Origin of the sequence: Erwinia sp. INIA01, from assembly GCF_025947915.1 — a bacterium.
Lineage (GTDB): Bacteria > Pseudomonadota > Gammaproteobacteria > Enterobacterales > Enterobacteriaceae > Erwinia > Erwinia coffeiphila.
Genome location: NZ_JAPDNC010000003.1, coordinates 57,672 through 115,342, shown reverse-complemented (window position 1 = coordinate 115,342; position 57,671 = coordinate 57,672). Strand labels below are relative to the sequence as shown.

The following is a 57,671-nucleotide window of genomic DNA, read 5'->3' as shown; positions in this document are numbered from 1 at the left end:
TTCGATCACGATGCGCATGCCGTCTTTATCGGACTCATCGCGCAGCGCGCTGATGCCTTCAAGACGCTTTTCTTTCACCAGCTCGGCAATTTTCTCGATCAGGCGCGCTTTGTTCACCTGATACGGAATTTCGTGCACGATGATGGTTTCACGGCCGGTTTTGGCATCAGCTTCTACGTCAGCGCGTGCGCGGATGTAGATCTTGCCGCGGCCGGTGCGGTAGGCCTCTTCAATGCCGCGACGGCCATTGATGATTGCCGCCGTCGGGAAGTCCGGCCCCGGGATGTGCTCCATCAGGCCTTCAACGCTGATGTTTTCATCTTCAATAAACGCCAGGCAGGCATTGATGACTTCAGTCAGGTTGTGCGGCGGAATATTCGTCGCCATCCCCACGGCAATACCGGAAGAACCGTTTACCAGCAGGTTAGGCACCCGCGTTGGCATCACTTCCGGGATCTGCTCGGTGCCATCATAGTTTGGCACAAAATCGACGGTCTCTTTTTCCAGATCCGCCAGCAGCTCGTGGGCGATTTTAGACATGCGCACTTCGGTATAACGCATCGCTGCAGCGGAGTCGCCGTCGACGGAACCGAAGTTACCCTGACCATCTACCAGCATATAGCGCAGGGAGAACGGCTGTGCCATACGCACAATGGTGTCATACACGGCGGTATCGCCATGCGGGTGATATTTACCGATAACGTCGCCGACAACACGGGCGGATTTTTTATACGGTTTATTCCAGTCGTTACCGAGAACGTTCATGGCGTAAAGCACGCGGCGGTGAACCGGCTTCAGGCCATCGCGAACGTCTGGTAATGCGCGGCCAACGATGACCGACATGGCATAATCAAGGTAAGAGTTCTTTAACTCTTCCTCGATATTAACCGGTGTGATTTCTCTGGCTAGGTCGCTCATGGAGCCGCTATCCCTCTAGATTATTCCCGGATTCAAAGGTGCGAAAGTATATCACACTGCGCCCAGGTGGTGAACGGAAAGCGTCAGTTTGGCCGCTTTATGGCATTCTCAGGTCGCTCTGGCCCGCAGCGGTGCCCACAGGCACGGCGAAACATGTATACTGCAGCAAACTTTGGCTGGAGTAATAACCCAATGAATAAAGAACAAAACGGGGCCGCGCAGAACGTTGATAGCGGTGAAATTGCTAAATTTGAAGCCGTTGCTTCGCGCTGGTGGGATCTGGAAGGCGAGTTCAAACCGCTGCACCGCATCAACCCGCTGCGCCTGGGCTATATTGCGCAGCATGCCGGGGGCCTGTTCGGTAAAAAGATCCTCGACGTCGGCTGCGGCGGCGGCATTCTGGCGGAAAGCATGGCGCGTGAAGGCGCGAACGTTACCGGCCTGGATATGGGGGCCGAGCCGCTGCAGGTTGCTCGCCTGCACGCGCTGGAAAGCGGCGTAAAAATTGATTATATCCAGCAGCTGGTTGAAGAGCATGCCGAACAGTTTGCCGGACAGTACGATGTGGTGACCTGCATGGAGATGCTGGAACACGTCCCCGATCCGCGCTCGGTGGTTCACGCCTGCGCTAAGCTGGTGAAGCCCGGTGGTGAAGTGTTCTTCTCAACGATTAACCGTAACAGCAAAGCCTGGCTTATGGCCATTGTCGGCGCGGAATACATTCTGCGCATGGTGCCGCGCGGCACGCATGATATCAAGAAGCTGATTCGCCCCGCCGAGCTGCTGAACTGGGTGGATGAAACCACACTGCGCGAACGCCATATGATTGGCCTGCACTACAACCCGCTGACCAACCATTTCAAGCTGGGCCCGGGTGTGGATGTTAATTACATGGTCCATACGCACCGCGTGGAGTAAAGTTTCTACCCCGGCCGATTGGCCGGGGCTGTTTTACCTTTAATCCTCTGCCTGAAATCCCGCACTGTCGCCACAACTTTAGAGCCAGAAAAATCTGGAAATTTCAACGCTGAACAATATTTCCGCGCTCGATCATATTTCTAAAAAAAATCTTTTTCCATTGACATGGACCCAGGGCCTTGAGAAACGCGGACTTAGCCAAAAAAGGTGCCAACGGACAGCAATTTTTCGTGAAAATCAAGCCTTGTTAACCACACGAAACTTACTAGAATACTCACCATATTGTTATCCAGTCTTCTCTCACCCCCTATATGTAGTGTTTATCCACAGAGTTACTCACAACGAGCAAGCTGTGCATAAACGTGGGGATTATTTGTTTAAAACAGGTAAAACGCGACATGAATCAGAGTCTGCTTGTCACTAAGCGCGATGGCCGTACCGAACGCATCGATCTAGATAAAATCCACCGTGTGCTCGATTGGGCTGCCGAAGGGCTGCAAAATGTCTCCGTCTCCCAGGTTGAACTGCGTTCGCATATCCAGTTCTATGAAGGTATTCGCACGTCTGATATCCATGAAACGATTATCAAGTCTGCGGCCGACCTGATTTCCCGCGATGCGCCTGATTACCAGTATATGGCCGCCCGTCTGGCGATTTTCCACCTGCGTAAAAAAGCCTACGGCCAGTTTGAGCCGCCGAAGCTGATCGACCAGGTGACGCGTATGGTAGAGATGGGCAAATACGATCGCCACCTGCTGGAAGACTACAGCCGCGAAGAGTTCGAGCAGATGGACGGCTTTATCGACCACTGGCGTGATATGAACTTCTCCTACGCCGCGGTTAAGCAGCTGGAAGGCAAGTATCTGGTGCAGAACCGTGTAAGCGGTGAAATCTATGAAAGCGCCCAGTTCCTTTATATCCTGGTTGCTGCCTGCCTGTTCTCCGGCTATCCGCGTGAAACGCGTCTGGACTACGTTAAGCGTTTCTACGATGCGATCTCTACCTTCAAGATCTCGCTGCCAACACCGATCATGTCCGGCGTGCGTACCCCAACCCGTCAGTTCAGCTCCTGCGTGCTGATTGAGTGCGGCGACAGCCTGGATTCGATTAACGCCACCTCTAGCGCCATCGTGAAATACGTTTCTCAGCGTGCCGGCATCGGCATTAACGCAGGCCGTATCCGCGCGCTGGGCAGCCCGATTCGCGGCGGTGAAGCGTTCCACACCGGCTGTATTCCGTTCTACAAGCACTTCCAGACCGCCGTGAAGTCCTGCTCTCAGGGCGGCGTGCGCGGCGGTGCGGCGACGCTGTTCTATCCAATGTGGCATCTGGAAGTGGAAAGCCTGCTGGTGTTGAAAAACAACCGCGGCGTGGAAGGCAACCGCGTACGTCATATGGACTACGGCGTGCAGCTTAACAAGCTGATGTATCAGCGCCTGCTGAAGGGTGAAGAGATTACCCTTTTCAGCCCGTCCGACGTGCCGGGCCTGTACGATGCTTTCTTCGCCGATCAGGATGAGTTCGAGCGTCTGTACACCAAATATGAGAAAGACGACAGCATCCGCAAGCAGCGCGTCAAAGCGGTCGACCTGTTCTCACTGATGATGCAGGAACGCGCGTCTACTGGCCGTATCTATATTCAGAACGTTGACCACTGCAACACCCACAGCCCGTTCGATCCGGCTATCGCGCCTGTCCGCCAGTCCAACCTGTGCCTGGAAATCGCGCTGCCGACCAAACCGCTGCTGGACGTTAACGACGAAAACGGTGAGATTGCGCTGTGTACGCTTTCCGCATTTAACCTGGGTGCGATTGAAAGCCTTGACGACCTGCGCGAGCTGGCAACCCTGGCGGTACGTGCACTGGATGCCCTGCTGGATTATCAGGATTATCCAATTCCGGCGGCTAAACGCGGTGCAATGGGTCGCCGTACCCTCGGTATTGGCGTGATCAACTTCGCCTACTACCTGGCGAAAAACGGCGTGCGCTACTCCGACGGCAGCGCAAATAACCTGACGCACAAAACCTTTGAAGCCATTCAGTACTGGCTGCTCAAGGCTTCTAACGATCTGGCTATCGAACAGGGTGCCTGCCCGTGGTTTAACGAAACCACCTATGCTCAGGGTATTCTGCCGATTGATACCTACAAGAAAGATCTGGATGCGATCAGCAACGAACCGCTGCATCTGGACTGGGAAGCGCTGCGCGAGTCGATCAAAACTCACGGCCTGCGTAACTCCACGCTGTCTGCCCTGATGCCGTCTGAAACCTCTTCGCAGATTTCTAACGCTACCAACGGTATTGAACCACCACGCGGCCATATCAGTATCAAAGCATCTAAAGACGGTATTCTGCGCCAGGTCGTACCGGAGTATGAGCGTCTGAAAGACAACTATGAACTGCTGTGGGAAATGCCGAACAACGACGGCTATCTGCAGCTGGTGGGTCTGATGCAGAAGTTTATCGATCAGGCGATTTCATCCAACACCAACTATGACCCGACGCGCTTCGCTAACGGTAAGGTGCCGATGAAGCAGCTGCTGAAAGATCTGCTTACCGCCTATAAGTTCGGCGTGAAAACGCTGTACTACCAGAACACCCGTGATGGTGCGGAAGATGCGCAGGATGACCTGGCACCTTCAATCCAGGATGACGGCTGCGAAAGCGGCGCCTGCAAAATCTAATCTTCAGGGGGCCATCTGCTGGCCCCCTCCCTGATTTCCTGTAGCACGACTCAGCTACCACGACGGATTATTATTTATGGCTTACACCACGTTTTCGCAGAACAAAAATGACCAGCTGCTGGAGCCGATGTTTTTTGGCCAGTCGGTCAATGTTGCCCGCTACGATCAGCAAAAGTACGATATCTTTGAAAAGCTGATTGAAAAGCAGCTCTCTTTCTTCTGGCGTCCGGAAGAAGTGGACGTTTCGCGCGATCGCATCGACTATCAGGCGCTGCCGGATCACGAAAAGCATATTTTCATCAGTAACCTGAAGTACCAGACGCTGCTGGACTCGATTCAGGGACGCAGCCCGAACGTGGCGCTGCTGCCGCTGATCTCGATCCCTGAGCTGGAAACCTGGGTAGAGACCTGGGCGTTCTCAGAAACGATCCACTCGCGTTCCTACACCCATATTATCCGCAATATCGTTAACGATCCGGCCGTGGTCTTTGACGACATCGTGGCTAACGAGCAGATCCTCTCCCGCGCGAAAGATATTTCCGCCTATTACGACGATCTGATCGAGATGACCAGCTACTGGCATCTGCTGGGTGAAGGCACCCACGAAGTTGCCGGTAAAACCATCACCGTCAATTTGCGTGCGTTGAAAAAGCAGCTGTATATCTGCCTGATGAGCGTTAACGCGCTGGAAGCGATCCGCTTCTACGTCAGCTTCGCCTGTTCGTTTGCCTTCGCCGAGCGCGAGCTGATGGAAGGTAACGCCAAAATCATTAAGCTGATCGCTCGCGATGAAGCGCTGCATCTGACCGGCACCCAGCATATGCTGAACCTGCTGCGCAGCGGTGAAGACGATCCGGAAATGGCAGAGATTGCTGCTGAGTGCCGACAGGAATGCTACGACCTGTTCGTACTGGCAGCAGAGCAGGAAAAAGAGTGGGCGGAATACCTGTTCAGCGGCGGCTCGATGATTGGTCTGAATAAAGATATTCTGTGGCAGTACATTGAATATATTACCAATATTCGTATGAACGCCGTGGGTCTGGACCTGCCGTTTAAAACCCGCTCAAACCCAATCCCATGGATTAACTCCTGGCTGGTATCGGACAACGTGCAGGTTGCTCCGCAGGAAGTAGAAGTCAGCTCCTATCTGGTTGGACAGATTGATGCGGAAGTGAATACCGACGATCTCAGCGACTTCGAGCTGTAAAATGCCCCGTTCGATTATTACCCTGCGTGCTTCCGGCACGCAGCTGGAGTGCAGGGAACATCATACTTCCCTGCTCGCCGCACTTGAGGCGAACAAAGTCTGCGTTGAGTATCAGTGCCGGGAAGGTTACTGCGGTTCGTGCCGCACCCGCCTGCTGAAAGGCCAAGTCAGCTACGCAAGTAAACCGCTGGCGTTTATTCAGCAGGGCGAGATCCTTCCCTGCTGCTGCCAGGCTCAGGGCGATATTGAGATCGAACTGTAATTCTCCGGTTTCCTTGCGGAAAATACCGCCTTTCGGCTTCGGGCAGCCACAGTATCAGGCCGCCCGTTTTCCTCAACGGCTTTTACAGTGTTTCCACCACATCGATCCAGCCGTGACCGGTGGTCACCGTCTGGCCATTCAGCCAGCGGCGCAGCATATTCAGCGCCAGCATGGCAACCATATCCTGCCGCGCTTTCAGGCCGTGGCGGCTGACATTGAACTTCACCCGTTGTGCAAAGACGCCATCCGGTGTATTCAGCGCAAATCCCAGCGTATCCTCTTCGACACCGCCCACGATTAGCACCACCTGCGCATCGTTCTCCTGCGCCAGCACGCGACTGCGCTCGGCCAGCTGCTTAAGGGACTCCGGGCGATTGGGTAAAACGTTGCCCGCATTCAGTTTTGCCCCGGCTGAAACCAGCTGCCACTGCAGCAGCCCGGCGGTGAACTGTTCGCTGACGCACAGCGAGAGTTCACGCTCATCCAGACGCCGCGCCAGCTGCTCCGGCAGCCCTTCCAGCCCTTCGAAAATCACGCTATCACCGGCGATTTCACGCACCTGCTGCCAGAACTGTTCCATCTCGGCCAGCTTGTCCGCCGGGCCGTTGAGCTTTAGTTCAATAATCGGCATCGACGCGCGATAGCCCACCACCACACCTTCCGGCAGCGGCAGCGGTTCAATGGCAGAAGCCAGATCGCTTTCGCCACGGCCAAAAGTGGTCATTCGCAGGCACAGCGGCGGTTCGGGCAGCTGATAGCGGGATTTGAGGCGTGGCAGGATCTCGCCGTTAACCATGGTTTTAAACTCTGACGGCACGCCTGGGGTAAAGAAGATCCAGCAGCGATTCAGCTGAATAGCGAAACCACAGGCGGTGCCCACCGGGTTATCCAGCATTTCTGCACCAGCCGGGATCTCTGCCTGCTTACGGTTGCTGGGTGCCATCGGTTTGCCACGGCTGGCAAAGTACGCTTCCATTTTAGCCAGCCACTCCGGGTGGATTTGTAGCCCGACACCGGCTGCCGTTGCCGCAGCCAGCGAGCTGAGATCGTCGCTGGTCGGGCCAAGGCCGCCGTTAACGATCAGGACATCGGCGATTTTACTGCGTTCGGTCAGGACATTGACCAGCTCCGGGAGGCTGTCCCCCACCGTCTGACGGCTGGTCATCGGTAAACCGTTTTCAAACAGCACGCCCGCCAGCCATGCTGCATTGGTATCAACGATCTGACCGTGCAGCACTTCGTCACCAGTGGCGAGCATTTCCACTCTTATCATTTTTATCTCCGGGTTTCTCAGGTCTTAACACTGTAAGAAGCCCGCCGGATAAAAACAATGTGATTTTCCCCTCTATTTCCGATCGCGAAGCCAGGCCAGCAGACGGTGGCGTGAAGGTTTGATCCCCTCTCCCGCAAGCTGAGGCAGCGGAAGCCAGGCGACCGGATGCTGATAGTTCGCCAACTGAGGTGCCGCCCAGTCGGCAAGCTTCTTGAAGTCAATGTCCCCCGCCACCAGCGCAACCGGCCGGTGACCATATTCACTATCCGCCTGCGGAACCACGACCGCCTGCGTCACCGCCGGATGGCCCAACAGCACCCGCTCAATCAGCTCTGGCTGCACCGCCTCACCGCCGCTGAAAAACAGGTTATCGCGACGACCGTCAATGCACAGTTCACTCTGACGCCAGTGGCCGAGATCGCCGGTGTGCAGCCAGCCGTCCTTGTCGGTCAGCGGCTGGAGCGCGCCCTCCCGCCAGTAGCCCTGCGCCAGCGTTGGTGTGCGTAGCCAGACCTCGTTTTCTATCAGTTTGACCTCCTGCCCGGGGAGCGGTTTACCGGCGCTACCGGAACCATCTGCTCGCCCGGCGCATACCGTTGAGGCCGTTTCGGTCAGGCCATAGCCGCACCAGCAGCGGATTCCTGCCGCTTCCGCCTGGGTGGTCAGTTCGGACGGGATCGTCGCCCCTCCCAGCAGTACGGCACGCAGACTCGCTGGAAGCGCGGACTGATTCAGCAAACGCCATAGCTGCGTTGGCACCAGCGAGGCAAAGCTACTGCGTGCCAGCGCAGCCGACAAATCCTGCGATTTATCGATGACCAGCGTGGCCCCGGCAGACAGCCATCGCCAGATAATGCCCATGCCGGAAACGTGAAACAGGGGTAACGACAGCAGCCAGCGATCCCGCGGGGTGAAATCCATCAGACCGACTACCGCCGCCGCACTGTGCAGGTGGGCGTCAAAAGTATGTGCTGCCGCTTTCGCCAGCCCGGTCGTCCCCGACGTCAGGGTCAGCGTAGCTAACGCATTCCGCTGCCAGGCATGGTTGGCGCGCCCGGTGGCCGTTGTCAGGTTTAGTGGAAGAACCTGCGGAACCGGGGGTGCATCGATACTGAGCGCAAACGCCACGCCCAGGCCGGGCAGTAACTGATTCAGCTGTGCGTCGGGCAGCTGCGGATTAAGCATCAGCACCCTCGCACCACAGGCCAGCAGACTCAGCCAGGCCAGCACCGCCTGCAACCCGTTGCGGCTGCGCAGTGCGACGACCATTTCCGGCATCACTCCCTGTCGACGGAAGCCGTTTGCATGGCCGTTAATACGCTCAGCCAATTGTTGCCAGCTCAGCGTCTCATCACCGGTGTCGATGGCCGTCGCCTGCGGATAGCGCTGCTGCCAGTACAGCCAGGGCCAGTCATTTATTGTCGCCAAAGACATTGCAGTTCCTCCTTCCCTGAAAGCGGTAATGTACTACCGGGCCAGTGGCGCAGAAGCTGCTTTTGCATCAGCGACAGGGTATCCAGCCCGGGCACGATGCCGGGCGTGAGTTGCTGTGCCAGCCGCGCCAGCTGCGTCAGACCCAGGCTGGACTCCAGCGCGGAGCTGATAACCGGGGTTAACCCCAGCCGCTGCGCCGCTGCAACCTGCTGCTGTACTTTCTGAATGCTGCCGGTCAGCGTGGGCTTGATCACAACCGCCCTGACGCCCTGCTGCGCGCTTAGCAGCGTGCCATCATCACGCAGGCTTTCATCCCACGCGATAGCAATCCCGGTCTGCCGCGCAAAGGCCATGCTCTCCGCCACCGTTCGGCACGGCTCTTCAATAAAGGCAATGCGCCCGCGCAGCTCGGTGGAAATATAGCGGGCAAACTGCAGTGCTTTTTCCAGCGTCCAGCTGCGGTTCGCATCCAGGCGCAGGGTCAGATCGGGCAGTGCCTCCAGCAGCAGATTCACCTGCATACCGTCCCGCACCGCTTCGTACAGCCCAACTTTCATTTTTGCCAGCGGCGCGGACTGACGCTGTAAACGTTCGAACAGCACGTCCGGGTCACCGCTGCACAGCTGCGCACTCTGCCAACAGCCTTCGGCGGGTAGCCGCCCTGCCAGTTCGGCCTGCGCACAGCTGATACCGAAAGCAATCGAAGGCAGCGGGCTTTCCGGCGGCTGTTCTCCGGCACACCAGCGCTCCAGCCACTTCACGGCCTGCATCTGAGCGAGTTCAGGCGCCTCCACGCTGAACTGCGGCAGCGGGGCGATCTCCCCCCAACCTTCCCCTCTGTCATCGACCAGTTTCACCAGCATTCCCAAACGGCTTTTCAGCCGCTGCTCGCGCAGCACGACGCCTGCATCCAGCGCAAGCTGATAGCCAAACAGCGTTGCGCCGCGCATTAGGGATTACGCCTGAACGGTGAGAAATCGGGCTGCCGCTTCTGGTTAAAGGCGTTGCGCCCTTCCTGCCCCTCTTCAGTCATGTAAAACAGCATGGTGGCGTTACCGGCCAGCTCCTGCAAACCGGCCTGGCCGTCACAGTCAGCGTTCAGCGCGGCTTTCAAACAGCGTAGTGCCATCGGGCTGTTCTGCAACATCTCGCGACACCAGCGCACGGTTTCCTGCTCAAGCTGCGCCAGAGGAACCACGGTGTTGACCAGCCCCATATCGAGCGCCTGCTGCGCGTTGTACATCCGGCAGAGGAACCAAATCTCGCGCGCTTTTTTCTGCCCGACGATACGCGCCATATAAGCTGCACCCCAGCCGCCATCGAAGGAACCCACCTTTGGTCCGGTCTGGCCAAACTGCGCATTATCCGCCGCGATGGTCAGATCGCACATCATATGCAGTACGTGGCCGCCGCCCACCGCATAGCCTGCCACCATCGCCACCACGGGTTTCGGACAGGTACGGATCTGGCGCTGGAGATCCAGCACGTTGAGGTGATGTACTCCGGCATCGTCCTGATAGCCGCCGTAATCACCGCGCACTTTCTGATCGCCGCCGGAGCAGAATGCCAGATCGCCTTCCCCGGTCAGGATGATCACCCCAACGGCCGGATCTCGGCGGGCGTCATCCAGCGCCTGCTGTATTTCTGTCACCGTCAGGGGACGAAACGCGTTCCGCACCTGCGGACGGTTAATGGTGATTTTAGCGATGCCATCCGCCGTCTTTTGATAACGGATATCGCTGAATTCCAGCGGTACCGGCAGCCACTGTGCCGGGGCGGTTAGCATGGATTCGTCGGGAGAAATCATCGAAGCTCCTGTTAGTTGTGGTTCAGCAACAGCGAAAGCTGATGGGCGAATGCCATCGGGTTTGCCAGGTGAGTGTTGTGCCCGGCATCGCGGATCACCACCGGAGTCAGGCCCGACTGCTGCGCCAGCTGTAAGAATTTAAGGTCCCATTCGCCGCACAGATAGTGGAAGGGGATCGTTTTTTGCCGCAGCTCCCCCAGCAGATCCGGTTGGGCAGAGAGCGAGGTGGCTTCCAGCATGGTCGCCAGCCCCTCTGCGCGATTGTTTAGCCGACGGTTAATCATCGCCTGTCGCTGCGGGTTGGTGAGTTCGGCAAACACCGGCTGTTGATACCACTGGCTCAGAACCCGTGGCAAAGGCTGCTGGCGGAAGCGCTGCGCCCAGCCAAAATCGTGCTCGCGGCGCGTTTCGCGCTCGCTTTGGCGGGTTAAGCCAAAGTGACCCGCTTCGGCCAACAGACCACAAAGCCTACCGTCGTCGTGGCGGCAGGCGTGATAAAAAGCCAGACGAGCCCCGAGGGAGTAGCCAATCAGCCAGTAGCGTTCAACCTGATGGTAGTTGAGCGTTGCCGTCAGACGCTGCGATAATTCGTCAAAACCGCTGACGGTTTGCGCCTGTGAACCGCCGTGCCCCGGTAAATCGATGCTGAGTAGCGGCCAGTGTCGGAAGTAGTGCTGCACCGGCAGCCAGTCATCCGCGCTGCCAAGAAAACCATGCAGCCAGACCAGCACCGGCCTGATGCTGCGATGATGTCCCTGCCACCGCGCATGGAGAATCACAGGGTCATCACCTCTTTGAGTAGACCAGCCAGGGCCTGCGCACCCGCATCGCCGTCACAAACCACTTCCACCAGCGTAACGCCGCGCGTGAATCCCTCCCTCACCGCGTCGGCCAGATCAGGCCAGTTTTCCGCACGCCGGTAGTTCAGGCCAAATACCGCCGCCGCGTGGCTGAAATCCACCCGAGGCGGCATGGCGAAGAAGCGCTCGCGTTCATGCTGCGGCGTCGGCAGCAGAGAAAATATTTGCCCGCCCTGGTTGTTCACCACCAGCACCACAACCGGAGCGGATGCCCGCTGCAGCAGTGCCAGGCTGTTCAGATCGTACAGGGCGGAGAGATCCCCCAGCAGCAGCAATAGCGGCTGCCCAAGCCCGCGCTGAACGCCAGCGGCGGAAGCAGTCAGCCCGTCGATACCGCTGGCACCACGATTGCTGTATACCGGATACCCCACAGGCAGACGGGCCAGCGCATCCACCAGCCGGATTACCAGGCTGTTACCGATAAACAACGCGCCTTTCTCAGCCAGCAGCTCCGGCAGTCGGCGTGCCAGCTGCGCCTCGCCAAAGGCGGTCAGATGCTGCTTCAGGTAACGGTCAGTTTTGTCTGCCAGTTCCTGAAGCTGCGGGCACCAGGGCTGGCGCGGCATTGCCGGATGTTTTGCCAGCCACTCGCCCGCGCGGGCCTGTACCCGAATCCCCTGATGAAAAGCGGGATCGCGCTGGCCGGGGAGCGGATCGATTAACCACCATTTAGCCGGCCGGCACTGCTGCTGGAATTGCAAGAGGTTACGGCTGGTCAGACTGCTGCCGAACTGTACCACCAGCTGCGCGTCATTCAGCGCCCGGCGTGCCCGAGGATGTGCAAGCCAGAGCGCGGAATGCGGTAGCGGCTGGCCGCTCTGCGACAGAACATCGCCCAGCAGCGGCCAGCCAAGCTGTTCAGCCCATTCGCTAATCTGCTGCCCCTCGGTGGCAGAGACTCTGCCAACGATGACCACGCCACGCTGCTGGCGGGCAAAAAACCAGTCCGGCATGAGGGGGAGATCGGCGAGCGCAGGATAGCTGAGCCAGGGATGCGGACTGTGCCACCAGTCACCCAGCTCATTAGCCCATGCCAGGAACTCTCCTTCATCCTCACCGTACAGCGGTTCGGCAAACGGGCAGTTAATATGTACGGCACCGCTTTTCTGCCCGGCCAGCAGCGTATCCAGCGAGGACACCAGCCAGCGCGCCGGAATATCGGGAGTCGGTCGGGGAAGATTCAGTGCGGCGGTGACGTGGCTGGCAAAAATACCCTGCTGTTCGATAGCCTGATTGGCTCCGCAGCCAATCAGCTCGGTCGGACGGTCTGCGGTAATCACTACCAGCTTTTCACCGCCCTGACCGGCTTCCACCAGCGCGGGATAGAGATTGGCCACCGCCGTGCCTGAGGTAACAATAACGGCCACCCGCTGCCCACTGCTTTTTGCCAGCCCCAGCGCTAAAAAGCCAAGACCGCGCTCATCGAAGTGGGTGTGGCAGACCAGTTTATCATTGGCAGCAGCGGCCAGCACCAGGGGGGCCGAACGCGATCCGGACGCAATACAAACATGCCGGATATCGTGCCGGGTAAGCGCTTCAACAAGAACGGTAGCCCAGCGGCGATTGAACGTTGCGTGCGACATTGCCACTCCAGATCAATTTGACTGAAGTCATTATAAGCAGGCGTTTTTGCGATCTTTTTGATTTGAACCAGTATTACGCAGGTTTTCATCAGAGTAAAAACGGGGGGAACGGCAGCGGGATATTTAGCAAAAATCAGGTGCCCGTAAAAGGGCACCGGGGCGTTATAAATTAACGACGAGCCAGCAGCAGTCCGATCACCAGACCCAGCGTGGCACCAACACCGATGCCCTGCCACGGTTTGTCGTGAACGTAGTCATCAGCACGGGAAACCGCCTGACGCGCGCGGTAATAGTAAGTATCAGACGCATTGCTGATGCGCGATTTCACTTCATGAAGCGAATTCTCCGCTCTGGCCTTAAGTTCAACATATTTCTGGTCAGCCGGATCGCCCGATGACTTCAACACTTCTTCCAGCGTTTTGGTCAGCAAAGCCAGATCGTCATCCAGTCGAGTCTCTTGCGGTTCAGTCTGTGTAGCCATTGTCATCCTCCGTGGGCGAATTACACATTGCTTGCTGACTAACTATAGACCCTATTTTTCGGGCTGCATGGCAAAAAGGGCCTGTTATCCCTGAGAGCCCCGCGTCCAGGCGTCGTCGATCCTCGTCAAAGATGCTGTTTATTGCAGCTTCCGCGCAGGTCAGCCGTGGAAATCACTGCGGTTTTTGGATTTATCTGATAAATTTTGCCTGTACTGAATTAGTCACCAGGCAAGCTGTCGTAACTCCCTGTAGTCGGGCCAAATCCGGCGACGCGAATGCGTGAAGTACGCGCGACAGTCAACACAAGCTCCGTTCAGCAAAGGATATGATTTCTGGCATGAATCGAAGAATGTTTATGAAAGCGTCAATGGCATTCGCCACCTTAAGTGGAATGTCTGGTATCTCCACCCTGTTCTCCCAGGCCGCCTGGGCAGACAGCGAGATTGCCGACGGTACCGCAGTGCGATTTGATTTTGACGTGCTCAAAAAATTAGCCGCCGATCTGGCGAAAAAACCTTACGGTGGCGCGCCGGCTCCGCTGCCGCAAACCCTGGCCACCTTAACGCCTCAGGCCTATAACGAAATCCAGTACGATGCCAACCACTCGCTGTGGAACGGCATCGATAACCGTCAGCTTGGCGTTCAGTTCTTCCACGTGGGGATGGGATTCAAACGCCGCATCCGCATGTTCTCCGTGGACAGCGGCAGCCGCGAAGCGCGTGAGATCCATTTCCGCCCCGAGCTGTTCAACTACAATAATGCGCACGTTGATACCGCCCAGCTGGAAGGAAAAACCGACCTCGGCTTCGCCGGATTCCGTGCCTTTAAAAAGCCTGAACTGGCTCGCCGCGATATCGTCTCCTTCCTGGGGGCCAGCTACTTCCGCGCGGTGGATGAAACCTATCAGTACGGGCTTTCGGCTCGCGGCGTGGCGATTGATACCTTCAGCAACGGTAAAGAAGAGTTCCCAGACTTCACCGCCTTCTGGTTCGAAACGCCAAAAGCCGATGACACCACCTTCACCGTCTACACTCTGCTGGATGGCGCAAGCTGCACCGGCGCGTTTAAGTTCATCATCCACTGCGAGGAAAAGCGGGTGGTGATGGAGGTGGAAAACCATATCTATGCGCGCAAGGATATCTGGCAGCTGGGTATCGCGCCGATGACCACCATGTTCAGCTGCGGCAACAACGAGCGCCGCATGTGCGACACCATCCATCCGCAGATCCACGACTCCGATCGTCTGGCCATGTGGACCGGTGCCGGTGAGTGGATCTGCCGCCCGCTGAACAACCCGCAGCGCCTGACCTTTAACGCCTACCAGGATGAAAACCCGCGCGGCTTCGGCATGTTACAGCTCAATCATGATTTCCAGGACTATCAGGACGTGATCGGCTGGTACAACAAGCGTCCGAGTCTGTGGGTGGAGCCGGTTGGAAAATGGGGCAAAGGCGCAGTCAACCTGATGGAGATCCCGACCACGGGAGAGACGCTGGATAATATCGTCTGCTTCTGGCAGCCTGCTGAACCGATCAAGGCCGGGAGCGAGCACAGCTTCCAGTACAAACTTTACTGGAGCGGCCTGCCGCCGGTTCGCAGCGGTCTGGCGCGGGTTAATGCTACCCGCACCGGTATGGGTGGCTTCCCGGAAGGCTGGGCACCGGGTGAACACTATCCGGACGTCTGGGCGCGTCGTTTCGCCGTTGACTTCGTCGGTGGCGATCTGAAAGCCGCCGCGCCGAAGGGTATTGAGCCGGTAATCGAAGTCACCTCAGGTACGCTCAAACAGGTTGAAATCCTCTACGTTGAGCCAATCAACGGCTATCGTATTTTGTTTGACTGGTATCCGAACAGTGATTCAACCGCGCCGGTGAATATGCGTATGTTCCTGCGCACCAAAGACGACACGCTGAGCGAGACCTGGCTGTATCAGTACTTCCCGCCGCCGCCGGATAAGCGCAAATACGTCGACGATCGGATTATGACCGCCGGTTAACGACGCGGGCGTCTCACGACAAGCCGGGGAATGCGACAAGGCGGCCTTTCATAGGCCGCCTTTTTATGAAATCCGCGGTGCATTTTCTCCGGGAACGCTTCTACCAAAGCGGCTAAAATCCAGCGTTAATTCTGGGCTTAAGCCAGCCCGCCGATCCCTGCTTATTCTGCTGAACCCGCTGAGCCTGATTAGCCTGCCCGTAGCATATCGACATGCGGAATATCATCTTCAAGATATTCACCGCTAACCGCCACAAATCCCAGTCGGCCATAAAACCGTTGCAGATGCGCCTGCGCCGACAGGAAAATCGGCCGCTTCGGCCAGTGACGTTCACAGCTGTCGAGCGCCTGCTCCATCAGCCTGCTGCCCAGATTAAGTCCCCGGGCTTCGCCGGAAATAATGACCCGTCCGATCTTCACCGGCTGGTCGGCCTCCTTTGGTACCAGAATTCGCGCATAGGCCACCAGACGATCGTCAATAATTCCCAAAAGATGCCGGTTCTCGCCGCTGAGATCCGCCCCGTCGATATCCAGATACGGGCACTGCTGCTCAACAATAAAGACCGCATTACGCAGCGCCAGCAGCTGATAAAGCTGGCTGGTACTGAGTTCGCTATGGTGTAAATCGTGCCAGTTCAGATCCATACAATTCCTCAGAGCAAAAAAAATCGGGCCACAAGGGCCCGATTATTACCTGGAATGCCTTAACTTACATTAGCGGCTGTGCAAGATTGACCAGCGAAATCAGCGGCTGCGGATAAACACCCAGCAACAACACCAGAATTGCAGAGATCAGCACCACAATCCCACCGGCGGTAAACGCCCAGTTTGAAGGCGCATCGCGCATCGCCATTTCCGGCGGTGTCAGGTACAGACTGACGGTGACGCGCAGATAGTAGTACAGACCAATGGCACTACCGAGCACCACAGCACCGGTCAACCACCACAGATCGGCGCTCACGCCCACTGCCAGCACGTAGAATTTACCGATAAAGCCCAGCGTCATTGGAATACCTGCCAGCGACAGCATCACCACCGTCATCACAGCAGACAGTATTGGACGATGCCAGAACAGACCGCGGTACGAGTAAAGTGAATCCGCATCCGGTCCGCTATACGGGCTGGACATCATGCTGACCACCCCGAAAGCGCCCAGGCTGCTGAACAGATAGCCAGCCAGGTAAACACCGACGGTTTCCAGCGACAGCTGATGAGTCTGAACGGCAACCAGCGCAACCAGCAGGTAACCCATATGTGCAATCGAGGAGTAACCCAGCATACGCTTGATGTTGCTCTGCGAAATCGCCATCAGGTTCCCGAACAGCATCGAGGCCACGGCAATGATACCCAGTACCGTGCGCACGCCTTCGCTGTCGGTCATCGGCGCGTACATAAACAGGCGCATCAGCACGGCGAAGATAGCGATTTTACTGGCGGTAGCGAGGAACGTGGTTACCGGAGCAGGTGCGCCCTGATACACGTCCGGTGTCCACAGATGGAACGGAACCAGCGACAGCTTAAAGCCAAAGCCCACGATCATCAGGCCAAGACCCGCCAGCAGCAGAGGTTGATGAATCAGACCGTCGTTCAGGCTTTTGCCCAGCGCCACAAAGCCAAGGTTACCGGAATCGGCATACACCAGCGCCATACCGAACAGCAGGAATGAAGATGCTGCGGCAGAGAGGATGGTGTACTTGATGGCAGCTTCCAGCGAGCGTTTCTGCTGGAAGGCGTAGCCCACCAGACCAAACAGCGGCAGGGAGATCAGCTCAATACCAATAAACAGCGACGCCAGGTGGTTGGCACTGGCCAGCACGATGCCGCCCAGTGCGGCAATCAGCACCAGCAGATAGAACTCTTCACGGTTATCCGGGTAAGTAGCCAGCCACGGATAGGCAAAAGTACAGGTCGCCAGGCTGGCAAGGATCACCAGGCCGGTATAGAGAATGGCATAGCCGTCCACCCGCAGCAGCGGGGTAACATCCATTGGCCCTGCCTGGCCGACAAAGTAAAGGGATAACAGCGCCAGGTTCAGGCCAATCACCGCCAGTGTTGCATTGACGAAATGGTTGCGTCGCCACGCAATGGACAGCATCACAACTACCACCGTCAATCCGACGATCAGCAGCGGCAGAAGTGCGATCAGTTGTTGAGGAGTTATTGTCATGGCGAATTACGGCCTTGTAGTTGAAATTGAAGCGGTAAACCACTGCTGGATGTTACTCATCGCAGCGTGGGAGGTATCCAGAATCGGCTGCGGATAAACGCCCAGCAGCACCAGCAGGACAACCAGCACCATGATCATCAGGAACTCCCGCGCTGACATGCCGCGCAGTGGCGTATCTGATTTAGGCGCACCGTAGTAAGCGCGCTGCATCATGATCAGTGAGTAAACCGACGCAAACACCAGTCCAAACGTGGCGATCAGAATGATCGTCGGCACGCTCTGGAAACTTCCGGTGAGGATCATAAACTCACCAACGAAGTTACCGGTACCCGGCATCCCCAGGTTTGCCACCGCGAAGAACAGCGACAGGCCCGGCAGCCATTTGATGCGCGACCACAGGCCACCCATCTGGCGCATATCACGCGTATGCAGACGCTCATACAGCTGACCACACAGAATAAACAGCGCCGCCGCAGACAGGCCGTGCGCAATCATCTGAATCACCGCGCCCTGGTAAGCCAGCTGGCTGCCGGTGTAGATGGCAATCAGTACAAAGCCCATATGGGAGATCGAGGTATAGGCGATCAGGCGTTTAATATCGTACTGAGAGAACGCCATCCATGCACCGTAGAAGATGCCGATAATCCCCAGCCACATGGCAATCGGCGCAAACTCCGCGGAAGCATTCGGGAACAACGGCAGAGCAAAGCGCAGCAGACCATAAGCGGCGGTTTTTAACAGAATACCTGCAAGGTCAACAGAACCTGCGGTCGGAGCCTGACTGTGTGCGTCAGGTAACCAGCCGTGCAGCGGCACCACCGGCATTTTTACCGCGAAGGCGATAAAGAAGCCGAGCATCAGTACATATTCAACCGTATGCGACATTGGCGTTTTCAGCAGATCTTCATAGTTGAAGGTCCACACGCCGGTGGCGTTGTAGTGAACGAATACCAGCGCCAGAATAGCGATCAGCATGATCAGGCCGCTTGCCTGGGTATAAATGAAGAACTTGGTTGCTGCGGTAATACGCGTCTTCCCGTCGGAGGCTTTATGGCCCCAGAGCGCGATCAGGAAGTACATCGGCACCAGCATCATTTCCCAGAAGAAGAAGAACAGGAACAGATCGACGGCAAGGAATACGCCGATAACGCCACCCAGAATCCACAGCAGATTCAGGTGGAAAAAGCCCTGCCACTTCTCGATTTCGTTCCATGAACAAAGAATCGCCATCAGACCAAGCAGGCCGGTCAGTACCACCATCAGCAGCGACAAACCATCCAGCGCCAGATGGAAATGAATACCGAAACGCGGAATCCACGGCACGTTGAATTCAGATTGCCACTGCGGCAATCCGGAAGCCTGGGTCAGTGAGTAGCCACCCTGCATCCACAGCTGCAGTGACAGCACCAGCGTCAGCCCCATCGCGATCAATGCAATCCAGCGCGGCACTTTGGGACCAAAGCGTTCGAGCTGCCAGCACAACAGACCACCGACGAAGGGGAGGATTATAAGCCAAGGTAATAACATGGCGGTTTGTTCCCTTTATTTCGAATTTTTCTACTGGGGCGAAGCTCAGCTCCACCCCAACTCACTAACCTTTACAGCACCATCAGCAGATACAGGACGACAACGGCACCGATGCTCGTCGCGGCAAGATACCAGCGCAGATAGCCGTTTTCGCTGATCACCAGGCCTTTGTTGCCTACACGCGCGAGAATCGCCGGAACATTCATCACTGAATTGAGCGGATCGCGCTGCAGCAGCCGGGCAATGCCGAGGTAAGGCTTAACGAAGACTTTGTCATACAGCCAGTCGAAGCCCCAGGCGGCAAACCACCATGTGGAGAAGAAACGGCCCGGCGCGCTGTTAGCAATCGCAGTCACCAGCGTACGTTTGCCCAGCCACAGCGCGGCGGCCAGCAGAATACCGACAATCGCCACCACGCCGGAGGCAATTTCCAGCATCATCACGCTGCCGTGGGCCAGTTCAGTGGTCTCCGGCAGTACGCCTTTCAGCGGTGGTACGATCATCGCACCAATAAAGGTTGAGAGAACTAACAGCACAATCAGCGGCAGATGGTGCGTGATCCCTTTCCCTGCGTGAGCATGAATTTTTTCTTTACCGTGGAAGGTAATAAAGATCATACGGAAGGTATAGAGAGACGTCATAAAGGCGCCCGCCAGGCCCGCAACCATCAGATTGATATGGCCGTTCGCCAGCGCACCCGCCAGAATTTCATCCTTACTGAAGAAGCCTGCGGTAATCAGCGGCAGCGCCGACAGTGCCGCACCGCCCACCAGGAAGCAGACGTACACCAGCGGAATGCTCTTACGCAGGCCACCCATTTTAAAGATGTTCTGCTCGTGGTGGCAGGCAAGGATCACCGAACCGGACGAGAGGAACAGCAGCGCTTTAAAGAACGCGTGGGTCATCAGGTGGAAGATAGCCGCATCCCACGCCTGAACACCCAGCGCAAGGAACATATAGCCAATCTGGCTCATGGTTGAATAAGCCAGCACGCGTTTGATGTCGGTTTGCACCAGCGCGGCAAAGCCTGCCAGAACCAGCGTGATCGCGCCGATAATGCCGACCAGATGCAGTACTTCAGGCGTCAGCAGGAACAGGCCGTGGGTACGCGCAATCAGGTAAACACCGGCGGTAACCATCGTAGCAGCGTGGATCAGTGCAGATACCGGGGTTGGACCCGCCATCGCATCGGCCAGCCAGGTCTGCAACGGCAGCTGAGCGGATTTACCGACCGCACCGCCTAACAGCATCAGCGTGGCCCACTGCAGCATATGGTTGTCAGCCGCAAAGTGTGCCGGAGCCAGCTCGACCATTTCGCGGAAGTTCAGCGTGCCCAGCTCGTTGTAGAGAATAAACAACGCAAATGCCAGGAACACGTCACCGACGCGGGTAATGATAAACGCCTTCATCGCCGCCGCGCCGTTTTTCGACTCGGTATAGTAGAAACCGATCAGCAGGTAGGAGCACAGGCCCACACCTTCCCAACCGAGATACATCAGCATCAGGTTGTCGGCCAGCACCAGAACCACCATGCTGGCGATAAACAGGTTGGTATAGGCGAAGAAGCGCGAGTAGCCCTCTTCTCCACGCATGTACCAGGAGGCAAACATGTGGATGAAGAAGCCAACGCCGGTCACCACCGACAGCATGGTCAGCGACAGGCCGTCCAGCGTCAGGTTAACGTCGATTTTGAAGTTGCCAACGTGCATCCAGGTCCACAGCGCCTGGTTAAACACCTGCTGTCCATTATTGAAAAAGTCGATCCCGGCATAAGCCGTGACCAGCGCCGCCAGTCCGACGGAACCCATTCCCACGGTAGCTGACAGATTTTCCGACCAGCGGCCACGAGAGAACGCCAGCAGAAGGAAGCCGATCAGCGGAAACAGGATTGTTAAATAGAGAAGGTTCATCCGCGCATCTCGCTCACTTTGTCAATGTTGAGGTTCTGGCTGCGGCGATGTAACTGCAGCAGCAGCGCCAGGCCGATACTGGCCTCGGCAGCCGCCAGGCTGATCGCCAGGATAAACATCACCTGACCGTCTGCCTGACCCCAGTAGCTCCCCGCAACCACAAACGCCAGTGCCGCAGCGTTAATCATGATTTCGAGGCCGATCAACATAAACAGCATATTGCGACGGATAGTGACGGCGGTCAGTCCAAGAACAAACAGCACGGCCGCCAGAATCAGTCCATGTTGCAGAGGGATCATACTCTCTCCTCCTTCTTACTTTTTAACGCGTCGTCCGGACGGTTGCTCAGCAGTTCACCTGCACGCTGTTCGCGACCGATATGGAATGCCACCACCAGACCGGCCAGCAACAGCATAGAAGCCAGCTCTACCGCCAGTACGTAAGGCCCGAACAGGCTGATACCGACCTGCTTGGCATCGATCATCGTGCCGTCAATACCCTGGTCATTCACGGTGCGAATGGCGTAAACCAGCACCACCAGCAGCACCAGCGACAGCAGGCCCGGCCCAACCCACGCACCCGGCTTCAGCCATTCACGCTCCTGCTGCACTTCCGCACCGCCGAGGTTCAGCATCATCACGACGAAGACGAACAGCACCATGATCGCGCCGGCATAAACGATGATCTCCAGCGCACCGGCGAAGTAAGCCCCGAGCGAGAAAAACACACCGGACACCGCCAGCAAAGAGACGATCAGGTACAGCAACGCATGTACCGGGTTGGTATGGGTGATAACGCGCAACGTCGCCAGCACCGCTACCAGTCCGCAAAGATAAAACGCAAATTCCATGCCTGGCTCCTTAAGGTAACAAGCCCTTGACGTCGATAGGTTTAGCTTCGTTTTCAGCAAAGCCTTTGTCTTTACCATCAATCGCCATACCCGCCATCCGGTAGAAGTTATATTCCGGATATTTGCCCGGACCGGAGATCAACAGGTCGTCTTTTTCATACACCAGATCCTGACGCTTAAACTCGCCCAGCTCGAAGTCCGGGGTAAGCTGAATCGCAGTGGTCGGGCAAGCCTCTTCACACAGGCCACAGAAAATGCAGCGCGAGAAGTTAATACGGAAGAATTCCGGGTACCAGCGGCCATCCTGCATCTCGGCTTTTTGCAGCGAGATACAGCCAACAGGACAGGCAACCGCACACAGGTTACAGGCAACGCAGCGCTCCTGGCCGTCCGGGTCACGCGTCAGCACAATACGTCCACGGAAGCGCGGCGGCAGATAAACCGGCTCTTCCGGGTACATCATGGTTTCGCGCTTGGCGAAGGCGTTCAGACCAATCAGCCAGATACTGCGTACTGTTGTACCGAAACCAACGGCAATGTCTTTTAATGTCATGTTCTTAACCCCTTACTGCGCCGTGTACAGAATCACTGCGGCAGTCGCCAGCAGGTTCAACAGCGTCAACGGCAGACAAACTTTCCAGCCGAACGACATCATCTGGTCATAGCGCGGACGCGGTAACGCAGCACGGATCAAAATGAACATCATCATGAAGAAGCCCGTTTTGATGGCGAACCAGAAAATCGGCGGCAGCCACGGACCGTTCCATCCACCGAAGAACAGCGTCACGATCAGTGAAGAAACGGTAACGATACCGATGTACTCACCGACGAAGAACAGGCCGAATTTCATACCGGCGTATTCAATGTGATAACCGTCCGACAGTTCCTGTTCAGCTTCCGGCTGGTCAAACGGGTGACGGTGACACACCGCTACGCCGCCGATGCAGAAGGTCAGGAAGCCGAAGAACTGCGGAATCACGTTCCACATATGTTCCTGGCTGTTAACGATATCCAGCATGTTGAACGAGCCAGCCTGCGCCACTACGCCCATCAGCGACAGGCCGAGGAACACTTCGTAGCTCAGGGTCTGGGCCGAGGCGCGCATGGCACCCAGCAGCGAGTATTTGTTGTTACTCGACCAGCCCGCGAACAGCACGGCATAAACCGCCAGACCGGCCATCATCAGGAAAAACAGCAGACCGATATTCAGGTCCGCCCCCATCCAGGTAGAGGTAACCGGCACAATTGCCATCGCCAGCAGCAGCGAGGTAAAGGCAATCATCGGCGCAAGGGTGAAGATCACACGGTCGGTAAACGGCGGTATCCAGTCCTCTTTGAAGAACATTTTGATCATATCCGCCACCAGCTGCAGCGATCCGCCCCAGCCGACGCGGTTAGGACCGTAGCGGTTCTGGAACAGGCCGAGAATTCGGCGTTCGCCAAAGCTCATTAGCGCGCCGCAGGCCACCACCACCATCAGGATGACCAGTGCTTTGCCGACGGCAATCAAAATGTCGATAACTTCCGGTGTCAACCAGCTCATTGTGCCGCCTCCTGCAGATTGTCGATTTCAGCGCCCGACAGGAACGGAGGGATACCCGGTAAGCCCAGCGGCAGACCGACCTGCCCTGCCTGCAGGTGACTTGAGAAGCGCACCGGCAGGCGCAGGGTTTCACCCTGGCAGTTGAACTGAACAGCGCTGTTGGCGTTAACGCCGAGTTTCGCCGCATCATTCGGGTTAACCATCACATAAACTTCCGGCATACGTTTCTGCATAACCGGTGAGCGCTGGGTCATTTCTTCACTGCCAAACAGGTGGAAGTACGGCGCGACACGCCAGCGGTTTTCACTGCCCACAAACGCGGCCGGGATTTTCTCAAACCAATCCAACTGTGACGGGCCCGCTTCAAACAGACGCACGCCCGGATCGCCATTACGCAGGTTGCCGCCCACTTCGGCCTGGAATTTGTTCCACGCCTGCGGTGAGTTCCAGCCTGGAGCCCAGGCAAATGGGATCTGCGAACGTGCCGCACCCGGCTGGTTGTTACCTTCCATCGAGAAGGCAAACATCGTGTCTTTATCCTGCGGCTGACGTGGTTCATGCACGCTGATATTGGCGCGCATCGCAGTACGTCCACTGGAGCGAATCGGTGAACGCGACAGTTTCTGTCCGCGAATACGGAAGCTGGCATCCGGTGCAGCATCTTTGATCGCCGCCAGCTGCGGCAGCGCAACCACGCAGGAATCAATGACGTGATCCAGCTGGGTCCAGTCCGGCTCGCGGCTGTTAATGGTGCTTTGCAGCGCGTGCAGCCAGCGCCAGCTTTCCAGCATCTCAACTTTGTTGTCGTAATAAGCCGGGTCATAAACCTGGAAGAAGCGCTGAGCACGACCTTCCTGGTTCACCACGGTACCGTCACTTTCCGCGAAGCTGGCGGTGGAGAGAACCAGACCGGCTTTTTCAGTGGTGGCGGTACGCTGGTGATCGATAACAATCACGTTTGGCGTATTTTTCAGTGCGGCATCGACCCGAGCTTTCGGCAGCTGACGATAGAGATCGTTTTCCAGCACGATAACCGCATCCGCAGAACCGCTTTCCAGCTCCTGCAGTGCAGCATCCAGCGAATGGCCGCCGATCATGCCAAGGCCAATACTGTTACTGGCGGTCGCCAGCAGGGTAATACCGACATCCTGGCCACGGCCTTTCAGCGCTTTCGCCACGTTGGCAGCCGCCTGAATCACCGCTTCGCTGCCGGAGTTGGTGCCGGAAACGATAAGCGGTTTCTTCGCACCGGCCAGCGCCTGCACGATCACGTCGATTTTACCGTTCAGTGACTTATCCAGATCGCTGACTGCCGGTGCACTGGCATCCAGCTCGTGGGCAATCGCAAAGCCCAGACGCGCCTGGTCTTCAACCGGGGCACGGTAGCTCCACGCGGCAATATCGTCCAGACGGGTCTGGTCGACGTTAGTCACAAACAGTGGATGTTTAGCGTTCTGACCGATATTGAGGATCGCGGCGATCTGCCAGTCGGCCACTTTCTGCGCCGCTGCCATCTCACGGGATTTACCCTTCACCGCCTGACGGACGGCAAGCGCAACGCGCGCACCGGTCTGGGTCAGATCTTCCCCAAGCACCAGCACTGCATCGTAGCTTTCAATATCGTGCAGGGACGGTGTATGGATACCGCCGTCGCGCAGGATCTCCAGCATCAGATCCAGACGGGCCTGCTCTCCTGCCGGGATGCCGGTAGAGAAGTTTTCAGCACCGACCAGCTCGCGCAGGGCAAAGTTGCTTTCTACGCTGGCACGCGGGGAACCAATGCCGATCACTTTGGAGGCCTGACGCAGCACGTCTGCCGCCCCCTGCATTGCCTGCTCGGCGTTCAGGGCGATCCAGTCATCGCCACGGCGCTGCATAGGCTGGCGCGGACGATCTTTCAGATTGACGTAGCCATAGCCGAAACGGCCACGGTCGCAAAGGAAGTAGCTGTTAACGGTGCCGTTATAACGGTTTTCGATACGGCGCAGTTCGCCATAGCGTTCGCCCGGGCTGGTGTTACAGCCGATGCTGCACTGCTGGCAAATGCTTGGCGCATACTGCATATCCCACTTACGGTTGTAGCGCTCGGAGTGGGTTTTATCGGTGAACACGCCAGTCGGGCAGATTTCAACCAGGTTGCCGGAAAATTCACTTTCCAGCACGCCGTCTTCCGGGCGACCGAAGTAGACGTTGTCGTGGGCACCGTATACGCCCAGATCTTTACCGTCTGCGTAGTCTTTGTAGTAACGCACGCAGCGGTAGCAGGCGATACAGCGGTTCATTTCATGAGAAATGAACGGACCGAGATCCTGATTGCGGTGGGTACGCTTGGTAAAACGGTAGCGGCGGAAGCTGTGGCCGGTCATGACCGTCATATCCTGAAGGTGGCAGTTACCCCCCTCTTCACATACCGGACAATCGTGCGGGTGGTTGGTCATCAGCCACTCCACCACGCTTTCGCGGAACTCTTTTGCTTCGCCGTCATCAATAGAGATGAAGGTACCGTCGGAGGCTGGCGTCATGCAGGACATCACCAGACGACCACGGGTATCTTCGGCATTTTGGAACTGCTTCACCGCACACTGGCGGCAGGCACCGACGCTACCGAGCGCAGGGTGCCAGCAGAAATAAGGAATATCTAAGCCGAGGGACAAACAGGCCTGCAGCAGGTTGTTTGCACCATCAACATCATATTCTTTACCGTCTACATGAATTGTAGCCATAGTGAACATGCTTCCGTAAGGCCCGATAAAAAACGGGCGTTAAACTTTGCTTACCAGCGAGCCTTTAACAGGTTCGGCTGGATGCCGCTAATCGCGTGCGCGTTGCTGTATACCTGAGGTGCCATCCCCGCTTCGAACTCTTCGCGGAAATATTTGATGGCACTTTGCAGTGGCTCTACTGCACCAGGTGCATGCGCACAGAAGGTTTTACCCGGGCCAAGCTGACGACAGAGCTGCAGCAGGGTTTCGATATCCCCCGGCTGTCCCTGTTTACGTTCCAGCGCGCGCAGAATTTTCACACTCCACGGCAGGCCATCGCGGCACGGCGTACACCAGCCGCAGGATTCACGGGCAAAGAACTCTTCCAGATTGCGTACCAGCGACACCATATTGATTTCATGGTCGACGGCCATGGCCAGCGCGGTACCCAGACGACTACCGGCTTTACCAATGCTGGCAAATTCCATCGGCAGGTCGAGGTGCTGTTCGGTCAGGAAGTCTGTCCCTGCTCCACCCGGCTGCCACGCCTTAAACTTCAGGCCGTCACGCATGCCACCGGCATAATCTTCAAGAATTTCACGCGCGGTGGTACCAAACGGCAGCTCCCACACGCCCGGATTCTTAACGCGGCCGGAGAAGCCCATCATCTTGGTACCGGCATCTTCACTGGTGGAGATGTTTTTGTACCAGTCAACGCCGTTAGCAATAATCGCCGGGACGTTAGAGATGGTTTCCACGTTGTTGACGCAGGTCGGCTTGCCCCATGCACCGGCTGAAGCCGGGAACGGCGGCTTGGAGCGCGGGTTGGCACGACGGCCTTCCAGCGAGTTGATCAGCGCCGTTTCTTCACCGCAGATATAGCGGCCCGCACCGGTATGAACGATAAGTTCGAAGTCAAAACCGGTACCGAGGATGTTTTTACCCAGCAGGCCCGCTTCGGTCGCTTCGGCAATCGCACGGCGCAGGTTCGCAGCCGCCTCAATGTATTCACCGCGCAGGAAGATGTAGCCACGGTAGGCTTTCAGCGCAAAGGCACCGATCAGCATGCCTTCCACCAGCTGGTGCGGCATCTGCTCCATCAGCAGGCGGTCTTTATAGGTGCCCGGCTCCATTTCATCGGCGTTACACAGCAGGTAACGGATGTTCATGGATTCATCTTTCGGCATCAGGCTCCACTTCAAACCGGTGGAGAAGCCCGCACCGCCGCGGCCTTTCAGACCGGAGTCTTTTACCTGGCCTACAATCTCTTCCGGCGACATGGACTTCAGCGCTTTTTCAGCACCGGCATAGCCATTCTTACTGCGGTATTCATCGAAGAATACCGGCTGCTTATCTTCACGCATGCGCCACGTCAGCGGATGCGTTTCGGCAGTACGAATAATCGTTTTCATTGATACTGCTCCAGTAAGTTGGCGAGGCCTTCCGGCGTCAGATGAACATGGGTATCTTCATCCACCATCATCACCGGTCCCTTGTCGCAGTTGCCAAGACAGCAGGTCGGCAGCAGAGTAAAGCGCCCGTCAGCGGTCGTCTGGCCCGGCTTGATATTGAGCTTGTTTTCCAGCTCGGCCTGAATGCCCTGGAAGCCGGTGATGTGGCACACCACGCTGTCGCAGTAGCGGATCACATGGCGGCCCACCGGCGTGCGGTAGATCTGGCTGTAAAACGTTGCCACACCTTCCACATCGCTGGCTGGGATGCCCAGCACGTCGGCAATCGCATGGATTGCGCCGTCCGGCACCCAGCCACGCTGTTTCTGAACGATTTTCAGCGCTTCAATTGACGCTGCGCGAGCATCTTCATAGTGGTGCTTTTCATGCTCGATGGCATCGCGCTCTGCCGCACTCAGCATGAAAGCCCCGGATTCATCGATCGTTTCGATCGCAATTCTTTGATCGTGCATAATTAGCGGTCCACGTCTGACATAACAAAATCGATACTACCGAGGTATACGATCAGGTCGGATACCAGGCTGCCGTTGATCACCGAAGGGATCTGCTGCAGGTGCGGGAAGCTCGGCGTGCGCACGCGTGTGCGGTAGCTCATCGTGCTGCCATCACTGGTCAGGTAGTAACTGTTAATCCCCTTCGTCGCTTCAATCATCTGGAAGGATTCGTTGGCAGGCATAATTGGCCCCCAGGAAACCTGCAGGAAGTGCGTGATCAGGGTTTCGATATGCTGCAGCGTGCGCTCTTTAGGCGGTGGCGTCGTCAGCGGATGGTCGGCTTTAAATGGACCGGCAGGCATGTTTTTCAGGCACTGTTCCAGGATACGCATACTCTGGCGCATCTCTTCCATTTTGAGCATCACGCGGGTGTAAGCACAGCTCACACCCCCACCAATTGGCACTTCGAAATCAAAGTTTTCGTAGCCGGAGTAAGGGCGCCATTTACGCACGTCAAAGTCCAGACCGGTTCCACGCAGACCCGCACCGGTGGTGCCCCAGGTCAGCGCTTCTTCCATGTTATAGGCAGAAACGCCTTTGGCACGGCCAATCAGGACGGTATTTTTTAACGCAGTCTGTTCGTAGGCTTTCAGACGTTTTGGCAGCCAGTCGAGGAACTCACGCAGCAGGCGTTCCCAGCCGTTCGGCAGATCATGCGCCACGCCGCCGATGCGGAACCAGGCCGGATGCATACGGAAGCCGGTGATCGCTTCCACAACGTCATAAATTTTCTGGCGGTCGGTAAAGGCAAAGAACACCGGAGACATAGCGCCGACGTCCTGAATAAAAGTAGAGATGTACAGCAGGTGGCTGTTAATACGGAACAGTTCTGACAGCATGACGCGAATCACTTCCACGCGCTCCGGCACTTTTATTCCGGCCAGTTTTTCTACTGCCAGTACGTACGGCATTTCGTTAACGCAGCCGCCAAGGTACTCGATGCGGTCGGTGTAAGGGATGTAGCTGTGCCATGACTGACGCTCGCCCATCTTCTCAGCACCGCGATGGTGGTAGCCGATATCCGGCACGCAGTCGACGATCTCTTCGCCGTCCAGCTGCAGGATGATACGGAACGCACCGTGCGCAGACGGGTGGTTAGGGCCCAGGTTGAGGAACATATAGTCCTCATTATTGGTCCCACGCTTCATGCCCCAGTCTTCCGGCTTGAAGGTCATGTTTTCCATTTCCAGATCTTCTTTTTGCTTGGTCAGCTCAAAGGGATCGAATTCGGTCGCACGGGCCGGATAGTCTTTACGCAGCGGGTGCCCTTCCCAACTCTGCGGCATCATAATGCGCGTCAGGTGCGGGTGGCCCACGATATTAATCCCGAACATCTCCCAGGTCTCACGCTCATACCAGTTGGCATTGGCAAAAATTTTGGTGATGGTCGGCACATTCAGATCGTTTTCAGACAACGCCACCTTGAGCATAATGTCGCGATTACGTTCAATGGAGATGAAGTGATAGAAAACGGAAAAATCCGCCGCCGGTAAACCGGCACGGTGGGTACGCAGACGCTCATCCATACCATGCAGGTCATACAGCATGACATAGGGTTTAGGCAGCTTGCGCAGGTACTCAATTACTTCTAACAACTGCTCACGTTTCACCCAGACAACCGGGATCCCGGTACGGGTTGGTTGTACGGTAAAGGCATCTGGCCCAAAACGGTTACGCAGCTCGCCGATCACCGGGTCATCCAGGTGGTCGCGGGTTTGCCATAAAGGCTGTGCGAGATCTTGCGTGGTTAAGTCTGTCATAAGTTGTTCACCATTCTGGCCTGTCCGACAGGCACTCAGTGTTGGCGTAAGGCGGGTCGGCGCACGTTGCTTTGTAGTCTTGTTGTGCTGTTGCTGACCTCATCCATAAACTGCCTGGCTTAAATCTCGTCAGGGCTGCGCAGGTTTGTTACCGCGATACGCTCAGCGTGTTTACGCTCGCGCTCGGATTGCATATTGGCGCGATACACACCCTGATCGCCGACCACCCACGACAGCGGACGGCGCTCTTTACCAATCGATTCCTGCAGCAGCAGCAGCGCCTGCATATAGGCTTCAGGGCGCGGCGGGCAGCCTGGAATATACACATCGACCGGCAGGAACTTATCAACGCCCTGAACCACGGAATAGATGTCGTACATGCCACCTGAGTTGGCACAGGCTCCCATGCAAATCACCCACTTAGGTTCCAGCATCTGGTCGTACAGGCGCTGAATAACGGGTGCCATTTTGGTAAAGCAGGTTCCTGCAACCACCATGAAGTCGGCCTGGCGAGGCGAAGCACGAATAACTTCCGAGCCAAAACGCGCCACGTCGTGTACCGAAGTAAACGACGTGGTCATTTCGACATAGCAACAGGAAAGACCGAAGTTAAACGGCCAGAGGGAGTTCTTGCGTCCCCAGTTCACCAGGTCATGCATGGCGTGTTCTAACTTGCCCATGTAGACGTTTTGATGAACGTGCTTTTCCAGGGGATCGGAGACGATCTCCTGTTTTTGCAGGGGGTAACGGTCATTCTCACCGTTCGGGTCTATGCGGGTGAGCGTATAGTCCATGTCTATTTGCCTCGCTGTTACTGCGTATTACGGTTGGAGTGCGAGATGGTGGTTGGCTTCACGTCAAAGCGACGGCGGGCAGGAGCCCAGTCCAGCGCGCCGATGCGAACCAGATAAACCAGACCAGCAAGCAATACCAAGATGAAAATGGCGGCTTCCACAAAACCGACCCATCCGCTTTCGCGAATCGCTGTCGACCATGCGTAGAGATAGAGGGCTTCAACGTCGAAGATTACGAAGAACATTGCTACCAGATAGAATTTGGCAGACAGGCGCAGTTTTGCGCTACCGACGGAAGGAGCTCCTGACTCAAAAGGCGTGTTTTTGTACCTTCCCCGGCCTTTTCCGCCCAGGAACCACGCTCCGGCCAACATCAGGCAACACAGACCGACTGAAACGATCAGAAAAACAGCGAATGCCCAGTGATGGGCGACGACTTCTGTGGTTGTTGACATACTCTTGCTTACTCACCAAAAGTGGTGTTTCGCGTCCTGCTCTAATCTCTGGCAGTTAACACACCACAACGATTCAAGGGAAAAATAAAAAACCTTATAAATTTTACTGCCTCTTTTGATTAGGCAGCTATTTTATGGGGTTTTTTACTCCTTTCAATAACCTTTTGTCAACTTTGACAAAAGTATCCGCATGCTAATTTACAGATGCAACATTATTTTAACAATTAATGCTCATAAAATAAGCTAAATCGTGTCAGTGGTAGGACCTGATAAAAATGTAGCAGCTAAAACCATGTTCGGATCGCGTATTTAACAATCTCTATTTTGGCAGGAATAATCATATTTTCCTGCCCCTTAATAGGGTTATTTTTTTGATCGAGGACACACTTCTGTGTTTTATGGCCAAATTTTGGTCAGCAAGGATTGTGCAAAATCAATTCATCGCACGAATGATACTGGCGTCTCCAGCAATGGCGTGAGCGGTTTAAAGGCGTTATGGACAAGGGCAGCAGGAACACTTTTTTCTGATGAAGAAAGCGCATTTAGATGACGTTAAAATGACAAAAAAAAGCCTTTCAGGTTAAAAAAACACTGAAAGGCTGTTATTCATTAATTTATTACAATTTAGCTATGAAAATGATAAACATCAGCGTTTAATCTGACAGATTACTCATCCTCATCCAGCAGCGCGGTACCGTCAGGATTTGCGTTGACCAGAGCATAAGGATCGTTGCTGGACTCCATGGCATTGAAGATCGCCAGTGCCAGCTCGTTGTCGCTATCCGGGTTGCGGCACAGCAGATATTCAGTATCCGGCAGAACCGGCAAGCCTTCCGCAGCACCCATAACGCGCAGCTCCGGGCTCATCATTTCTACCGGGCGAGCGGTCACGCCAAGACCGGCTTTCACCGCAGCACGAACCGCAGCCAGCGTAGAAGCAACATAGGAGATACGCCATGGAATACCGGCTTCGTTAAGGTGATCAATCGCCATATCACGATAAGGGCTTGGTTCATCCAGCAGGACCAGAGGAATAGCCTCTCCGCGCTGGAAGATGTAATCTGCAGCGCAGTACCACAGCGTTGGCGACGTACGCAGTACCTGCCAGGCAAAGTTCATCGGGCTGGAGGTCGTCACAACCAGATCAACCTCGCCCTGATTCAGCATTTCCATCATAAACGGGTTACGTTTCACGCGTACGTCGATGGCCAGCTTCGGATAAACCGACGTCACACGGTTTAACAGGAACGGTAAAATGGTATCGGATGTGTCGTCAGATGCGCCGATAGTCAGGACGCCCTGAACATTGCTGTACATAAGAGACGTGCAGGCTTCATCATTAAAGCGCAGGATTTTACGCGCATAGCCCAACAGCTGAATACCATGTTCAGTCAGCAACTTGTTACGTCCATGCCTGGCAAAGAGTTCTTTGCCAACCAGTTGTTCCAGACGCTGCATCTGCTGGCTAACTGCTGACTGGGTTCTGCACACAGCAGCAGCAGCAGCGGCAAAAGTATTCAGATCGGCTACGGCTACAAAAGTTCTCAGCAGATCGAGGTCGAGATTAAGTATCGGACGATTTGCACTAGTCATGTTTTTCTTCACTTTATAAGTTTTTTACGAACAGCTACCCTGGTGTTATTACTTTCTTATCAAAAAGATAAGTCGATAATCAATGCATAATTCCATCAGCGGGAACCGGTACTCCCGGCTGAAGTATGACTTAAACTCTCACTGTAAGACCCTGCACGACACTCCGATCGGCTCAGGCGGTGCGCAACGCAAGCGGTAAAAAGGTGTCCGACTCTGATTAATCACGATTGCACACTGTACTAACCCATAAGCGGTAATCAGATACTGGATCCCCGCTGACTCCGACAAACTTTAGGTAAAAATGCGCGCGTTTTTGGATCTAACAGTGCAGATTCAAACTGGAAAGTCTGTGGCAATCATTTAGCATCAATGCCGGAGGAATATTAAGCATTCCTTACCCTTTCAGGGTATAAAAACCATTTTTTTATTACCAGAAGACCTCTGCAAACCGGCGTAAAGTCTCCTGAAAGTTATCCTGACATACTGTCGCCTACTTTTTAAGCCTAAATGCGATTATTCTTATCTCTAAAGTAAGATTTTATCAGCAACAGCACTCCAATGAGACTTGCATATACTAAAATCAAACTTCGTTATAAGAATCGGACTCATTCAATCTTTTGACGGGTACAACTCCCCGGCAAACGATTCAGCCTGGTGCAGCAGGCGCAGGCGACTAAAAATCGCTCAAATGATAATTTTATTTTGACTGTTTCATCAATCATCAATCCACTTTTCGTTAATGAATTGTGCAACATCTCCCAACATTTTTCTTTCAAAAGGAGAATCTACATTTAGCATTGCAAGAGCATTTTCAGTTGTAAGTAATGATTATTATCAGTTTTACAGTATTTAACACTACAAACTGTACAACCTCCGCGCTGTCGTGTGAGCCGCATGAAAAAAGCGCGATTAACGCGCCAAACCCCGTGGCTACCCTTCAAAAGCATTAAGGAGAGGAGTACATTGTGTAACGTTTAGTTTTCCACGGCAGGAAAACCCTCCTGCAAGTCAAGGTGACCGAGATGACCCAAATTGATAAATCCAGCAAACTGGATAATGTGTGTTATGACATTCGCGGCCCGGTGTTGAAAGAAGCCAAGCGCCTCGAAGAAGAAGGTAATAAAGTTCTCAAGCTTAACATCGGTAACCCTGCCCCTTTCGGCTTTGAAGCCCCGGACGAAATTCTGGTCGATGTGATCCGTAATCTGCCCAGCGCACAGGGCTACTGCGACTCCAAAGGCCTGTATTCCGCGCGTAAAGCCATCATGCAGCATTATCAGGCTTTGGGCGTTCGTGATACGACCGTTGAAGATATCTATATTGGTAACGGCGTATCAGAACTGATCGTTCAGTCAATGCAGGCGCTGCTGAACAGCGGTGACGAAATGCTGGTTCCGGCCCCGGATTACCCGCTGTGGACCGCTGCCGTGTCCCTGTCCAGCGGTAAGGCCGTGCATTACCTCTGTGACGAATCCGCAGGCTGGTTCCCGGACCTTGACGATATTCGCAGCAAAATCACCCCGCGCACCCGCGGCATTGTGATCATCAACCCGAACAACCCGACGGGTGCGGTATACAGCAAAGCACTGCTGCTGGAAGTGGTTGAGATCGCCCGCCAGCACAACCTGATTATTTTTGCTGACGAAATTTACGACAAGATTCTTTACGATGCCGCCCGTCATCACTCGATTGCCGCGCTGGCACCGGACCTGCTGACCATTACCTTTAACGGCCTGTCAAAAACCTACCGCGTTGCCGGTTTCCGTCAGGGCTGGATGGTACTGAACGGGCCGAAGAAGCACGCAAAAGGCTATATTGAAGGCCTGGAAATGCTGGCGTCGATGCGCCTGTGCGCCAACGTTCCGGCACAGCACGCCATTCAGACCGCGCTGGGCGGCTATCAGAGCATCAGCGAGTTTATTCAGCCGGGTGGCCGTCTGTATGAACAGCGTAATCGGGCCTGGGAGCTGATCAACGACATTCCCGGCGTCAGCTGCGTGAAGCCGGAAGGCGCGCTGTATATGTTCCCGAAAATCGACGCGAAAAAATTCAATATCCACGATGATCAGAAGATGGTTCTCGATTTCCTGCTGCAGGAAAAAGTCCTGCTGGTGCAGGGCAGCGCCTTTAACTGGCCGTGGCCAGACCATGTGCGCATCGTTACCCTGCCGCGCGTAGACGATCTTGAAATGGCCATCACCAAGTTTGGCCGCTTCCTGGGCGGCTACCACCAGTAAGTCACATCTCTTCAGATATCAGTCCCGGATAGCGGCAGCGTAGCTATCCGGGCAAACGGAAAGACCTGATGAATCAAAGCCACTTTTTTGCCCACCTCTCCCGTCTGAAACTGATTAACCGCTGGCCGTTAATGCGTAACGTACGCACTGAAAACGTGTCGGAACACAGTCTGCAGGTGGCGATGGTTGCCCATGCGCTGGCGGTGATTAAAAACAAAAAATTTAACGGCAATCTCGACCCCGGCCGTATCGCTCTGATGGCGATGTATCACGACGCCAGCGAAGTGCTGACTGGCGATCTGCCCACGCCGGTAAAGTACTACAACGCGCAGATTGCCCATGAATACAAAAAAATTGAGAAGATCGCGCAGAAGAAGCTGATTGAAATGCTGCCGGAAGAATTGCGCTCAGCCTGGGCTCCACTGATTGACGAGCACCAGCACAGCGAGGCGGAAACGGCGATTGTTAAACAGGCAGATGCGCTTTGCGCCTATCTGAAATGCCTGGAAGAGCTGTCGGCGGGCAATAACGAATTCCTGCTGGCGAAAGCCCGACTGGAGAAAACCCTCTCCCAGCGCCACAGCCCGGAAATGGACTATTTTGTTGAGGTGTTTATCCCCAGCTTTAGCCTGTCTCTGGATGAAATCAGCCAGGAGTCGCTGTAAAGAGTGAAGCAGCGCCCAACGGGGCCGGGGCTACCTTCAGGCTATCTCAGCCCCGTTTAGGGAAAAACGCTACCGGCGCAGTCAGTGTTTTCTGCGCTCCGGGGGGCGGCGCAGGCACCGGAGAGGCGCGTTTAACCAGCGACAGCACCTCACGATCCAGCTCGGCGACGCCCGAACTCCTCGCCAGCGAAGCGCTCAGCACATTGCCGTCATCATCAATGGTGAATCGCACCAGCACGGTGCCGGTATCGCCACGCTCCTGCGCCGCTTCAGGATAGCGCTTGCGCTTTTCCAGGTGCGCCATCACTCGCCCAGCCCAGCTTGCCTCCTGAGGCGTGGAAACCGAACTGCTGGCGTTGGTTTTCTGCGCGGCGGTGCGCTCGGCCTGCTGCGTTTGCACCTGAGCCTGAACCGCCTGCTTTGCTGAAACCTGCTGCTGATGCTGAGCCTGCTGCTGCTTCTGCTTTTTTTGTTTTTCCTGCTGGGATTTGCCCTTTTGGTCTTTTTTCGTTTTCGCGCCCTGAGCGGCTCGCAGAGCGATATCCGGTTTTTCGGCTTCGGGAACCGCTTTCTCCGGCTCTTTTTCCGGCTGCTTCAAGGGATCGACGGCAGGCGCAGCGGCGGCATCGCTCTGTGTCTCTTCTTTCACCTTCTCTTCGCTGGCCTGTGAATTCTGGCTTTCCGGTGAGATATCGTTCCGTTCGGTCAGCACCGCCTGGGCGGTATCCGCCATCTCGATCATAATCGCCGCAGGCGGGGTATTATCGGCGGCGGTAATCGGCGGCATCCACATCAGCCACACAGCAGCACCAATATGCAGGCCTAACGCCAGCAGGCTGCCCGTCAGCCAGCTCGTTGTACCGGCGCGCTGCGCATCATCAAACGTCACTGGCGTTGCCATGTCTAACCAACCTCATTACATAAATCCCTACGGCATCCCCGGGAATTCGGGTCTCTGGTTAATAAAACGAATACGGAGGATAAATTTTCTGTTAAATCGGCAGTTTTTTTACGTCGGGGGGATTTGGCAAGAAATCAGTACGGGCAGGAAAGGACAGTGGCGGATTCAGGGCGAGGCAGATGCCTCGCCCTGGATTATCAGAGCTTCAGCGTGACGCTTCCGCGCAGCGTTCGGCCGGGATCTGGCTCCCTTTGCGATTCTTTCACTGTGTTCGTCCGCGTCCCTACAGCCGAACTGGGGCTGTCTTACTGCGTTATGAATTACAGATTCCCATGGCGGACAGGCCACACGTTTGATGTTGAATTCTGGTGTCGACTTTTAAAAAAACACGATCGGACTTTGAAGCCATTAAAACTTAACTTAACAACCAGCGAGCACTATGTGGGAGAGGGGCCAGCAGCAAAGAATCAGAACGGGAACAGCCGTGGAATCAACAGCACGCTAACCACCATCACAATCAGCGTAAACGGCACCCCAACCTTCACAAAATCAAAGAACCGATATCCGCCCGGCGCACATACCAGCGTATTCACCGGCGAAGACACCGGCGTCATAAACGCCGCCGATGCCGCTACGGCCACCGCCATAGTAAACGGATAAGGCGACACGCCCATCTGATGCGCGGCCGCCACGCCAATCGGTGCCATCAGCACCGCCGTAGCGGTATTGGAAATAAACAGCCCGATGGTGGCGCAGAGTACAAACAGACAGACCAGCATCACCTGCGGACTGTGCCCACCCGCCAGCTGCATCAACCCGTCAACGATTAGCGCCACGCCGCCGGTCTTTTGCAGCGCCAGCGCAAAAGGCATCATCCCGACAATCAGAATCAGCCCCGGCCAGAGAATCGACCGCCACGCGCTTTCCGCGTTAATACAGCGAAACTTCCCCATTAACAGGCAGGCAATGATCGCAGCAATAGGATTGGGGATCTCCTCGGTCAGCATCATCGCCACCATTAACGCCAGGCAGAACAGCGCATGCGGAGCCTGACTGCTGGCCGGTGCGACCTCATCCACCTCGGCAGGCAGGTTCAGCACCATAAAATCGCGCTGGGTCTGCTGCTGAATCTGGGCAATCTTTTTCCAGTCGCCCATCACCAGCAGAATATCGCCCAGCGCCAGCGGCTCATCCGTAAAGGCGTTTTCCAGCACTTCGCTGCCGCGCCGCATCCCCACTACGCTGATGCCGTAACGCGAACGAAAAGCGATTTCCCTCAGACTTTTGCCTTGTAGCGGTGAGTCGGCAAGCAGTGATACTTCGGCCATGCCAACGTCGCGGGCGCGATCGGAAAAGTATTCACCGCGCAGCACCATGGGTTCCAGCTGCTGACTGCTGCAAAACTCGCGCAGATCGATCTCAGCGGCAGACATATCAATCAGCAGCACATCACCGCTGCGAAACTCGGTGGTGCCGGTTACCGGCACCATTACCCGACGGAATTTACGCCAGCGCTCCAGTCCCACCACGCTGGCACCGAAGCGCTCTCGCAGCTGTAAATCGTCCAGTCGATGACCAATCAGTGGAGAATCCGGGCGAATAGCCAGACGACGGGCACGGCCGCTTAACCGGTATTGATGGATCAGTTCGCGGAAGGTACGCCGCGCCTGCCCCGGGCGGTCGGCGGCGGTCGGCGTCACCAGCCAGAAACGCGCCAGCAGCATATAACCAATGCCCAACAGCAGCACCACCAGCCCAATCGGCGTAACGGCGAAAAAGCCGAAACCGTTCAGCCCTTCGCGCACCAGCTCACTGTTAACCACCAGGTTGGGCGGCGTGGCGACCAGCGTCATCATCCCGCTGATCAATCCGGCGAAGCTTAACGGCATCATCAGGCGACCGGGGGAGCTGTTGATTTTGACGGCGACGCTCAACACCACCGGAATAAAAATCGCGACCACACCGGTCGAGCTCATTACCGCACCCAGCCCGGCGACGGTTAGCATCAGCAGCACCACCACGCGGCTCTCACTGTTTCCGGCCACTTTAATCAGCCACTCGCCCAGCTGCAGCGCCACGCCGGTGCGCACCAACCCTTCACCGACCACAAACAGCGCGGCAATAAGGATCACGTTAGGATCGCTAAAGCCGAGTGTCGCCTCCTGCAGCGTCAGCGTGCCGCTCAGCACAAAGGCAATAATGACCAGCAGCGCAACGACTTCCATACGCAGCTTGCCGGTAATAAAAAGCATCACCACAAAAGCCAGCAGGCAAAGTACCCAGAGCAGTTGATTGTTCACGGCAGATTCCCGTCAGGCAGCTATAGTTGCCAACAGCATGACATAAAAAAACCCCGCAATAGCGGGGTTAAATCAAGGGATTAGTGCTTACGATGGACATTCACCGTCCCGTCAGGATCGCGGTGTACGATCAGCTCTTCCAGCGAGGTCAGCGCCATATCCACTTCACTAAGGCGCGGCGCATCGGCAGGCGTGTTAACCGCCACCACGTGGCAGCCTGCCGCCAGACCGGAAAGAATACCCGCAGCGGCATCTTCCACCACCACGCACTCTTCCGGTTCCAGGCCCAACAGATGCGCACCCAGCAGATAGGCATCCGGCTCCGGCTTTCCGCGTTCCACGCGCTCAGCGGTGACAAATGCATGCGGTTCCGGCAGCCCGGTTGCGCCATGGCGGGCGCTGGCCACCGGCACAGAACCGGAGGTCACGATCGCCCAGGGGATCTCCAGCTCATCCAGCGTTGCCAGCAGGGATAATGCCCCCGGCAAAGCCACAATGCCGTCCGTGTCCTCAGCTTCCAGGCGCTCAAGGGCCAGAAACTCCTGCTGAACCTCTTCAGCCGAGGCACCTTGCATAAAGTGACGCAGTGAGGTGGTGGCCTGCTTGCCGTGGATAAAAGCCAGGATCTCTTCGGTATCAATCCCCCGACGACGCCCCCAGTTACTCCAGGCCCGCTCCACAACCGTCAGGGAATCTACCAGCGTGCCATCCAGATCGAACAGAAAACCTTTACACTTCACTGCGACGTCCTCATCAGGCGTTAATAATTTGTGCGATTTCGTTCGCACTCAAATGATACTGTCGCGGACAATTGTGCCATACAGCAAGCATTCGTTGATACTTTTCCCACATCGGAACCTGCGCATCAAACCGGTGACTGCCGGCAGGAAAATGCGTATAGCGCCCTTCACGCTCGACCATAAAGCGCGTGTAGCCAAGGTAACGTCCTTCGCTGTTGCCGTCGAAGCCGAGAAATTGCAGCCTGCGCGGATCGATATCCTGCGCATCTTTCAGATTACTCCAGGATATATGCAGCGCGTGGTGCATCTCCATCATTGCCAGCAGCGTGCGGCATTCAGCTTCGGGTAGCTGACTGAGTTCGCTATCCAGCTCTCGCATCTGCAAACCATAGCCGCGCTTGATGATGGTCTGGCAGCGCTGATAGTGCGCAGCATTTTCGGCATCAAGCATGGCCATAATCTGGTACTGATTGGAAAGAATTAAACGTTGGGCTGGGGTCATGTCCATCGGGGGCTCCCTGGTTGCGGAAATTAAGTTGTGGATAAGGATCTCACAGCCGCGTGGGGAGCTTCTTTGATGCAAAACGGGTTTCCAGATGAAAACCCGCTAAGGAATAACGTAACGTGTTAATCGATGAACAATCGTGACAGATCAGAGATCGTCGAGGAAAGTTTTATCCAGCTGCTTGAACGCGCGCTTCAGCACGTCGGCCAGCGACTGATAGGTCGGCTTGCCTTCCACCGGAGCAATCGCCTGCCCCGCCGCCTGTAACTTTTCACGCACATCATGGAACCAAGTTAATAATGTCGGCGGCAGCGGCGTGATGGAACGCTTACCCAGCCACCACAGTCCCTGCATCGGCAGGCTACAAGCAAATAGCGCAGTAGCAACCGCGGGACCAAGCTGGCCGCCCAGCGCGATTTGCCAGGTCAACGTGAACACCGCCAGCGGCGGCATAAATGCAATTGCAAAACGCGTGGCGCGCGTAACCCTGTTTTCAGGAAACACCGGCGCAAGGCGCTTATCGACAGGCCAGGTTTTCATATAATGCTGCCCATTTTGGAACAGCTTGAACCAACCTACGGAGCCGGATTCATTCGCCATAGCGGACCTCAACTTCAGAGATAAAAATTAAAAAAAAACCGCAATACACCAACTTTACATGACATTATTCAAAATATTTTGTCTTTATGGGCCACTCTGGGTATCCTGAGCGCGTTTTCGACCCTGGACAGCGGGTAACTGCGGTCAAAAACTGGTCGGGCCATGAAAGATCGAACAGGATTTAAAAAAATCCCGTAAAATATCCAAAATTTTTTACTGCCGATATCTGTAAAGTTCTCGTCAGTATGACATGTGTCATTAATGTACCAGCTTTCATGCGCTACGCTGATAGTCTGTTTGACTTTTATTTCGCCACTTTTGATAAATAGGACCTTCCATGTCGAGTAAGTTAGTACTGGTTCTGAACTGCGGTAGTTCTTCCCTTAAGTTTGCCATCATCGATCCGGCAAACGGTGACGAATTCCTGTCAGGTTTAGCTGAATGCTTCCACCTGCCGGAAGCCCGTATCAAATGGAAACTGGACGGCGCTAAACAGGAAGCGGCTCTGGGTGCCGGCGCGGCGCACAGTGAAGCACTAAACTTCATGGTTAAAACTATTCTGGCACAAAAACCAGAACTTTCAGCACAAATCGCGGCAATCGGTCACCGTATCGTTCACGGCGGCGAGAAACTGACCCAATCCGTGCTGATTGACGATTCTGTTATCCAGGGCATCAAAGACGCTTCTGATTTTGCGCCGCTGCACAACCCGGCACACCTGATCGGTATTGATGAAGCGCTGAAAAACTTCCCGCATCTGGCTGATAAAAACGTAGCCGTTTTCGATACCGCTTTCCATCAGACCATGCCGGAAGAGTCTTACCTCTACGCTCTGCCGTACAAACTGTATAAAGAACACGGCGTTCGTCGCTACGGCGCACACGGCACCAGCCACTACTATGTGACTCAGGAAGCGGCAAAAGTTCTGAACAAGCCGGTTGAAGACGTTAACATTATCACCTGCCACCTCGGCAACGGCGGTTCCGTTTCAGCTATCCGCAACGGCATTTGCGTTGACACCTCTATGGGCCTGACCCCGCTGGAAGGCCTGGTGATGGGCACCCGCAGTGGTGACATCGACCCGGCTGTGGTCTTCTTCCTGCACGACACACTGGGCATGAACGTTGACGCCATCAACAAGCTGCTGACCAAAGAGTCTGGCCTGCTGGGCCTGACCGAAGTGACCAGCGACTGCCGCTATGTTGAAGATAACTACGAAACCAAAGCCGATGCAAAACGTGCGATGGACGTATACTGCCACCGTCTGGCCAAGTATATCGGTGCCTACGCGGCGCTGATGGATGGCCGCCTGGATGCGGTTATCTTCACCGGCGGTATCGGTGAAAACGCGGCGATGGTCCGTGAACTGTCGCTGGGCAAACTGGCGCTGCTGGGCTTCGAAGTTGACCACGAGCGTAACCTGGCTGCCCGCTTCGGCAAATCAGGTTTCATCAACAAAGAAGGCACCCGTCCGGCCATCGTGATCCCAACCAATGAAGAGTTGGTTATCGCGCAGGACGCAGCCCGCCTGACCGCTTAATTTACTAATCTCCGTCAGCTCAGGCTGACGGAGTTGTTTTCAGAGAGCAGAAGTAACGATATAGCCCTGGTTTGCGCTGCAAAGATGCCATCGGTACTGATGCAGACGGATAAATGCAGGCTATTAGAGAGGTTATCGTGTCTCGTACTATTATGTTAATCCCTACCGGCACCAGCGTCGGCCTGACCAGCGTCAGCCTGGGCGTAATTCGTGCTATGGAACGTAAAGGCGTTCGTCTGAGCGTGTTTAAACCGATCGCTCAGCCGCGTACCGGCGGCAATGCGCCGGATCAGACCACGACCATCATCCGCAAAAACTCCAGCATCCCGGCCGCTGAGCCGCTGGCAATGAGCCGCGTGGAGTCTCTGCTGGGTTCCAACCAGCAGGACGTGCTGATGGAAGAGATCATCGCCCGCTACCACGAAAACACCCGCGATGCGGAAGTGGTGCTGGTGGAAGGTCTGGTGCCAACGCGCAAGCATCAGTTCGCGCAGTCGCTGAACTATGAAATTGCTAAAACGCTGAATGCCGAAATTGTGTTCGTCACTGCGCTGGGCAACGATTCTCCGGCACAGCTGAAAGAGCGCATTGAGCTGACTCAAAGCAGCTTCGGCGGCAGCAAGAATAAAAGCATTATCGGCGTGATCATCAACAAACTGAACGCACCGGTGGATGAGCAGGGCCGCACCCGCCCGGATCTGTCCGAAATCTTTGATGATTCCACCAAGGCTAACGTCGCCAACATCGATCCGAAGCAGCTGTTTGCCAACAGCCCGCTGCCGGTTCTGGGCTGCGTGCCGTGGAGCTTCGATCTGATTGCCACCCGCGCCATCGACATGAGCCGCCACCTGAATGCACGTATCATCAACGAAGGTGATATTCAGACCCGTCGTATTAAGTCAGTGACCTTCTGCGCACGTAGCCTGCCGCATATGCTTGAGCATTTCCGCCCTGGCTCGCTGCTGGTGACCTCCGCAGACCGTCCTGACGTGCTGGTTGCTGCCTGCCTGGCCGCCATGAACGGCGTGGAAATTGGTGCGATCCTGCTGACCGGTGGTTATGCAATCGACGCGCCGATCCAGAAACTGTGCGAGCGCGCATTCCAGACCGGCCTGCCGGTATTTATGGTGGATACCAACACCTGGCAGACTTCTCTGAGCCTGCAGAGCTTCAACCTGGAAGTGCCCGCCGACGATACTCAGCGCATTGAGCGCGTGCAGGAATACGTTGCCAGCCATATCGACGCCGAGTGGGTCGAGTCGCTGACTGCGGCTTCCGAGCGCAGCCGTCGTCTGTCTCCGCCAGCCTTCCGCTACCAGCTGACCGAGCTGGCACGTAAAGCCGGTAAGCGTATCGTTCTGCCGGAAGGCGACGAGCCGCGTACCGTGAAAGCGGCAGCTATCTGTGCCGAACGCGGCATCGCTACCTGTATTCTTCTGGGTAACCCGGAAGAGATCCAGCGCGTTGCGGCTGCACAGGGCGTTGAGCTGGGCAAAGGCATTGAGATTGTTGACCCGGCAGTGGTGCGTGAAAACTACGTTGCCCGCCTGGTTGAACTGCGTAAGAGCAAAGGCATGACCGAAGTGGTCGCGCAGGAGCAGCTGGAAGACAACGTGATGCTGGGCACCATGATGCTGGAAGCCAGTGAAGTTGACGGTCTGGTATCCGGTGCGGTGCACACTACGGCAAACACCATTCGTCCACCGTTGCAGCTGATCAAAACGGCACCGAACAGCTCGCTGGTATCTTCCGTGTTCTTTATGCTGCTGCCTGAGCAGGTTCTGGTTTACGGCGACTGCGCCATTAACCCGGACCCGAACCCGGAGCAGCTGGCAGAGATCGCCATTCAGTCAGCGGATTCCGCGACTGCCTTCGGTATTGAGCCACGCGTTGCGATGATCTCCTACTCTACCGGTAACTCCGGTGCCGGTAGCGACGTTGAGAAAGTGCGTGAAGCGACCCGCATCGCGCAGGAAAAACGTCCGGATCTGGTTATCGATGGTCCGCTGCAGTATGACGCCGCGATCATGGACGATGTCGCCAAGTCTAAGGCACCAAACTCTCCGGTTGCCGGCCGTGCTACGGTGTTTATCTTTCCGGATCTGAACACCGGTAATACCACGTACAAAGCGGTACAGCGTTCTGCGGATCTGATTTCCATCGGTCCAATGCTGCAGGGTATGCGTAAGCCGGTGAACGACCTGTCTCGCGGTGCGCTGGTGGATGATATTGTCTACACCATCGCGCTGACGGCGATTCAGTCCAAGCAGGCTGAAGGTTGATTTAAGCTCTGATGCAGTAGCAGGTCTTACGGCCTGATGCTGATCGATTAAAGTCGCTATCTTTCGGGATAGCGGCTTTTTTTATGGCCGGTGGCAAGGGGCTGGATGTTGCGGATGAGATTTCTGGATATTACGACTGTAGTTTCTGAGGGCTTCGGTTTCTGGAGGTTGCGGCTGCTTCTGGGAATGGGTGCCCAGCCTGGGCGGGGGTTTGTCGGCGGTCCTCGCGCCACGCGATGCGTGGTTCCCTCGGTTACAGCATCCGGCCTGTCGGACCGGCGGAGACGGTACATCCCTGTACCGACCCCGCCTGACGCCCGCTTCCCGGCTGGCGTCTCCTGGCCTGCTGCTTTCACCTCAGCGCTGCGGATTGCCTTTAATCCCCCGCCCGGGCTGTTCCCCCTTCAATCGACAGATGTCGCTTTTCTTTGAAAGGCGAATCGTCCAGACTGCAAATCAAACGCTGAACAGACCCTGAATCACCGCCAGACAGCTCTGTAATAACGGTGCTGGCTGGTGGCTGCCACGGCTGGCAATCCGCAGCGCTGAACGAAGAAAGGAAGCCAGGATGTGCCCGCAGGACGCGGGCACAAGGCTCGGTCGGCACACGGATGTGCCGTCTGAGCCGGTCCGAGAGGCTGACGAACGCAGTGAGGGCACCACGCAACGCGTGGCGCGAGGACCGGCCAGACGGGGCAGCCACCAGCCAGCACGAACTCCTGCATCGCAGGCTCCCAGTTCCTGGCTCCTGGCTCGCAACAAAAAAATTTCGATCCAGAATCCCCCCTACAGCAATTCACGTGCCGCAGCCACAATCTCATCCGCCGTCAACCCATACTCCTGCTGAAGCCACTCCTGCGTTCCCACCTGACCATAGCGCTCCTTCACCCCAACACGACGCATCGGCACCGGACAACTTTCCACCAGCACCTCCGCCACCGCCGACCCCAGCCCGTTATGAATACTGTGATTCTCACAGGTCACGATCCGTCCGGTTTTCTCCGCATAGTTTTTAACCAGCATGCGGTCGATCGGCTTAAGGGTAAACATATCGATCACCGCCGCGCTTACGCCCTGCTCCGCCAGCCGATCGGCGGCTACCAGCGCTTCAGCCACCATGATGCCGTTGGCGATAAGCGTAATATCACTGCCGTCGCGCAGTACATTGCCTTTGCCAATGGTAAAACGCGTGCCCTCCGGATAGATTTTTGCCGCCTGCTTGCGGATAGTGCGAACCCAGTAAAAACCGCGCAGCGTCGCCAGCTGCTGCAAAATATCGCGGAACATCGTCGCATCGGTGACCTCCATCACTACCGAGTTTGCCAGGCCGCGCACAATGCCCATATCTTCAAACGACATATGCGTGCCGCCGTTGTGGCAGGCCGTCACCCCTGCATCGGAGGCGATAACCTTAACGTTGTTCTTTTGATAATCGAGTGCCATAAACAGCTGATCGAAGCAGCGGCGGCTGGCAAAAGCGGTAAAAGTATGCACAAACGGCGTGCGCCCGGTCAGCGACAGACCGGCAGAAACGCCAATCACGTTAGCCTCCATAATGCCGCAGTTGATAACGTGCTGCGGCCAGTCCCGCTGCACGCCGTCCATCGCCATCGAACTCATCAGATCGGCTTCCAGCGCAATCACCGGCGTTCCGGCGGAAACCAGCTCACGAATGAAGTTGGCGTAAACTTTACGCATTTCAGTGGTATCACGCTCAAGCGTTACAGCAGTTGTTTCAGTCATGGGCGGCCTCCAGGGCAGCAATTTCAGCGTCAATAGCCTGCCGCTGCTCCGGCGTCAGGCGCAGATGGTGGCTGTTACTTAACTGTTCAAGCCACGGCACCCCCTGCCCTTTAATACTGTCGAGAACGATAGCCAGCGGCCGCTGCTGCGCCTCCCTGACCGGTTTCAGCGCGCCATACAGCGCGGGGATATCGGCACCGGGTACGGTCTGCGCCTCAAAACCAAAGGCGGTGAATTTTTTCGCCAGGTCGAACGGCTGAATCACTTCATCGAGCGTGCCGTCCAGCTGCTGCTTATTCCAGTCCACCAGCACGGTCAGATTGTTCAGCTTGTGGTGAGCGATAAACTGAAACGCTTCCCAGCACTGCCCCTCATTCAGCTCTCCGTCGCCGACGATGCAAAACACGCGATTGCTGCGCCCCGCCAGCCTGTGGGAAAGCGCCATCCCGGCGGCAATCGAGATCCCCTGCCCCAGCGAACCGGTCGTCGCATCCACGCCGCGCGTTTTTAGCCGGTCCGGATGGCTGGGCAGCAGCGTACCGTTCGCATTTAGCGTGGTCAGCTGCTCCCGGGGGAAATAACCTTTGATCGCCAGCGTACTGTAAAGCGCAGGCCCGGCATGCCCCTTCGACAGTACAAAGTAGTCGCGTTCAGACCAGTCCGGATCGCCCGGATCGATGCGCATCACATCGCCGTAGAGTACCGCCAGGGTTTCCACCACCGACATGCTGCCGCCGTAGTGGCCGAAGCCAAGATGGGTCAGCGCCTTCAGGGTTTCCACGCGGATATCGTTCGCTAACTGCGTCAGTTCTCGGGTATTCATGGATTAACCTCCGAATCATTTTTGCTGCTATCGTCAGCCGGTTTGGGTTTGCGGAACAGGTTATGCAGCACCAGCAGCGCGAAGATGCCGACAATCACCACGGTAATCATCTCTTTCGACAGATACTGCGCCAGGTTCCCCAGGATGATGCCCACCACGCCGAAGTCGGCATCCGAGAAGGTGGTATTGGCAAAGCCGAGCGCCCCCAGCACCGGCAGCAGCAGTACCGGCAGGAAGGTGATCAGCAGGCCGTTGGCAAATGCCCCACACATCGCACCGCGTCGGCCGCCGGTGGCATTGCCAAAGACGCCTGCGGTAGCACCGGTAAAGAAGTGCGGCACCACGCCGGGCAGGATCAGCACCAGCTTCAGCTGGCCCAGCAGGAACAGCCCCACCAGTCCGCCGAGGAAGCTAAACAGGAAGCCAATCAGCACCGCGTTCGGCGCATAAGGGTAAACCACCGGGCAGTCGAGGGCGGGACGCGCGTTCGGCACCAGTTTTTCCGAGAAGCCGGTAAACGCGGGGACGATCTCGGCCAGAATCAGCCTCACGCCCTGCAGGATGATAAACACCCCGGCGGCGAAGGTGATGGCCTGGATGATGGCGTACACCAGGAAGTTCTGGCCGCCGCTGAGCTGCGATTCAACGTATTCACTCCCGGCGCAGAAGGCCATAATCATATAAATAACGATCATGGTCAGGGAGATAGAGATGGAACTGTCGCGCAGGAAGCTCAGATTTTTCGGCAGGTTCATCTCTTCGGTAGAGCGCGAGCTTTTACCGGTTTTACTGCCGATCCAGCCCGCCAGCACATAACCAATCGTGCCGAAATGGCCGAAACCGATATCATCATTACCGGTGATCTGCCGCATATAGCGCTGAGCGATGGCCGGGAAAATCGCCATTATCAGCCCCAGCGTCAGCGCGCCGGTAAATACCAGCAGCACGCCATCAAAGCCCGCAACGCTGAGAATAACCGCAATCATGCAGGCCATATAAAACGTATGATGCCCGGTCAGGAAGATATATTTAAGGCGGGTGAATCGGGCAACAATGATATTCGCCACCATGCCAAATGCCATAATCAGCGCGGTAGAGGCCCCGTATTTCTCTAAGGCAATTGAGACTATCGCTTCGTTATTAGGAATAATTCCCTGAATATTAAATGCGTGCTCAAACATTCCCCCTAAGGGATTGAGCGAGCTGACCAGCACGGTAGCACCACCGCCCAGAACGATAAAGCCGAGTATGGTTTTTACTGTGCCTTTTACCACGTCAGTAAAAGGTTTTTTTTGAGCAATCAGGCCAATCATGGCGATCAGCCCCACCAGTACAGAGGGAACTTTTAATATATCTACCACAAACTTCAGCGTTTCCTGGATAATCATATCCGCCTCGCTTCGAAGGATTAATGGGAAGAGAAATATTCCTTGAGTTTTGTTTCCAGCTCCGTCATGTCGATAATACTTTTCAACACCACCAGCCTGTCCGGGGGCACATTGGCGCTTTCCGCAATATCTCGTGCCATGACAAACAGATCCGCCGCACCCGGCGTTGCCGATGAGAGGTCAGAGTGCTCTACCTCCGCTTCAATATTGAGTTTCTTCAGCACTTTTTTGATATTCATTTCAACCATAAAGCTGCTGCCAAGACCTGAACCGCATACGGCCATGATTCTCATAACGCCACCTTATTTACAGTCGAACGGAACCATGCCGATAAAAGCACAGCGTCATTATTTTTCGAAATCATTCAGAACGGAGCGATAACTTTTTTAATTTCCTCCAGCGTTATGGCGCGGTGCAGGTTTTCCAGCGCCCTGTCATTAGAAAATAACTCGCTGAGGCTGGATAACATCGCAATATGCGAATGACTGTCTTTCGCCGCCAGCATCACAATGACATTCACCGGGTCAAATTCTCCTGCACCAAAATTTACGCCGCGCCGAAGTTTAAGCAGTGACAGACCCATTTCGCAGGCCCCTTCCTCCGGGCGAGCATGTGGCATTGCCAGACCAGGTGCCAGTACATAATAAGGGCCAATTTGCTGATGACCGCGAATAATAGCCGGAACGTAGTCGCTATTAATCACACCTGCTTTCAGCAAGGGTGCGGCACATAATTGCAGTGCCTGCTGCCAGTCGGATATTTCATCAGCCAGCTGGATAGTGCCATCGTGCAACCAGTGATTTAACACGCCACCTCCTGTTTTCATTTTGCGCTGGGTGAACAAACTGTAATCAACGGATAAATAATCATCCGTGACTATTCTCACAAAGATAGCGCTACCAAAAGTTATTCCGTGGATTTGTGATAGCGCTATCATAAAGAGCATGCCGTCAGCCGATTTTTCCCCAAAGCAATAACCTGACGACTAACATGTTCTTTGCAGATACTGGTAAATTGACAGCTAAATGGACGCAAAAACGGAAAAAGCCATGTCAGTCAATCGAAAACGACGCGGTACGGGGCGGGTAACGCTGTCCGATGTCGCCAATCTTGCCGGGGTGGGAACGATGACCGTTTCGCGCGCGTTGCGCACGCCCGACCAAGTTTCCGACAAACTCAGGGAAAAAATTGAAGCCGCGGTCAATGAGCTGGGCTATCTGCCTAATCTTGCCGCCAGCGCTCTGGCTTCCGCCTCTTCGCGAACCATCGCCATGGTGGTTCCCGGCCTGGCCGAAGCGGGATGCTCAACGATGTTTGCCGGGTTGCAGCAGATTCTGCAACCGGCGGGCTACCAGATTATGCTTACCGAGTCGCACCATCGCCTTGAAAATGAGGAAGCGCTGCTGGAGACGCTGCTGTCGTGGAACCTGGCCGCAGTGATCCTGCTGAGCGTTGAACATGGCCCGAATCTGCGCCAGTGGCTCAGTTCCGCCCGCATACCGGTGATGGAAATCGGCTCAATTCGCACCGATCCGCTGGATATGAATATCGGTATTGATAACGTTGAAGGGATGTTTCAGCTGACCTGTCTGCTGGCCGAGCGCGGCTATCAGAATATCGGGCTGCTGTGCGCCAGCCAGGAGCAGCGCCTGTTTCAGCAGCACCTGCGCGGCTGGCATAAAGCAATGCTGCGCCATCATATGTCGCCCCATCGGGTCATCAACGCTGCCACGCCTGCCAGTTTTTCCGCCGGGGCACGGCAGCTGCCGGAGTTTATCCTCAACTGGCCGGAGCTGGATGCGCTGGTCTGTGTTTCCGACGAACTGGCCTGCGGCGTGATGTACGAGTGCCAGCGGCGGCGTATCAAGGTGCCGGATGATTTAGCCGTTGTCGGCTACGGCAACAGCGACGTCAGCCAGGTTTGCCAGCCGCCCCTGACCACCGTCACCATCCCCCATCTCCAGATCGGCATCAACGCAGGTAAAGCGCTTCTGGCAAGGTTGGAAGAGGAACCATGGGAAGGCAAGCCGCTGGCACCCAGGCTGTGCCTGCGCGACAGCTGCTAGCGCGGAAAAGAAATGGGGCGCAGCCTGCGCTGCGCCCCGCTATCCACAAAATCGGCGATTACTCGCCTTCGCCGTTACGGCTCAGCCACAGCGACAGGGCTTTCAGCGAGTCGGCGGTGAATTCATCGCAGCGAGAGGTAATCTCTTCCGGCGTCATCCAGAAAATCTCATCCACTTCCTCTTCCTGCATGGCGAAAGGGCCGTGAGACACGCAGCTGAACAGGCCACCCCAGACGCGGCAGTGCTCATCTTCGTAGTAAAACAGGCCATGCTCCGCAAACGGTACGGCAGCGATTCCCAGTTCCTCTTCCGCTTCGCGCCGTGCAGACTCCAGCATCACTTCGCCACTTTGCACCACGCCGCCTGCGGTGGCGTCCAGCATGCCTGGCATAAAGTCTTTAATCTCGGTACGGCGCTGTACCAGAATTTTACCCATGCCATCGTGAACCACGATGTAGGTAGCCCGGTGTCGTAAACACTGGGCACGCATTTGTGCTCGGCTGGATTGGGCGATGACCTCGTTATCTTCATTAACGATATCGACCCACTCAGTGCCTGGCTCTTGCTCCACCATCCGTATCCCTTTTTGTTCTGGCGCTTTGCGCCGTTTAGTCATTATTATTCGCGGCGCAGCGCGATCCGCCTAAATTAATGATTAACGCCCCGCGACGCAATCATCCATTTGTGCGCATTCAGTTCAGGCCAGTTTGGCTGATTCCGCCAGCCACAGCTGCACGGAGGCGCGCTGCCACTGGAAGTTTGCATAGTCGGCAATCCGCTGCGGCAACGTATCACCATGCAGCGCCAGGCGATTCAGCATCACGGCAAAATCGGTGTCGGCAATAGTCCATTCGCCAAACAGATTCTGCTGACCAGCAGGAAGTAAACGCTCGGCGGCGGCAATCAATCTTTCGGCACTGGCCTGCCCGGCCTCGTCCAGCGTTGCCAGACGCGCACCGGCGAACAGGACTTCGGTTGGGCGCTGCTGGCGAATGGGCATAAAATCGCTGCGCAGCCAGGCCTGTAGCTCACGTGCTCTGGCGCGTTTTTCTCGATCGCGCGGATAGAGGCGTTCATATTCGGGTGCAGGAAAGCGATCTTCAAGGTATTCGGCGATCGCCGAGGATTTCGAGAGCATGAAATCATCAACCTGAAGTGTCGGAACGCGGCGCGTAAGCGATATCTCACCGTAGGCCTGCTGATGGTGTTCTTCGCGCGTGAGATCGATGCGTTTCAGCGCAAAGGGCAGCCCTTTCTCACTGAGCGCAACGTAAACTGACATCACATACGGACTAAAATAGTTAGCATCTGACCACAGAATAATATTCGGGTGACTCATCAGGCGTCCTTCGACGGTTACGGATTGAAACACCTGTTTAGCTGGTTTTTCGGCCGAAGGCAAACATCTCGTGTGAGTCAGATAGCAAATCAGAATGGCAGCAATCATCGGTACGGTTTACCTGCCCGAAATGAACCAAAAATCCATTGTTATCAGCCACCGTGCGCATTGTCACAGGTGACAACGCTATCTTCACCTATGCTGAAAGTGACCGTAACCGCGATCCACTGAAAAGGATAAACAGCATGCATATTCTGCTCACCGGCGGCACCGGGCTGATCGGCCAGCCGCTCGTTGCCCGTCTGCTTCAGGCTGGTCACGAGGTCAGCGTGGTGACCCGCGATGTGGCTGGCGCAAGGAAAAAACTCGGCGAGAAGGTCCGGCTATGGTCCGGGCTGGAGAAACAGCGCGATCTCAACGGCATTGACGCGGTGATTAATCTGGCCGGGGAGCCGATTGCCGCCAAACGCTGGAGCGAGACGCAAAAACAGCTGCTGTGCCGCAGCCGCTGGCAGATCACCGAACGGCTTGCCGCGTTAATCTCTGCCAGCAGTTCGCCGCCTGCCGTGCTGATATCGGGCTCTGCCACCGGTTTTTACGGGAACACCGGCGAGCTGGTGGTGACCGAAGACGATCCCGGCCACGATGAGTTCACCCATCGCCTGTGCGATACTTGGGAAAAACTGGCGATGCTGGCGGCGAGCGAGCGGACTCGCGTCTGCCTGTTGCGTACCGGCGTGGTGCTGAGCCGTTCCGGTGGTGCGCTGGAGAAGATGAAGCTACCGTTTAAGATGGGCGTTGGCGGGCCGCTCGGCAGCGGCAAGCAGTTTTTGCCGTGGATCCATATCGACGACATGCTGAACGGCATTCTCTGGCTGCTGGAGCATCCGACGCTGAGCGGGCCGTTTAACCTGGTCGCCCCCTATGCGGTGCGCAATCAGCAGTTTGCCGCCGCGCTGGGCGAAGCCATGCACCGCCCTGCTATCGTGCGTACGCCAGCCAGCGCAATCCGCCTGCTGATGGGTGAATCCGCGGTGCTGGTGCTCGGCGGGCAGCACGTATTGCCGCAGCGCCTTGAGGCATCCGGCTTTCGTTTCCGCTGGTATGAGTTAGATGAGGCACTGGCTGATGTGATCGACAGTAAAAAATAACCCTCTGACGTATCGCCATCGGGTTTAGGTCAGTAAACGCATCGTACAGTCAACCTGCCCGCCGCTTTTCATGCCGGAGCAGGATTGCACGGTGAACAACACGTCGTTAAGCAGATGACAGGCGGTTAGCAGGGGAACGCCTTACGCGGCCTTCCCCTTACGGGCAGTTACTTCAGTGCACCGGATAAAAACTGCTGCAGGCGGGCGCTTTTCGGGTTATTAAACAGCTCGTCCGGCGCGCCTTCCTCTTCAATTTTACCCTGATGCAGGAAAATCACGTGGCTGGAGACATGACGGGCAAACTCCATCTCATGCGTTACCACCACCATGGTTTTCCCCTCTTCGGCCAGTTTCTGCATAATGCGCAGCACTTCGCCCACCAGTTCCGGGTCCAGCGCCGAGGTCGGCTCATCAAACAGCAGCACCTCCGGCTCCATTGCCAGCGCACGGGCAATGGATACGCGCTGCTGCTGGCCGCCGGAGAGATGCACCGGGTATTTGGCACGCGCACGCTCGTCAATGCCGACCTTATCCAGATAGCGGATCGCCCGCTCGCGCGCTTCGCTTTTGCCCAGCCCCAGCACCTGAATCGGCGCTTCCATCACGTTCTCCAGCACCGTCATGTGGCTCCAGAGGTTGAAGTGCTGGAACACCATGGTCAGGCGGGTACGCAGGGTGCGCAGCTGCTCTTTATTGGACACTTTCAGCTGGCCGTCTTTATCACGCACCAGATTAATATTTTCATTGTTAACCGAGATAGTGCCTTCGCTTGGCTTCTCCAGGAAGTTAATGCAGCGCAGGAAGGTGCTTTTCCCCGAACCGGAAGATCCGATAATACTGATGACATCGCCGGCATTGGCCTGTAGCGATACGCCCTTCAGCACCTCATGTTCACCATAGCGTTTGTGCAGTTCGGTAACGCTTAATTTATTGTCAGCCATAGTTTTACTCAGTGTGACGATGAAGGTTTAACGTGTGCCAGCCAGCGTTTTTCCGCTTTACGGAACAGGCTGATCAGCACATAGGAAATAATCAGATACAGCACCGCCGCCAGTCCGAAGGCGATAAACGGCTGATAGGTGGCGGAGTTAATATCTCGGGCCACTTTCAGCAGATCCGGCACGGTGGCGGTAAATGCCAGCGCCGTAGAGTGCAGCATCAGAATCACTTCATTACTGTAGGCGGGCAGCGCGGTGCGCAGCGCCGAAGGCATGATAATGCAGCGGTAAAGTTTGAAAGTGGAGAAACCGTAGGCGCGTGCGGCTTCAATCTCACCGTGCGGCACCGAGCGGATCGCCCCGGCGAAAATCTCCGTGGTATAGGCGCAGGTATTGAGCGTAAAGGCCAGCAGCGTACAGTTCAGCCCGCTGCGGAAGAACGCATTCAGCATCTCGGTGCCTTTGACGATCTCCAGCGTGTACATGCCGGAATAGAACACCAGCAGCTGTACGTAAAGCGGCGTGCCGCGAAACACATAGGTAAACAGCCACACCGGGAACCACACGGCTTTATGCTGCGACACGCGGGCAATGGATAAAAACACCGCCATACAGCCGCCGATCGCTACTGAAATAATCAGCAGCCACAGGGTCATTGCCACACCGGTAAAACGATAGCCGTCGGTCCACAGCAGGGCTTTCCAGTATTCCTGAACAATCTCAATCATAAATCAGCCCTTTTCACACCTACGGTATAACGACGTTCCAGCCACCACAGCACGCCATTAGACAGCGTGGTAAAGATCAGATAAATCACCCCGGCAACGATGGCAAAGTAGAACGGCTGCCAGGTGGTTTTACCCGCCAGCTGCGTTGCTTTTACCACGTCTTCCAGCCCTAGAAGGGAAACCAGCGCGGTAGCTTTGAGAATGACCTGCCAGTTATTGCCGATGCCAGGCAACGCAAAGCGCATCATGCCGGGAAACAGCACGCGGCGGAAGGTTTGTGAAGGCGTAAAACCGTAGGCGGTTGCTGCTTCAATCTGCCCCTTCGGCACCGCCATATAGGCCCCACGGAAGGTTTCAGTAAAGTAGGCCCCGTAGATAAAGCCGAGGGTGATAATACCGGCCACCATGGGATCGATATCAAACTGCCCCACGCCGATCAAATCGGTCAGGTGGTTCAGAATGATTTGCAGACCGTAGAAGATTAACAGCATCAGAACGAGGTCAGGCACGCCACGGATCAGCGTGGTGTAACCTTCAAAGATCATCGCCAGCGGGCGGTTATTGGAGAGTTTTGCCCCGGCACCGATTAATCCCAGCACCACGGCGAGTATTACCGAGCTGAGTGCCAGCTCAAGCGTCACTATGGCGCCTTTAAAAATGACTTCAGAATAGCCATACAGCATAAATATTATCCTGTCGTTGTGGTCAAAAATGCAGCCTCACCGCAAGCACAGTGAGGCTGGCAGACAGGGACTACTTAATCGCCGTATACATTAAAGTCGAAATATTTTTTTGCCAACTTATCGTAGGTACCATCTTTGCGAATTTCGTCGAATGCTTTATCGATCGCTGCTTTTAACGCCGGATCGTCTTTACGCATGCCCATACCGGTACCGATACCGAAGATTTTTTCATCTTTCACCGACGGACCGGCAAAGGCGTAGTCCTTACCGGCAGGCTGCTTGAGGAAGCCTTCGCTGGCGGCTACTTCATCCTGGAATGCGGCGTCGATACGACCGGCGGTCAGATCCTGATACACCAGATCCTGGTTCGCGTATGGCGTAACGGTTACACCTTTTGGACGCCAGTTATCATTAGCGTAGGTTTCCTGGGTGGTGCCCTGCAGCAGGCCGATGTTTTTGCCTTTCAGCGATTCCAGGGTTGGCTCGATTTTAGAGCCTTTTGGCGCGATCAGACGGGAGTCGGCCGCGTACAGTTTTTCTGAGAAGGCGATCTCCTGCTGGCGTTTTTCAGTAATCGACAGAGAGGAGATGATAGCGTCAATTTTCTTCGCTTTTAATGAAGGGATAAGCGCATCAAAGTCGCTTTCCACGAAGGTACATTTGGTTTCCATACGCTTACAAATTTCGGTGGCCAGATCGATATCAAAGCCTACCAGCTGCCCCTGGGCATTTTTCATTTCAAACGGTGCATAGGTTGGATCGGTGCCGATACGCAGCGTTTTTGGACCGGCAGCAAATGCGCTGCCTGCTGAGGTGATTGCCAGCAACAGGGAAAGAGCCAGGACCTGCTTTTTCATAGATTACCCTCGAGTCGTCTTATTATAGGATTCGTGATGTTTGTCCACGCAATTGTTTTGCAGATTTCATGCCACATTTTGTGGCAATCTCCGCTTTTTTCAGCGCGTAAAGCAAGGCAGCGTAAATGCCCGGTTTGCTGGGGAATATATAGCAGGTTTGAAGGGACTTAGCGGCAACAATGTTTCACAATGGTGCAACATCTGCACGAAATGCGATTCAGCACCAACATTTGAACCATGCTGGTGCAATGCACCATCCGCTATGCACCCTGCCAGCGCGTGAACAAATCGTTGTCGAGGGTGATATCGAACTGGTCCAGCACGCGGTTCACCGTCTGGTCGACAATCTGCATCACATTTTCCGGGCGGTGATAAAACGCCGGCACCGGCGGCATAATAATCGCCCCCAGCTCCGCTGCGGTGGTCATCATCCGCAGATGGCCCAGGTGCAGCGGCGTTTCGCGCACGCAGAGCACCAGTCGGCGGCGCTCTTTCAGCACCACATCCGCCGCGCGGGTCAGCAGGCCGTCGCTGTAGCTGTGCACAATACCGGACAGGGTTTTCATTGAGCACGGCAGGATCGCCATGCCGTCGGTTTTGAACGATCCGGAAGAGATGCTGGCGGCAATATCGCGCACATCGTGAACCACGTCGGCCAGCGCCTGCACTTCACGCAGCGTATAGTCACTCTCCAGCGCCAGAGTTTGCCGCGCCGCCTGACTCATTATCAGGTGTGTCTCCACGTCGCTGACCTGCTGTAACACCTGCAGCGTGCGAATACCATAGATCACACCACTGGCACCGGAGATGCCGATAATCAGTCTTTTCATACCAAATCCTTAAAAAAAAACGGGCCGGAATTGCTTCCGGCCCATCTTACCTGCTTACACCGCGAAGCGCTTAGCCTTCGTTATGAATTTCCAGGTTTTCGACTTCGTTCTGACGCGCCATCGCTTTGGCATCGTCATTACGCAGCGACTGCAGATACTCAAGGTACTGCTGGTCGACGTCTTTGGTGACGTAAATACCGTTGAACACCGAACATTCGAACTGGGCGATATCCGGGTTCTCTTCCTTCACCGCTTCGATCAGATCGTCAAGGTCCTGGAAAATCAGCGCATCGGCACCGATCAGCTGGCGAATCTCTTCCACTTCGCGGCCGTGAGCAATCAGCTCGGTAGCGCTTGGCATATCAATGCCGTAGACGTTCGGGAAACGAATTTCCGGAGCCGCCGACGCCAGGTACACTTTTTTCGCACCGGCTTCACGGGCCATTTCGATAATCTGCTCGGAGGTCGTACCGCGCACGATAGAATCATCCACCAGCAGCACGTTCTTACCGCGGAATTCCGCACGGTTAGCATTCAGCTTACGGCGAACCGCACTGCGGCGCAGCTGCTGTCCCGGCATGATAAAGGTACGGCCAACGTAACGGTTTTTCACAAAACCCTGACGGTATGGCTTATCAAGAATGCGTGCCATCTCCAGAGCGATA

51 protein-coding genes and 1 pseudogene (2 of these 52 cut by a window edge) are annotated in these 57,671 nt (G+C 55.8%); 11 read left to right on the top strand and 41 right to left on the bottom strand.

Features of this window, described 5'->3' with window-relative positions; all coding sequences use genetic code 11:
• Positions 1-918 carry the 5' end (the start) of a DNA topoisomerase (ATP-hydrolyzing) subunit A gene (gene gyrA, locus OMR58_RS06165; RefSeq protein ID WP_200561231.1) on the bottom strand. The gene continues 1,719 nt to the left of window position 1, outside the view, so only the first 918 of its 2,637 coding nucleotides appear in the window; the start codon lies at positions 916-918; its stop codon lies off the left edge, out of view.
• 192 nt (positions 919-1,110) lie between these two features.
• Between gyrA and ubiG the strand changes: the two genes are divergently transcribed.
• From ubiG to yfaE, 4 genes are all read left to right on the top strand, one after another.
• Positions 1,111-1,836 carry a bifunctional 2-polyprenyl-6-hydroxyphenol methylase/3-demethylubiquinol 3-O-methyltransferase UbiG gene (ubiG, locus tag OMR58_RS06160; RefSeq protein ID WP_105591294.1) on the top strand — a complete coding sequence of 242 codons (726 nt, stop codon included), beginning with the start codon at positions 1,111-1,113 and terminating at the stop codon, positions 1,834-1,836.
• Between the two features lie 398 nt (positions 1,837-2,234).
• Positions 2,235-4,520, top strand: a complete 2,286-nt coding sequence (gene nrdA, locus OMR58_RS06155; RefSeq protein ID WP_105591293.1) for a class 1a ribonucleoside-diphosphate reductase subunit alpha — start codon at positions 2,235-2,237, stop codon at positions 4,518-4,520.
• Between the two features lie 76 nt (positions 4,521-4,596).
• Positions 4,597-5,727, top strand: a complete 1,131-nt coding sequence (gene nrdB, locus OMR58_RS06150) for a class Ia ribonucleoside-diphosphate reductase subunit beta (protein ID WP_200561228.1) — start codon at positions 4,597-4,599, stop codon at positions 5,725-5,727.
• A gap of 1 nt (position 5,728) precedes the next feature.
• Positions 5,729-5,989 carry a class I ribonucleotide reductase maintenance protein YfaE gene (gene yfaE, locus OMR58_RS06145; protein WP_105591291.1) on the top strand — a complete coding sequence of 87 codons (261 nt, stop codon included), beginning with the start codon at positions 5,729-5,731 and terminating at the stop codon, positions 5,987-5,989.
• Positions 5,990-6,071: 82 nt separating this feature from the next.
• Here yfaE and OMR58_RS06140 read toward each other — a convergent pair whose 3' ends face one another.
• The 7 genes from OMR58_RS06140 to elaB all read right to left on the bottom strand — a co-directional run bounded on the left by OMR58_RS06140 (position 6,072) and on the right by elaB (position 13,427).
• Entirely contained in the window at positions 6,072-7,262 is a 1,191-nt protein-coding gene (locus tag OMR58_RS06140; protein WP_264545470.1) for a nicotinamide mononucleotide deamidase-related protein YfaY, read from the bottom strand.
• A 72-nt stretch (positions 7,263-7,334) separates the two neighbouring features.
• The gene (menE, locus tag OMR58_RS06135; protein WP_264545469.1) at positions 7,335-8,696 is read right to left on the bottom strand and encodes an o-succinylbenzoate--CoA ligase; all 1,362 of its coding nucleotides are present in this window, start codon (positions 8,694-8,696) and stop codon (positions 7,335-7,337) included.
• The gene (gene menC / locus OMR58_RS06130; RefSeq protein ID WP_264545468.1) at positions 8,678-9,646 is read right to left on the bottom strand and encodes an o-succinylbenzoate synthase; all 969 of its coding nucleotides are present in this window, start codon (positions 9,644-9,646) and stop codon (positions 8,678-8,680) included. Before menC ends, menE begins: the two co-directional genes overlap by 19 nt.
• Positions 9,646-10,503 carry a 1,4-dihydroxy-2-naphthoyl-CoA synthase gene (gene menB, locus OMR58_RS06125; protein WP_200561220.1) on the bottom strand — a complete coding sequence of 286 codons (858 nt, stop codon included), beginning with the start codon at positions 10,501-10,503 and terminating at the stop codon, positions 9,646-9,648. Before menB ends, menC begins: the two co-directional genes overlap by 1 nt.
• An 11-nt stretch (positions 10,504-10,514) precedes the next feature.
• Positions 10,515-11,282: a 2-succinyl-6-hydroxy-2,4-cyclohexadiene-1-carboxylate synthase gene (menH, locus tag OMR58_RS06120; protein ID WP_264545467.1), complete on the bottom strand. Its 768-nt coding sequence runs from the start codon at positions 11,280-11,282 to the stop codon at positions 10,515-10,517.
• Complete coding sequence (menD, locus tag OMR58_RS06115) at positions 11,279-12,946, bottom strand: 2-succinyl-5-enolpyruvyl-6-hydroxy-3-cyclohexene-1-carboxylic-acid synthase (RefSeq protein ID WP_264545466.1); 1,668 nt, start codon at positions 12,944-12,946, stop codon at positions 11,279-11,281. The genes menH and menD overlap by 4 nt, the downstream gene beginning before the upstream one ends.
• A gap of 169 nt (positions 12,947-13,115) precedes the next feature.
• Complete coding sequence (gene elaB / locus OMR58_RS06110; RefSeq protein WP_105591284.1) at positions 13,116-13,427, bottom strand: stress response protein ElaB; 312 nt, start codon at positions 13,425-13,427, stop codon at positions 13,116-13,118.
• A 338-nt stretch (positions 13,428-13,765) separates the two neighbouring features.
• On the opposite strand from elaB, the gene OMR58_RS06105 reads away from it, so the two are divergent.
• Positions 13,766-15,424 (top strand): glucan biosynthesis protein D, encoded by a 1,659-nt coding sequence (locus OMR58_RS06105; RefSeq protein WP_264545465.1) that lies wholly within the window; start codon positions 13,766-13,768, stop codon positions 15,422-15,424.
• A 188-nt stretch (positions 15,425-15,612) separates the two neighbouring features.
• Here OMR58_RS06105 and OMR58_RS06100 read toward each other — a convergent pair whose 3' ends face one another.
• The 15 genes and pseudogenes from OMR58_RS06100 to lrhA all read right to left on the bottom strand — a co-directional run bounded on the left by OMR58_RS06100 (position 15,613) and on the right by lrhA (position 32,690).
• Positions 15,613-16,068 carry a GNAT family N-acetyltransferase gene (locus OMR58_RS06100; protein ID WP_105591283.1) on the bottom strand — a complete coding sequence of 152 codons (456 nt, stop codon included), beginning with the start codon at positions 16,066-16,068 and terminating at the stop codon, positions 15,613-15,615.
• A gap of 64 nt (positions 16,069-16,132) precedes the next feature.
• A complete protein-coding gene (nuoN, locus tag OMR58_RS06095) occupies positions 16,133-17,590 on the bottom strand; it encodes an NADH-quinone oxidoreductase subunit NuoN (RefSeq protein WP_200561214.1) in 1,458 nt (485 codons plus the stop codon).
• 6 nt (positions 17,591-17,596) lie between these two features.
• A complete protein-coding gene (gene nuoM, locus OMR58_RS06090; protein ID WP_105591281.1) occupies positions 17,597-19,117 on the bottom strand; it encodes an NADH-quinone oxidoreductase subunit M in 1,521 nt (506 codons plus the stop codon).
• Between the two features lie 71 nt (positions 19,118-19,188).
• The gene (nuoL, locus tag OMR58_RS06085) at positions 19,189-21,027 is read right to left on the bottom strand and encodes an NADH-quinone oxidoreductase subunit L (protein ID WP_205066267.1); all 1,839 of its coding nucleotides are present in this window, start codon (positions 21,025-21,027) and stop codon (positions 19,189-19,191) included.
• Complete coding sequence (gene nuoK, locus OMR58_RS06080; protein ID WP_105591279.1) at positions 21,024-21,326, bottom strand: NADH-quinone oxidoreductase subunit NuoK; 303 nt, start codon at positions 21,324-21,326, stop codon at positions 21,024-21,026. The genes nuoL and nuoK overlap by 4 nt, the downstream gene beginning before the upstream one ends.
• Positions 21,323-21,877, bottom strand: a complete 555-nt coding sequence (nuoJ, locus tag OMR58_RS06075; protein WP_105591278.1) for an NADH-quinone oxidoreductase subunit J — start codon at positions 21,875-21,877, stop codon at positions 21,323-21,325. The genes nuoK and nuoJ overlap by 4 nt, the downstream gene beginning before the upstream one ends.
• Before the next feature lie 10 nt (positions 21,878-21,887).
• The gene (gene nuoI / locus OMR58_RS06070) at positions 21,888-22,430 is read right to left on the bottom strand and encodes an NADH-quinone oxidoreductase subunit NuoI (RefSeq protein WP_105591277.1); all 543 of its coding nucleotides are present in this window, start codon (positions 22,428-22,430) and stop codon (positions 21,888-21,890) included.
• 12 nt (positions 22,431-22,442) lie between these two features.
• Positions 22,443-23,420 (bottom strand): NADH-quinone oxidoreductase subunit NuoH, encoded by a 978-nt coding sequence (gene nuoH, locus OMR58_RS06065; RefSeq protein ID WP_105591276.1) that lies wholly within the window; start codon positions 23,418-23,420, stop codon positions 22,443-22,445.
• On the bottom strand, positions 23,417-26,143 hold the full coding sequence (gene nuoG, locus OMR58_RS06060) for an NADH-quinone oxidoreductase subunit NuoG (RefSeq protein WP_264545464.1): 2,727 nt from the start codon (positions 26,141-26,143) through the stop codon (positions 23,417-23,419). Before nuoG ends, nuoH begins: the two co-directional genes overlap by 4 nt.
• Before the next feature lie 50 nt (positions 26,144-26,193).
• On the bottom strand, positions 26,194-27,534 hold the full coding sequence (gene nuoF / locus OMR58_RS06055; protein WP_105591274.1) for an NADH-quinone oxidoreductase subunit NuoF: 1,341 nt from the start codon (positions 27,532-27,534) through the stop codon (positions 26,194-26,196).
• The gene (nuoE, locus tag OMR58_RS06050) at positions 27,531-28,046 is read right to left on the bottom strand and encodes an NADH-quinone oxidoreductase subunit NuoE (RefSeq protein ID WP_105591273.1); all 516 of its coding nucleotides are present in this window, start codon (positions 28,044-28,046) and stop codon (positions 27,531-27,533) included. The genes nuoF and nuoE overlap by 4 nt, the downstream gene beginning before the upstream one ends.
• Positions 28,047-28,048: 2 nt before the next feature.
• Positions 28,049-29,862: pseudogene (gene nuoC / locus OMR58_RS06045) on the bottom strand (NADH-quinone oxidoreductase subunit C/D).
• Between the two features lie 105 nt (positions 29,863-29,967).
• Positions 29,968-30,642: a NuoB/complex I 20 kDa subunit family protein gene (locus OMR58_RS06040; RefSeq protein WP_105591271.1), complete on the bottom strand. Its 675-nt coding sequence runs from the start codon at positions 30,640-30,642 to the stop codon at positions 29,968-29,970.
• Positions 30,643-30,659: 17 nt separating this feature from the next.
• Positions 30,660-31,097, bottom strand: a complete 438-nt coding sequence (locus OMR58_RS06035) for an NADH-quinone oxidoreductase subunit A (RefSeq protein WP_105591270.1) — start codon at positions 31,095-31,097, stop codon at positions 30,660-30,662.
• A gap of 666 nt (positions 31,098-31,763) precedes the next feature.
• Positions 31,764-32,690, bottom strand: coding sequence for a transcriptional regulator LrhA (gene lrhA / locus OMR58_RS06030; RefSeq protein WP_105591269.1), 927 nt, complete (start codon positions 32,688-32,690; stop codon positions 31,764-31,766).
• Between the two features lie 1,022 nt (positions 32,691-33,712).
• Here lrhA and OMR58_RS06025 point away from each other — a divergent pair.
• Both OMR58_RS06025 and yfbR read left to right on the top strand, forming a co-directional pair.
• Positions 33,713-34,927 carry a pyridoxal phosphate-dependent aminotransferase gene (locus OMR58_RS06025; protein ID WP_264545463.1) on the top strand — a complete coding sequence of 405 codons (1,215 nt, stop codon included), beginning with the start codon at positions 33,713-33,715 and terminating at the stop codon, positions 34,925-34,927.
• A 68-nt stretch (positions 34,928-34,995) separates the two neighbouring features.
• Positions 34,996-35,592 carry a 5'-deoxynucleotidase gene (yfbR, locus tag OMR58_RS06020; RefSeq protein WP_105591267.1) on the top strand — a complete coding sequence of 199 codons (597 nt, stop codon included), beginning with the start codon at positions 34,996-34,998 and terminating at the stop codon, positions 35,590-35,592.
• Positions 35,593-35,638: 46 nt separating this feature from the next.
• On the opposite strand, the gene OMR58_RS06015 is transcribed toward yfbR, so the two are convergent.
• From OMR58_RS06015 to yfbV, 5 genes are all read right to left on the bottom strand, one after another.
• Positions 35,639-36,493, bottom strand: coding sequence for a cell envelope integrity protein TolA (locus OMR58_RS06015; RefSeq protein WP_264545462.1), 855 nt, complete (start codon positions 36,491-36,493; stop codon positions 35,639-35,641).
• Positions 36,494-36,960: 467 nt separating this feature from the next.
• A complete protein-coding gene (locus OMR58_RS06010; RefSeq protein ID WP_264545461.1) occupies positions 36,961-38,793 on the bottom strand; it encodes an SLC13 family permease in 1,833 nt (610 codons plus the stop codon).
• An 80-nt stretch (positions 38,794-38,873) separates the two neighbouring features.
• Positions 38,874-39,533 carry a sugar phosphatase gene (locus OMR58_RS06005; protein ID WP_264545460.1) on the bottom strand — a complete coding sequence of 220 codons (660 nt, stop codon included), beginning with the start codon at positions 39,531-39,533 and terminating at the stop codon, positions 38,874-38,876.
• Positions 39,534-39,546: 13 nt separating this feature from the next.
• Complete coding sequence (locus tag OMR58_RS06000) at positions 39,547-40,041, bottom strand: YfbU family protein (protein ID WP_264545459.1); 495 nt, start codon at positions 40,039-40,041, stop codon at positions 39,547-39,549.
• A 144-nt stretch (positions 40,042-40,185) separates the two neighbouring features.
• Positions 40,186-40,638, bottom strand: a complete 453-nt coding sequence (yfbV, locus tag OMR58_RS05995) for a terminus macrodomain insulation protein YfbV (protein WP_105591260.1) — start codon at positions 40,636-40,638, stop codon at positions 40,186-40,188.
• 337 nt (positions 40,639-40,975) lie between these two features.
• Between yfbV and ackA the strand changes: the two genes are divergently transcribed.
• Both ackA and pta read left to right on the top strand, forming a co-directional pair.
• Positions 40,976-42,178, top strand: coding sequence for an acetate kinase (gene ackA, locus OMR58_RS05990; protein WP_200561200.1), 1,203 nt, complete (start codon positions 40,976-40,978; stop codon positions 42,176-42,178).
• Positions 42,179-42,315: 137 nt separating this feature from the next.
• Entirely contained in the window at positions 42,316-44,460 is a 2,145-nt protein-coding gene (pta, locus tag OMR58_RS05985; protein WP_105591616.1) for a phosphate acetyltransferase, read from the top strand.
• Positions 44,461-45,246: 786 nt separating this feature from the next.
• Here the strand turns inward: pta and OMR58_RS05980 are convergent.
• The 5 genes from OMR58_RS05980 to OMR58_RS05960 form a co-directional block, all read right to left on the bottom strand.
• Positions 45,247-46,203 carry a transketolase family protein gene (locus OMR58_RS05980; protein ID WP_264545458.1) on the bottom strand — a complete coding sequence of 319 codons (957 nt, stop codon included), beginning with the start codon at positions 46,201-46,203 and terminating at the stop codon, positions 45,247-45,249.
• Positions 46,196-47,026 carry a transketolase gene (locus OMR58_RS05975; protein ID WP_264545457.1) on the bottom strand — a complete coding sequence of 277 codons (831 nt, stop codon included), beginning with the start codon at positions 47,024-47,026 and terminating at the stop codon, positions 46,196-46,198. Before OMR58_RS05975 ends, OMR58_RS05980 begins: the two co-directional genes overlap by 8 nt.
• Entirely contained in the window at positions 47,023-48,414 is a 1,392-nt protein-coding gene (locus tag OMR58_RS05970; RefSeq protein WP_264545456.1) for a PTS ascorbate transporter subunit IIC, read from the bottom strand. Before OMR58_RS05970 ends, OMR58_RS05975 begins: the two co-directional genes overlap by 4 nt.
• Before the next feature lie 20 nt (positions 48,415-48,434).
• The gene (locus tag OMR58_RS05965; protein WP_105591255.1) at positions 48,435-48,707 is read right to left on the bottom strand and encodes a PTS sugar transporter subunit IIB; all 273 of its coding nucleotides are present in this window, start codon (positions 48,705-48,707) and stop codon (positions 48,435-48,437) included.
• A gap of 71 nt (positions 48,708-48,778) precedes the next feature.
• Positions 48,779-49,222, bottom strand: a complete 444-nt coding sequence (locus OMR58_RS05960; RefSeq protein ID WP_264545645.1) for a PTS sugar transporter subunit IIA — start codon at positions 49,220-49,222, stop codon at positions 48,779-48,781.
• 241 nt (positions 49,223-49,463) lie between these two features.
• Between OMR58_RS05960 and OMR58_RS05955 the strand changes: the two genes are divergently transcribed.
• Positions 49,464-50,480: a LacI family DNA-binding transcriptional regulator gene (locus tag OMR58_RS05955; RefSeq protein ID WP_264545455.1), complete on the top strand. Its 1,017-nt coding sequence runs from the start codon at positions 49,464-49,466 to the stop codon at positions 50,478-50,480.
• Between the two features lie 58 nt (positions 50,481-50,538).
• On the opposite strand, the gene yfcD is transcribed toward OMR58_RS05955, so the two are convergent.
• Together yfcD and yfcF are read right to left on the bottom strand one after the other, a co-directional pair.
• Positions 50,539-51,054 carry an NUDIX hydrolase YfcD gene (gene yfcD / locus OMR58_RS05950; RefSeq protein WP_105591252.1) on the bottom strand — a complete coding sequence of 172 codons (516 nt, stop codon included), beginning with the start codon at positions 51,052-51,054 and terminating at the stop codon, positions 50,539-50,541.
• A 123-nt stretch (positions 51,055-51,177) separates the two neighbouring features.
• Positions 51,178-51,819 (bottom strand): glutathione transferase, encoded by a 642-nt coding sequence (gene yfcF / locus OMR58_RS05945; RefSeq protein WP_264545454.1) that lies wholly within the window; start codon positions 51,817-51,819, stop codon positions 51,178-51,180.
• Between the two features lie 245 nt (positions 51,820-52,064).
• Here yfcF and OMR58_RS05940 point away from each other — a divergent pair, with 245 nt between their 5' ends.
• Entirely contained in the window at positions 52,065-52,970 is a 906-nt protein-coding gene (locus OMR58_RS05940; protein WP_200562927.1) for a TIGR01777 family oxidoreductase, read from the top strand.
• A 167-nt stretch (positions 52,971-53,137) separates the two neighbouring features.
• On the opposite strand, the gene hisP is transcribed toward OMR58_RS05940, so the two are convergent.
• The 6 genes from hisP to purF form a co-directional block, all read right to left on the bottom strand.
• A complete protein-coding gene (gene hisP / locus OMR58_RS05935) occupies positions 53,138-53,911 on the bottom strand; it encodes a histidine ABC transporter ATP-binding protein HisP (protein ID WP_105591250.1) in 774 nt (257 codons plus the stop codon).
• 8 nt (positions 53,912-53,919) lie between these two features.
• A complete protein-coding gene (locus OMR58_RS05930; protein ID WP_105591249.1) occupies positions 53,920-54,636 on the bottom strand; it encodes an ABC transporter permease in 717 nt (238 codons plus the stop codon).
• Entirely contained in the window at positions 54,633-55,319 is a 687-nt protein-coding gene (locus OMR58_RS05925; protein WP_264545453.1) for a histidine ABC transporter permease HisQ, read from the bottom strand. Before OMR58_RS05925 ends, OMR58_RS05930 begins: the two co-directional genes overlap by 4 nt.
• A 74-nt stretch (positions 55,320-55,393) precedes the next feature.
• Complete coding sequence (gene argT / locus OMR58_RS05920; protein WP_105591247.1) at positions 55,394-56,176, bottom strand: lysine/arginine/ornithine ABC transporter substrate-binding protein ArgT; 783 nt, start codon at positions 56,174-56,176, stop codon at positions 55,394-55,396.
• 260 nt (positions 56,177-56,436) lie between these two features.
• The gene (locus OMR58_RS05915; RefSeq protein ID WP_200546149.1) at positions 56,437-57,006 is read right to left on the bottom strand and encodes a UbiX family flavin prenyltransferase; all 570 of its coding nucleotides are present in this window, start codon (positions 57,004-57,006) and stop codon (positions 56,437-56,439) included.
• Between the two features lie 70 nt (positions 57,007-57,076).
• On the bottom strand, positions 57,077-57,671 hold the 3' end of the coding sequence (gene purF / locus OMR58_RS05910; protein WP_105591245.1) for an amidophosphoribosyltransferase. Its footprint extends 923 nt past the window's final position; only the last 595 of its 1,518 coding nucleotides appear in the window; the start codon falls outside the window, past its right edge; it ends in the stop codon at positions 57,077-57,079.

Bases quoted from the DNA above. Each gene is read 5' to 3' on its own strand.
- yfcF (WP_264545454.1), bottom strand. From the start codon at position 51,819: ATGAGTCACCCGAATATTATTCTGTGGTCAGATGCTAACTATTTTAGT.
- OMR58_RS05980 (WP_264545458.1), bottom strand. From the start codon at position 46,203: ATGACTGAAACAACTGCTGTAACGCTTGAGCGTGATACCACTGAAATG.
- menE (WP_264545469.1), bottom strand. From the start codon at position 8,696: ATGTCTTTGGCGACAATAAATGACTGGCCCTGGCTGTACTGGCAGCAG.
- OMR58_RS06105 (WP_264545465.1), top strand. From the start codon at position 13,766: ATGAATCGAAGAATGTTTATGAAAGCGTCAATGGCATTCGCCACCTTA.
- OMR58_RS05970 (WP_264545456.1), bottom strand. From the start codon at position 48,414: ATGATTATCCAGGAAACGCTGAAGTTTGTGGTAGATATATTAAAAGTT.
- ubiG (WP_105591294.1), top strand. From the start codon at position 1,111: ATGAATAAAGAACAAAACGGGGCCGCGCAGAACGTTGATAGCGGTGAA.
- nrdB (WP_200561228.1), top strand. From the start codon at position 4,597: ATGGCTTACACCACGTTTTCGCAGAACAAAAATGACCAGCTGCTGGAG.
- menB (WP_200561220.1), bottom strand. From the start codon at position 10,503: ATGATTTCTCCCGACGAATCCATGCTAACCGCCCCGGCACAGTGGCTG.
- OMR58_RS05930 (WP_105591249.1), bottom strand. From the start codon at position 54,636: ATGATTGAGATTGTTCAGGAATACTGGAAAGCCCTGCTGTGGACCGAC.
- OMR58_RS06100 (WP_105591283.1), bottom strand. From the start codon at position 16,068: ATGGATCTGAACTGGCACGATTTACACCATAGCGAACTCAGTACCAGC.
- nuoE (WP_105591273.1), bottom strand. From the start codon at position 28,046: ATGCACGATCAAAGAATTGCGATCGAAACGATCGATGAATCCGGGGCT.
- OMR58_RS05925 (WP_264545453.1), bottom strand. From the start codon at position 55,319: ATGCTGTATGGCTATTCTGAAGTCATTTTTAAAGGCGCCATAGTGACG.
- nuoG (WP_264545464.1), bottom strand. From the start codon at position 26,143: ATGGCTACAATTCATGTAGACGGTAAAGAATATGATGTTGATGGTGCA.
- yfaE (WP_105591291.1), top strand. From the start codon at position 5,729: ATGCCCCGTTCGATTATTACCCTGCGTGCTTCCGGCACGCAGCTGGAG.
- nuoL (WP_205066267.1), bottom strand. From the start codon at position 21,027: ATGAACCTTCTCTATTTAACAATCCTGTTTCCGCTGATCGGCTTCCTT.
- OMR58_RS05940 (WP_200562927.1), top strand. From the start codon at position 52,065: ATGCATATTCTGCTCACCGGCGGCACCGGGCTGATCGGCCAGCCGCTC.
- OMR58_RS06025 (WP_264545463.1), top strand. From the start codon at position 33,713: ATGACCCAAATTGATAAATCCAGCAAACTGGATAATGTGTGTTATGAC.
- lrhA (WP_105591269.1), bottom strand. From the start codon at position 32,690: ATGACTAGTGCAAATCGTCCGATACTTAATCTCGACCTCGATCTGCTG.
- OMR58_RS06140 (WP_264545470.1), bottom strand. From the start codon at position 7,262: ATGATAAGAGTGGAAATGCTCGCCACTGGTGACGAAGTGCTGCACGGT.
- argT (WP_105591247.1), bottom strand. From the start codon at position 56,176: ATGAAAAAGCAGGTCCTGGCTCTTTCCCTGTTGCTGGCAATCACCTCA.
- menC (WP_264545468.1), bottom strand. From the start codon at position 9,646: ATGCGCGGCGCAACGCTGTTTGGCTATCAGCTTGCGCTGGATGCAGGC.
- OMR58_RS05915 (WP_200546149.1), bottom strand. From the start codon at position 57,006: ATGAAAAGACTGATTATCGGCATCTCCGGTGCCAGTGGTGTGATCTAT.
- nuoN (WP_200561214.1), bottom strand. From the start codon at position 17,590: ATGACAATAACTCCTCAACAACTGATCGCACTTCTGCCGCTGCTGATC.
- OMR58_RS05975 (WP_264545457.1), bottom strand. From the start codon at position 47,026: ATGAATACCCGAGAACTGACGCAGTTAGCGAACGATATCCGCGTGGAA.
- nuoI (WP_105591277.1), bottom strand. From the start codon at position 22,430: ATGACATTAAAAGACATTGCCGTTGGTTTCGGTACAACAGTACGCAGT.
- OMR58_RS06040 (WP_105591271.1), bottom strand. From the start codon at position 30,642: ATGGACTATACGCTCACCCGCATAGACCCGAACGGTGAGAATGACCGT.
- ackA (WP_200561200.1), top strand. From the start codon at position 40,976: ATGTCGAGTAAGTTAGTACTGGTTCTGAACTGCGGTAGTTCTTCCCTT.
- OMR58_RS06000 (WP_264545459.1), bottom strand. From the start codon at position 40,041: ATGGACATGACCCCAGCCCAACGTTTAATTCTTTCCAATCAGTACCAG.
- nuoK (WP_105591279.1), bottom strand. From the start codon at position 21,326: ATGATCCCTCTGCAACATGGACTGATTCTGGCGGCCGTGCTGTTTGTT.
- nuoH (WP_105591276.1), bottom strand. From the start codon at position 23,420: ATGAGCTGGTTGACACCGGAAGTTATCGACATTTTGATTGCCGTCGGC.
- nuoF (WP_105591274.1), bottom strand. From the start codon at position 27,534: ATGAAAACGATTATTCGTACTGCCGAAACGCATCCGCTGACGTGGCGC.
- yfbV (WP_105591260.1), bottom strand. From the start codon at position 40,638: ATGGCGAATGAATCCGGCTCCGTAGGTTGGTTCAAGCTGTTCCAAAAT.
- OMR58_RS06035 (WP_105591270.1), bottom strand. From the start codon at position 31,097: ATGTCAACAACCACAGAAGTCGTCGCCCATCACTGGGCATTCGCTGTT.
- hisP (WP_105591250.1), bottom strand. From the start codon at position 53,911: ATGGCTGACAATAAATTAAGCGTTACCGAACTGCACAAACGCTATGGT.
- yfcD (WP_105591252.1), bottom strand. From the start codon at position 51,054: ATGGTGGAGCAAGAGCCAGGCACTGAGTGGGTCGATATCGTTAATGAA.
- nrdA (WP_105591293.1), top strand. From the start codon at position 2,235: ATGAATCAGAGTCTGCTTGTCACTAAGCGCGATGGCCGTACCGAACGC.
- OMR58_RS05955 (WP_264545455.1), top strand. From the start codon at position 49,464: ATGTCAGTCAATCGAAAACGACGCGGTACGGGGCGGGTAACGCTGTCC.
- nuoJ (WP_105591278.1), bottom strand. From the start codon at position 21,877: ATGGAATTTGCGTTTTATCTTTGCGGACTGGTAGCGGTGCTGGCGACG.
- OMR58_RS05965 (WP_105591255.1), bottom strand. From the start codon at position 48,707: ATGAGAATCATGGCCGTATGCGGTTCAGGTCTTGGCAGCAGCTTTATG.
- yfbR (WP_105591267.1), top strand. From the start codon at position 34,996: ATGAATCAAAGCCACTTTTTTGCCCACCTCTCCCGTCTGAAACTGATT.
- elaB (WP_105591284.1), bottom strand. From the start codon at position 13,427: ATGGCTACACAGACTGAACCGCAAGAGACTCGACTGGATGACGATCTG.
- OMR58_RS06015 (WP_264545462.1), bottom strand. From the start codon at position 36,493: ATGGCAACGCCAGTGACGTTTGATGATGCGCAGCGCGCCGGTACAACG.
- menD (WP_264545466.1), bottom strand. From the start codon at position 12,946: ATGTCGCACGCAACGTTCAATCGCCGCTGGGCTACCGTTCTTGTTGAA.
- nuoM (WP_105591281.1), bottom strand. From the start codon at position 19,117: ATGTTATTACCTTGGCTTATAATCCTCCCCTTCGTCGGTGGTCTGTTG.